This is a genomic window from Gammaproteobacteria bacterium (genome assembly GCA_016199745.1).
In the GTDB taxonomy this organism is placed as follows: Bacteria; Pseudomonadota; Gammaproteobacteria; order Acidiferrobacterales; family Sulfurifustaceae; genus JACQFZ01.
In genome coordinates this window covers 230,106-287,776 of the sequence record JACQFZ010000022.1, presented here as the reverse complement: position 1 = coordinate 287,776, position 57,671 = coordinate 230,106, and the positions used below count along the sequence as shown (strand labels likewise).

At 58.5% G+C, this 57,671-nt stretch carries 49 protein-coding genes and 2 tRNA genes (2 of these 51 cut by a window edge); 9 read left to right on the top strand and 42 right to left on the bottom strand.

Annotation, left to right across the window (positions count from 1 at the left end; translation table 11 throughout):
• The 3 genes in view from HY308_06315 to HY308_06305 are tightly spaced (at most 4 nt apart) and all read right to left on the bottom strand, a layout consistent with a single transcriptional unit that may run on beyond the window.
• Positions 1-1,259: the 5' portion of an SDR family NAD(P)-dependent oxidoreductase gene (locus HY308_06315; protein MBI3897894.1), read on the bottom strand. It extends 5,311 nt beyond the left edge of the window; the window shows 1,259 of its 6,570 coding nt (coding positions 1-1,259); the start codon lies at positions 1,257-1,259; its stop codon lies off the left edge, out of view.
• 2 nt (positions 1,260-1,261) lie between these two features.
• A complete protein-coding gene (locus HY308_06310) occupies positions 1,262-3,445 on the bottom strand; it encodes an AMP-binding protein (protein MBI3897893.1) in 2,184 nt (727 codons plus the stop codon).
• Positions 3,446-3,449: 4 nt separating this feature from the next.
• Positions 3,450-3,593, bottom strand: coding sequence for a hypothetical protein (locus HY308_06305; GenBank protein MBI3897892.1), 144 nt, complete (start codon positions 3,591-3,593; stop codon positions 3,450-3,452).
• A gap of 133 nt (positions 3,594-3,726) precedes the next feature.
• On the opposite strand from HY308_06305, the gene HY308_06300 reads away from it, so the two are divergent.
• Positions 3,727-4,281, top strand: coding sequence for a CapA family protein (locus HY308_06300; protein ID MBI3897891.1), 555 nt, complete (start codon positions 3,727-3,729; stop codon positions 4,279-4,281).
• Here HY308_06300 and HY308_06295 read toward each other — a convergent pair.
• From HY308_06295 to HY308_06270, 6 genes are all read right to left on the bottom strand, one after another.
• Entirely contained in the window at positions 4,271-4,588 is a 318-nt protein-coding gene (locus HY308_06295) for an acyl carrier protein (protein MBI3897890.1), read from the bottom strand. The two genes, HY308_06300 and HY308_06295, sit on opposite strands and share 11 nt — an antisense overlap.
• Positions 4,589-4,591: 3 nt before the next feature.
• Complete coding sequence (locus HY308_06290) at positions 4,592-5,557, bottom strand: acyl-CoA desaturase (protein MBI3897889.1); 966 nt, start codon at positions 5,555-5,557, stop codon at positions 4,592-4,594.
• Between the two features lie 89 nt (positions 5,558-5,646).
• Positions 5,647-6,588 carry an acyl-CoA desaturase gene (locus HY308_06285; protein MBI3897888.1) on the bottom strand — a complete coding sequence of 314 codons (942 nt, stop codon included), beginning with the start codon at positions 6,586-6,588 and terminating at the stop codon, positions 5,647-5,649.
• Positions 6,575-8,386: a fatty acyl-AMP ligase gene (locus tag HY308_06280; GenBank protein MBI3897887.1), complete on the bottom strand. Its 1,812-nt coding sequence runs from the start codon at positions 8,384-8,386 to the stop codon at positions 6,575-6,577. Before HY308_06280 ends, HY308_06285 begins: the two co-directional genes overlap by 14 nt.
• A 393-nt stretch (positions 8,387-8,779) precedes the next feature.
• A complete protein-coding gene (locus HY308_06275) occupies positions 8,780-9,556 on the bottom strand; it encodes a LuxR family transcriptional regulator (protein MBI3897886.1) in 777 nt (258 codons plus the stop codon).
• 761 nt (positions 9,557-10,317) lie between these two features.
• Positions 10,318-10,566 carry a hypothetical protein gene (locus tag HY308_06270; protein ID MBI3897885.1) on the bottom strand — a complete coding sequence of 83 codons (249 nt, stop codon included), beginning with the start codon at positions 10,564-10,566 and terminating at the stop codon, positions 10,318-10,320.
• Between the two features lie 267 nt (positions 10,567-10,833).
• Between HY308_06270 and HY308_06265 the strand changes: the two genes are divergently transcribed.
• Both HY308_06265 and HY308_06260 read left to right on the top strand, forming a co-directional pair.
• A complete protein-coding gene (locus HY308_06265) occupies positions 10,834-11,205 on the top strand; it encodes a hypothetical protein (GenBank protein MBI3897884.1) in 372 nt (123 codons plus the stop codon).
• Between the two features lie 90 nt (positions 11,206-11,295).
• Positions 11,296-12,174 (top strand): MipA/OmpV family protein, encoded by an 879-nt coding sequence (locus HY308_06260; GenBank protein ID MBI3897883.1) that lies wholly within the window; start codon positions 11,296-11,298, stop codon positions 12,172-12,174.
• On the opposite strand, the gene HY308_06255 is transcribed toward HY308_06260, so the two are convergent.
• Both HY308_06255 and HY308_06250 read right to left on the bottom strand, forming a co-directional pair.
• Positions 12,175-13,500: a HAMP domain-containing histidine kinase gene (locus HY308_06255; protein MBI3897882.1), complete on the bottom strand. Its 1,326-nt coding sequence runs from the start codon at positions 13,498-13,500 to the stop codon at positions 12,175-12,177.
• Positions 13,497-14,237 carry a response regulator gene (locus HY308_06250; protein ID MBI3897881.1) on the bottom strand — a complete coding sequence of 247 codons (741 nt, stop codon included), beginning with the start codon at positions 14,235-14,237 and terminating at the stop codon, positions 13,497-13,499. The genes HY308_06255 and HY308_06250 overlap by 4 nt, the downstream gene beginning before the upstream one ends.
• 194 nt (positions 14,238-14,431) lie before the next feature.
• Here HY308_06250 and HY308_06245 point away from each other — a divergent pair, with 194 nt between their 5' ends.
• The 4 genes from HY308_06245 to HY308_06230 are packed head-to-tail and all read left to right on the top strand — an operon-like array spanning position 14,432 to position 23,510.
• The gene (locus HY308_06245) at positions 14,432-15,769 is read left to right on the top strand and encodes an MdtA/MuxA family multidrug efflux RND transporter periplasmic adaptor subunit (GenBank protein MBI3897880.1); all 1,338 of its coding nucleotides are present in this window, start codon (positions 14,432-14,434) and stop codon (positions 15,767-15,769) included.
• Between the two features lie 33 nt (positions 15,770-15,802).
• Entirely contained in the window at positions 15,803-18,919 is a 3,117-nt protein-coding gene (locus tag HY308_06240; protein ID MBI3897879.1) for an MdtB/MuxB family multidrug efflux RND transporter permease subunit, read from the top strand.
• A gap of 7 nt (positions 18,920-18,926) precedes the next feature.
• The gene (locus HY308_06235) at positions 18,927-22,040 is read left to right on the top strand and encodes a multidrug efflux RND transporter permease subunit (protein ID MBI3897878.1); all 3,114 of its coding nucleotides are present in this window, start codon (positions 18,927-18,929) and stop codon (positions 22,038-22,040) included.
• 33 nt (positions 22,041-22,073) lie between these two features.
• Positions 22,074-23,510, top strand: a complete 1,437-nt coding sequence (locus tag HY308_06230) for an efflux transporter outer membrane subunit (GenBank protein ID MBI3897877.1) — start codon at positions 22,074-22,076, stop codon at positions 23,508-23,510.
• 128 nt (positions 23,511-23,638) lie between these two features.
• Here the strand turns inward: HY308_06230 and HY308_06225 are convergent.
• Positions 23,639-23,715 (bottom strand) — tRNA-Met (locus HY308_06225).
• A gap of 46 nt (positions 23,716-23,761) precedes the next feature.
• Positions 23,762-24,472, bottom strand: a complete 711-nt coding sequence (locus HY308_06220) for a hypothetical protein (protein ID MBI3897876.1) — start codon at positions 24,470-24,472, stop codon at positions 23,762-23,764.
• Positions 24,473-24,602: 130 nt separating this feature from the next.
• Between HY308_06220 and HY308_06215 the strand changes: the two genes are divergently transcribed.
• On the top strand, positions 24,603-25,001 hold the full coding sequence (locus HY308_06215; protein ID MBI3897875.1) for a hypothetical protein: 399 nt from the start codon (positions 24,603-24,605) through the stop codon (positions 24,999-25,001).
• Between the two features lie 321 nt (positions 25,002-25,322).
• On the opposite strand, the gene HY308_06210 is transcribed toward HY308_06215, so the two are convergent.
• The 27 genes from HY308_06210 to dapB all read right to left on the bottom strand — a co-directional run bounded on the left by HY308_06210 (position 25,323) and on the right by dapB (position 54,608).
• Positions 25,323-26,111: a hypothetical protein gene (locus tag HY308_06210; GenBank protein MBI3897874.1), complete on the bottom strand. Its 789-nt coding sequence runs from the start codon at positions 26,109-26,111 to the stop codon at positions 25,323-25,325.
• 68 nt (positions 26,112-26,179) lie between these two features.
• The gene (gene nuoN / locus HY308_06205) at positions 26,180-27,628 is read right to left on the bottom strand and encodes an NADH-quinone oxidoreductase subunit NuoN (protein ID MBI3897873.1); all 1,449 of its coding nucleotides are present in this window, start codon (positions 27,626-27,628) and stop codon (positions 26,180-26,182) included.
• Between the two features lie 7 nt (positions 27,629-27,635).
• The gene (locus HY308_06200) at positions 27,636-29,114 is read right to left on the bottom strand and encodes an NADH-quinone oxidoreductase subunit M (GenBank protein ID MBI3897872.1); all 1,479 of its coding nucleotides are present in this window, start codon (positions 29,112-29,114) and stop codon (positions 27,636-27,638) included.
• 3 nt (positions 29,115-29,117) lie between these two features.
• On the bottom strand, positions 29,118-31,073 hold the full coding sequence (gene nuoL, locus HY308_06195) for an NADH-quinone oxidoreductase subunit L (protein MBI3897871.1): 1,956 nt from the start codon (positions 31,071-31,073) through the stop codon (positions 29,118-29,120).
• A complete protein-coding gene (gene nuoK / locus HY308_06190) occupies positions 31,070-31,375 on the bottom strand; it encodes an NADH-quinone oxidoreductase subunit NuoK (protein MBI3897870.1) in 306 nt (101 codons plus the stop codon). The genes nuoL and nuoK overlap by 4 nt, the downstream gene beginning before the upstream one ends.
• 54 nt (positions 31,376-31,429) lie before the next feature.
• A complete protein-coding gene (locus tag HY308_06185; GenBank protein ID MBI3897869.1) occupies positions 31,430-32,038 on the bottom strand; it encodes an NADH-quinone oxidoreductase subunit J in 609 nt (202 codons plus the stop codon).
• Positions 32,039-32,149: 111 nt separating this feature from the next.
• Positions 32,150-32,638, bottom strand: a complete 489-nt coding sequence (nuoI, locus tag HY308_06180; protein ID MBI3897868.1) for an NADH-quinone oxidoreductase subunit NuoI — start codon at positions 32,636-32,638, stop codon at positions 32,150-32,152.
• Positions 32,639-32,760: 122 nt separating this feature from the next.
• On the bottom strand, positions 32,761-33,837 hold the full coding sequence (gene nuoH / locus HY308_06175; GenBank protein MBI3897867.1) for an NADH-quinone oxidoreductase subunit NuoH: 1,077 nt from the start codon (positions 33,835-33,837) through the stop codon (positions 32,761-32,763).
• Positions 33,834-36,245: an NADH-quinone oxidoreductase subunit G gene (locus tag HY308_06170; protein ID MBI3897866.1), complete on the bottom strand. Its 2,412-nt coding sequence runs from the start codon at positions 36,243-36,245 to the stop codon at positions 33,834-33,836. The genes nuoH and HY308_06170 overlap by 4 nt, the downstream gene beginning before the upstream one ends.
• Positions 36,242-37,525 (bottom strand): NADH-quinone oxidoreductase subunit NuoF, encoded by a 1,284-nt coding sequence (gene nuoF / locus HY308_06165; GenBank protein MBI3897865.1) that lies wholly within the window; start codon positions 37,523-37,525, stop codon positions 36,242-36,244. The genes HY308_06170 and nuoF overlap by 4 nt, the downstream gene beginning before the upstream one ends.
• A 2-nt stretch (positions 37,526-37,527) precedes the next feature.
• Positions 37,528-38,034, bottom strand: coding sequence for an NADH-quinone oxidoreductase subunit NuoE (gene nuoE, locus HY308_06160; GenBank protein MBI3897864.1), 507 nt, complete (start codon positions 38,032-38,034; stop codon positions 37,528-37,530).
• Entirely contained in the window at positions 38,034-39,287 is a 1,254-nt protein-coding gene (locus tag HY308_06155; protein ID MBI3897863.1) for an NADH-quinone oxidoreductase subunit D, read from the bottom strand. Before HY308_06155 ends, nuoE begins: the two co-directional genes overlap by 1 nt.
• Complete coding sequence (locus HY308_06150) at positions 39,280-39,885, bottom strand: NADH-quinone oxidoreductase subunit C (protein MBI3897862.1); 606 nt, start codon at positions 39,883-39,885, stop codon at positions 39,280-39,282. Before HY308_06150 ends, HY308_06155 begins: the two co-directional genes overlap by 8 nt.
• A gap of 22 nt (positions 39,886-39,907) precedes the next feature.
• Complete coding sequence (locus HY308_06145; GenBank protein ID MBI3897861.1) at positions 39,908-40,390, bottom strand: NADH-quinone oxidoreductase subunit B; 483 nt, start codon at positions 40,388-40,390, stop codon at positions 39,908-39,910.
• Positions 40,381-40,737, bottom strand: a complete 357-nt coding sequence (locus HY308_06140) for an NADH-quinone oxidoreductase subunit A (GenBank protein MBI3897860.1) — start codon at positions 40,735-40,737, stop codon at positions 40,381-40,383. Before HY308_06140 ends, HY308_06145 begins: the two co-directional genes overlap by 10 nt.
• A 388-nt stretch (positions 40,738-41,125) precedes the next feature.
• On the bottom strand, positions 41,126-41,875 hold the full coding sequence (locus HY308_06135) for a helix-turn-helix transcriptional regulator (protein ID MBI3897859.1): 750 nt from the start codon (positions 41,873-41,875) through the stop codon (positions 41,126-41,128).
• 140 nt (positions 41,876-42,015) lie between these two features.
• Positions 42,016-42,100 (bottom strand) — tRNA-Leu (locus HY308_06130).
• Positions 42,101-42,233: 133 nt separating this feature from the next.
• Positions 42,234-42,569, bottom strand: coding sequence for a preprotein translocase subunit SecG (gene secG, locus HY308_06125; GenBank protein MBI3897858.1), 336 nt, complete (start codon positions 42,567-42,569; stop codon positions 42,234-42,236).
• Positions 42,570-42,626: 57 nt separating this feature from the next.
• Positions 42,627-43,388: a triose-phosphate isomerase gene (locus HY308_06120; protein ID MBI3897857.1), complete on the bottom strand. Its 762-nt coding sequence runs from the start codon at positions 43,386-43,388 to the stop codon at positions 42,627-42,629.
• Between the two features lie 78 nt (positions 43,389-43,466).
• On the bottom strand, positions 43,467-44,822 hold the full coding sequence (gene glmM / locus HY308_06115; protein MBI3897856.1) for a phosphoglucosamine mutase: 1,356 nt from the start codon (positions 44,820-44,822) through the stop codon (positions 43,467-43,469).
• A gap of 19 nt (positions 44,823-44,841) precedes the next feature.
• A complete protein-coding gene (gene folP, locus HY308_06110; GenBank protein MBI3897855.1) occupies positions 44,842-45,672 on the bottom strand; it encodes a dihydropteroate synthase in 831 nt (276 codons plus the stop codon).
• Positions 45,669-47,600 (bottom strand): ATP-dependent metallopeptidase FtsH/Yme1/Tma family protein, encoded by a 1,932-nt coding sequence (locus HY308_06105; protein MBI3897854.1) that lies wholly within the window; start codon positions 47,598-47,600, stop codon positions 45,669-45,671. Before HY308_06105 ends, folP begins: the two co-directional genes overlap by 4 nt.
• Before the next feature lie 170 nt (positions 47,601-47,770).
• Positions 47,771-48,391, bottom strand: a complete 621-nt coding sequence (rlmE, locus tag HY308_06100; GenBank protein ID MBI3897853.1) for a 23S rRNA (uridine(2552)-2'-O)-methyltransferase RlmE — start codon at positions 48,389-48,391, stop codon at positions 47,771-47,773.
• Between the two features lie 171 nt (positions 48,392-48,562).
• The gene (gene greA / locus HY308_06095; GenBank protein MBI3897852.1) at positions 48,563-49,039 is read right to left on the bottom strand and encodes a transcription elongation factor GreA; all 477 of its coding nucleotides are present in this window, start codon (positions 49,037-49,039) and stop codon (positions 48,563-48,565) included.
• The gene (gene carB / locus HY308_06090) at positions 49,036-52,263 is read right to left on the bottom strand and encodes a carbamoyl-phosphate synthase large subunit (GenBank protein MBI3897851.1); all 3,228 of its coding nucleotides are present in this window, start codon (positions 52,261-52,263) and stop codon (positions 49,036-49,038) included. Before carB ends, greA begins: the two co-directional genes overlap by 4 nt.
• Positions 52,264-52,414: 151 nt before the next feature.
• A complete protein-coding gene (carA, locus tag HY308_06085; GenBank protein MBI3897850.1) occupies positions 52,415-53,581 on the bottom strand; it encodes a glutamine-hydrolyzing carbamoyl-phosphate synthase small subunit in 1,167 nt (388 codons plus the stop codon).
• Positions 53,582-53,813: 232 nt separating this feature from the next.
• Complete coding sequence (gene dapB, locus HY308_06080; GenBank protein ID MBI3897849.1) at positions 53,814-54,608, bottom strand: 4-hydroxy-tetrahydrodipicolinate reductase; 795 nt, start codon at positions 54,606-54,608, stop codon at positions 53,814-53,816.
• A gap of 83 nt (positions 54,609-54,691) precedes the next feature.
• Between dapB and HY308_06075 the strand changes: the two genes are divergently transcribed.
• Positions 54,692-55,390 carry an MgtC/SapB family protein gene (locus tag HY308_06075; GenBank protein MBI3897848.1) on the top strand — a complete coding sequence of 233 codons (699 nt, stop codon included), beginning with the start codon at positions 54,692-54,694 and terminating at the stop codon, positions 55,388-55,390.
• 3 nt (positions 55,391-55,393) lie between these two features.
• Here the strand turns inward: HY308_06075 and dnaJ are convergent, their stop codons facing one another.
• Positions 55,394-56,533 carry a molecular chaperone DnaJ gene (dnaJ, locus tag HY308_06070; GenBank protein MBI3897847.1) on the bottom strand — a complete coding sequence of 380 codons (1,140 nt, stop codon included), beginning with the start codon at positions 56,531-56,533 and terminating at the stop codon, positions 55,394-55,396.
• 132 nt (positions 56,534-56,665) lie between these two features.
• Positions 56,666-57,671, bottom strand: partial view of a molecular chaperone DnaK gene (gene dnaK / locus HY308_06065; protein ID MBI3897846.1) — the 3' portion only. 926 nt of this gene lie beyond the right edge of the window; 1,006 of the gene's 1,932 nt are visible here — the last part of the coding sequence; the start codon falls outside the window, past its right edge — the gene reads right to left on this strand; it ends in the stop codon at positions 56,666-56,668.

Genomic DNA, 57,671 nt, shown 5'->3' with positions numbered 1-57,671 from the left:
TTACCGAGCGGCAGCTTCGGATTCGGTGTCGCCAAATGCAGATTGGGCGGAATCGCCTCGTTGTGCAGCGCCAATGTCGCCTTGATGAGCGCAACAATGCCGGCGGCGCTTTCCAAATGACCGATGTTGGTTTTCACCGCACCGAGAACCAGCGGACGCTCCGGGTCGCGGCGCTCGCCGAGCACGTTGCGTAACGCTTCTACCTCGATCGGATCACCGAGCGACGTGCCGGTACCATGGGTTTCGACATAGCCGATGTCGGTCGGCGCCACACGCGCGTCCGCGAGTGCAGCGCGGATTACCGCTTCCTGCGCCGGGCCGTTGGGCGCGGATATTCCATTGCTGCGTCCATCTTGATTAACGGCGGTGCCGCGAATAACCGCCAAGATGCGATCGCCGTTGGCCTCCGCGTCGCGCAACCGCTTGAGAACGACAACGCCGCAACCTTCACCGCGCACATAGCCGTTGGCGCCGGCGTCGAAGGTCTTACAGCGTCCATCCGGCGACAGCATCTGTGCTTGCGACAACACGATCGTCATTTCCGGATGCATGATTAGGTTGACGCCGCCGGCAACCGCGAAGTCAATTTCACCGCGGCGCAAACTTTGACAAGCGAGATGCACCGTAACCAGTGAGCTGGAACAAGCGGTGTCGAGTGCAACGCTCGGCCCACGCAGATCGAACACGTAGGACAAGCGGTTCGCGGCGATCGAGTGCGCGTTACCCGTGCCCATGAATCCGTCGAGCGCGACACCGGCTTGCGCCTGTAGAAATGCGTAGTCATTGCCGATGACACCAACGTACACGCCGCCTTTGGTACCCGCTAACCGCGGCGGCGGCAATCCGGCGCTCTCTAATGCCTCCCACGCAACCTCCAGCAACATGCGCTGCTGCGGATCGGTCTGGGTCGCTTCGCGCGGCGAGATGCCGAAGAATTCGGGATCGAACTTGTCGATGTTGCCGAGAAATCCGCCCCAGCGGGTATTCATCTTGCCTGGACTCAGCGGCCGCGGGTCGAAGTAAGCATCGACATCCCAACGATCTGCCGGTATCTCGCGAATCGCGTCGACACCGTCGCACAGATTGCGCCAGAACGCCGCTGGCGTATCGGCGCCGCCGGGGAAACGCAATGCCGTACCGACGATAGCAATGGGTTCGTGGGCGGCGTTCTCCAGCTCTTCCGTTCGTGCTTGGCAGCGCTTGAGCAGATAAACAGCGTTGCGTAACGGCGCCTCAAGATTGTTGCTGGGCGTATCCATAACTATCTCCGTTCGGTAACTATGTAAGACTCGTTTGTCATTTGCTCGGCGACTAATGTCTCGAGCTCGGCAGCAGAAAGTTCGCTGACTTCATTCCACAATCGTGTGTCATCGCGCGCCGTGGTCTTAACGACCGCTGTGTCGTCGTCACCGGTAAGACGATGTGTCAATTCGGCGATTGACGGGTAGTTGTAAAACCAGGTCGCCGGAATCTCGCGCCCAACAAATGTTTGCAACTGCTCGACCAACATGACGCCCTGCAGTGAGCTGAGGCCGAACGAGGCAAATGGCGCGGCAACGTTCACGCGGTCTTCGGGCAACGACGTCAACCCGCTGATCTTAGTCACTAGCCAGCAGCGAATCGCCACGGCATCGGGCGCATTCGCCGACGTCGCGTCGTTAGTCGCCCGCGGTTCGTCCGACCAGCCGTCACTGGTGTTGCCGACCCATGCATGCAACACATCCAGAGCGCCGGCGAGATAGGCCTCGCGACAGGCGCCGCGGCGCAACTTGCCACTCGACGTGCGCGGAATAATTCCCGCGCGCACCAGTACTACCGCGTGCACCGAGACTTCATGTTCGGCGCCAACCGCCTGCCGCACCGCCTGAATCAACGGTTCGTACTCCTCGCCGCGCATGCGCCGCTCGAGCTCCAGCACGATTGCCAACTCTTCGCGCCCGTCGACTTCGAGCGAAAATGCGGCGGCGATTGCACCCTTTAGCGACGCGCTGCTGCACTGCGCGGTCCATTCAATATCCTGCGGATAGAGATTGCGACCGCGCACAATGATGAGATCTTTGATACGGCCGGTGACATACAACTCGCCGTTATGGACGAAGCCGAGATCGCCGGTACGCAAATAAGTTCGCGGCATAGCGCCGGTATTGTCACGTTGCTCATGGAAAGTTGCGCGGGTCGCGTCGACATTGTCCCAATAGCCACGAGCAACGCTCGGCCCACACACCCAAATTTCACCGATTTGATCGTCGGCACACTGGCGGCCCGACGACGGATCCACGATCTTGACCTGCTGCTGCGGTAACAGGGTTCCGCAACTTACGACACGGCGGCGGTTCTGACTGTCGTTCGACTCCAGCGCCAAGTCACGCTCGAGTGCAACGGCGTCGAGCTCTAACCAGTCGATCGCCGTCGATCGTAGTCGACTCGAAACCATCAACGTCGCTTCGGCCAGGCCGTAACACGGAACGAACGCCTCGCGCTGAAAGCCGCAGGCGCCGAATGTTTTGCTGAACCTATCGATCGTTTCGAGTCGCACCGGTTCGGCGCCACTAAAAGCAACTTCCAACGAACTTAAGTCGAGGTGTTCGCGCTGCGCCGGCGATACTTTTTCGGTACACAACGCGTAACTAAAATCCGGTCCACCGGTAATCGTGGCTTGCGTTTTACTAATCATCTCGAGCCAGGACAACGGTCGGCGAATCAGCGCCAACGGCGACATCAGCACGCTACTGCCGCCGGAATAGAGCGTGCCGAGGATTCCGCCGATTAATCCCATATCGTGGTAGTGCGGCAACCAGAACACACCGCGCGTCTCTGGGCTTGTTCCGAACGCCGTTTGAATCAGCCACGAGTTATGCGCGAGGTTCGCACGCGTCACCATCACACCCTTGGCGACGCCGGTGGAACCCGACGTGTACTGCAGTAACGCGAGCGCCGATTCGGCGCTGGTCACTGCGCCACCGGTGATCGGTGCACCGCGGTGAACTTCCGTCGACATCCACGACAACGACAACAGTTCCGGAATTTGGCTAAAAATTTTGCTACGCCTTTTGGCGTAGTCGGCGGTGGTCAGCGATAGCTGCGGCCGACAATTGCGAATGATCGCCGTCAACGGTGTAGACGGACGGTTCAACCTCGGTGAGCAAACCGGAACCGCAACGATGCCGGCGTAAAGACAACCGAGAAACGCCGCGACGAAATCAAGTCCCGGCGGGAACAACAGAATCGCCCGCGATCCGGCGGCGTACTCGCGTCGCAAAGCACTACCGATTACGCGCGCCCAACGGTGCAGCTCGGCGTAACTGACGACGTCGTACAAACCGTCTTCTTTGAGAAAGCGAAATGCGATTTTGTCGGGTGCGCGTTCGACCCACTGATCGATCGCGTCGACTACCGTGAGCACTTTTCCCATTACCAACTCGCCCTGCTGATCGTTGCGATTCATTTCGTTATGACCTGTTCTTCCGGAGCATCGCCGCGCGATTAATCGCAACAACGGCACCGAGCAGATTCGGTTCGGCATTCTGCAAAACAAACGCATCTTTCGAACCTGTCTCTTCGAACAGGTACAACACCTGTCCGCGGCGGGTCATGGTGTAACACGTTGCGTTACCGCTGATAGGGAAAGCCGCAGCCAAAAAAAATATCGCTCGACGCCTGGGCAACACGGCGAAATAAAAATTCAAGCTGTTCTGAATTATCGCTACGTCAATCGAGGAGGTTTGAATGATCCGCTTGCTGCGAGCCCGAGATCGTTGGCTCATGTCAGTGCTGGCAGTGCTCCTATGGGGTGCAATTGCGCCGGCCAATGCCGCCCAAAAGAAAAATCCGTCGCCGCACGAACTGCGCATTGTCGCCGTCGGCGACATCATGCTAGGCGGCGATTCCGAGTTGGAGCAGACCGCCGGCGGTTATGACCACCCGTTCGTGCAAGTCGGCGATATGTTGCGTTCCGCTGACATCGCTTTCGGCAATCTCGAAGGACCGCTGACGCAACGCGGTTCGGCGGTTTGGTTCAAGAACTACACCTTCCGTTCACCGCCGGAGCGGGTTGCGCCGGCACTGGCGCGCACCGGCTTCGATTTCCTTTCGTTAGCCAATAACCATGTGCTCGACTATGGAGACGAGGGACTGTACGACACCCGCCAAGGGCTGCAGCGCGCCGGCATCCACTACACCGGTGCCGGCGAGAATCTTGCCGACGCACGCACGCCGGCGTTCTTCGACGTCAAGAATGGACCACCGACTATTGACTCGGGAACAACAACGATCAATCGGTGACGACCGCCGGCTCGCCGTTTTCCAGCTCGCTCGCGAGATACGACGCGAGTTCATCTATCGACGTATGCTCGAACAACAGCGCCGGCGATAAAGTCCGTTTGACGAATTTTTCCACGTCACCGGCGATCTTGACGGTGACGATCGAATTGAGGCCGTAAGAATCAAACGGCGCTGCGGTATCGATTGCCGACACATCCACGTCGGCTTGATCGGCAACACGCCGGATCAACCACTCACGGATGACATCCTCGGTTAGCAGAGACGTTCTTGAAGCCAATACCGATTGCGCCAAATTTTCATCTTTCATGGATTAGATCGAATCCCCTGACGGTTTGCGCATGCGTGTAACGTCGGCGGCCGATGGACGCCGCAGCTCGCGCACGATGCCGAGTTTCCCGAACAACGTAAGCAACCAACCGCTTAGATCGGGTTCCCACCATGCAACGCCGTGTCGATACCACGACGAAAACGCATGATGATTGTTCTGCAGACCTTCACCGAAAGTCATGATCGCGACCCACCAGTTATTGGCACTGTTGTCGCCGGTATCGAACGGGCGACTGCCGTAGCGGTGACATACCGAGCCGACCGCCCAGGCGAACTGATTGGCGACGAATATCCGTGCCAGCCCGCCAAAAATAAATCCAGACCAGGCGCCCTGCCAACCGCCGCCGATGCCACCAATCACCGCTGGTAGCGCCAGACCGGCGACCACCCAAATAAAATAGGTGCGATGAAAGAAGAACAGCTTACGATCGCTCAACACATCGCGCGCAAAACGCGACCAGCTCGACATATCCTTCGCCAACATCCATGGCATATGCGCGTACCACAACCCTTTGATCTTGGATAGGAAATCGTCGCCGATCATATTCGGCGAATGCGGGTCGCCCTGCTCGTCGCTGTAGGCGTGATGCCGCCGATGCGTTGCCACCCAATCGAGCAGCGGCCCTTGCGCTCCCATAGAGCCGGCGATCAATAGCAACGCGCGAAATCCGGGAACGGCAATAAACGTGCGATGCGCCATCAGTCGATGAAAACCCATGGTGATACCGCCCATGTGGACGAAATACATAGCGGTGAACAACCACAGATCGGTTTGGCTGAAGCGGCCTATTAGCATGAGTCGGATCGCTTCGATGAATCCGCAGAACGGTACAATCATCATCGTCAGAGCGATAACGCGCTTCAAGCGCGCGCTGTTGTCATCCAGCAGCGTAATGCCGTCCCGAATTTCCGGCGGCGACTTCGGTTGGCTGACGGCTAGCGTCTTCATCGCATGCTCTCCTTCGCTCAATAGAGTTCCAAACTAAAACGTCAACGCTTTCAGGAACGTCGGCATTGGCAGAACGACTAAAATCGATATCACTTCTGCTCTCTCGAAGGGGTTGCCTTCGTAGGACGCGCCGCAGAATAGCGTTTGACATCCCATGCCAAACCGAGCACCGCCATTAGCTCGATAAACCAACCGGCCGGATCGATCTGCCAAATCTTCTGATCGTTGCGCGCCGAGGTTGGATAAGCGTGGTGATTGTTGTGCCATGAGCCACCGACGGAAAACGGCGCGAGCCAGGCAAGATTGCGACTGTTATCGCGCGTCGCGTGCGGCCGGCTACCGAACAAATGCGCCAACGAGTTCACGCCCCAAGTGGCTTGGTCGAGCAAAAAAATGCGCACCAAGCCGCCCCAAAGAAATCCCATGCCGGCGCCCTGCCAGGTTCGGCCGATGATTCCGCCGAGCAACGCCGGAATTAGCAAACCCAGCACGACCCACAGGAAGTAATACTGATTGAGACGAAACACGAACGGATCGCGAATGAGGTCCGGCACGTACTTGATCCAGTCTTTATGGTTGAGCGAAAACAGCCAGCCGATATGCGAATGCCATAGGCCGCGTAATTTCCCCATGAAACCCGGCCCGTGCAACAACGGTGAGTGCGGATCACCCGGCTTATCGGTGAAGGCATGGTGCGCCCGATGGGTTGCCGTCCAGAACAAAACCGGGCCCTGCGCTGCCATAGAGCCGAGGATAGCGAGCAGCGCCGTCAGCACCGGGCCGGCGCGAAACGCCCGATGCGAAAAGAATCGGTGCAGCCCGGCCTCGACACCGCAGGCGGTGGCGAAATACATGCCGAGCAGCAAGCCGAGCTCCAACCAGGTCACGCCCGCGACCGCAGCGATACTGACCGCGGCGACAAAGCCGATGGCGGGGACACCGACGGTCAGGTACGCCAATCGGCGCTCGAGTCCACTCGTATGCTCGCTCACCACAGCGTGTTGCTTGTATTTAACGTCAGGCGTCGACATGGCGAAGCTCTTCCTTGGCGGATAGCGCCGGCAACACCGGCAACGTTGCATTCAAATACATTTGCCGGCACAAACGTCGTTGCACCTTGCCGCTGGTGGTCGTCGGAACGGTACCGACGGAGCCGACATGCACCGCCTGCGGCCGCACGCCGTGCATCGCCGCCACCTCGCGCACGATCGCTTCCCGCACTGCACCGACATCTACCGGCGAACGTTTACTGAAACGACGCACCTCGGCCACGATCACCAGCGCCTCGCCTTGCTCACTATCGATGCCGAAGGCAACAACACCATTCGTGCGCAGATCGGTGTGTGCGTTCTGTGCAGTAAGCTCGATGTCTTGCGGATAATGATTCCGGCCGGCGATGATGATGACATCCTTGAGACGACCGGTGACGAACAGCTCGCCGTCGCGCATGAAGCCCAGATCGCCGGTGCGAAGATACGTACGATCGTCGTCGCCGCTCAATACCGCGCCAAAGCTCGCCCGCGTCTCCGGCTCGCGTTGCCAATAACCCTGCGCTACGTTCGGCCCAGCGACCCAAATCTCACCGATATGCTCTGCGTCGATTGGCTGCAGGCTCAACGGATCGACAATGCGCAGCTGATGCCGTTCGGCGACCGTGCCGCAACCGATCAGTACACGTGCGCGCGAATTGTCCATCGCAATTTCGGAAACGCGATTGGCATCCAGTGCTTGCTGATCCAAGCAACAACCCGTCGGCGCCGTATTCGCCGGCTTGCCGGAAACAAAAAGCGTCGCTTCCGCCAGCCCGTAACAGGGATTAAATGCTTCATAACGGAAACCACAGCGCGCGAATCGGCGATAAAAGTTCTGCAGCGTGCTCACCCGTATCGGCTCGGCACCGCAAAATACATTATTGAGCGACGACAAATCGATTTCCTCGAGCTCGTCGTCGCCGATACTGGTCGAACACAGGTCCAGCGCGAAGTTTGGCGCCACCGTGGTGGTCACGCGATACTGGGTTATTGCCCGTAACCAACGCGCTGGGTTTTGTACGAAATGCGCGGGCGCCAAAATGACGACCGGAAATCCGGCATAAATCGGCTGCAGAATTCCGCCCATCAAGCCCATATCGTGATACGGCGGCAACCACGTGCACCCCATCCAGCCGTTGACCGGCCCCATCCACTGGGCCAGCGTCGCGCAGTTACTCATGAGGTTGGCGTGATCGATCATCACGCCCTTGGGATTACCGGTCGAACCGGAGGTGTACTGAAGTAACGCCAGCGCTTGCGTGGAGGCCGCTGACGAAAATTCGATCGCCGCCGGTGACGTCAACTCGTCGGTGGCAATCCAGTGAAAATCGCCCGCTTTGCCGCGCTGACGTAAGCGATCCACGGCCGCGCGCATGCGCCCGGTACTCAAGATAACGTCTGGCGTTGCATCGTTGATAATTGCCACGATACGCTCGAACCCGCGCGTGCCGGCCGGCGTAAACGACGGAACCGCGATCGCACCCGCTTGTAGTACAGCGAAAAACGCGGCGACATACTCAAGACCCGGCTCATAGAGCAGAACGACGCGCTTACCGGCGATGCCAATCTCGGTGAACGCTGCGGCAATGCTCGACGCACGCTGCGCAAGATCGGCGTAGGTCCAGGAGACGACATCGTCAATGCCGTTTCGTAAAAAAGTTAGCGCGACATCGCCAGCACTGTGCCGCGCCCGCCGTTGCAACACGTCGACGATCGTAGCCGCGCGGTCGCCGACGAAACGATGAACATATTCCGTTTCTTCAACATCTGTGCGTTCGCCAAGGATTGCGGCTTCCATCAGCCGACTCCAACCAACCAAAGCCGTTGTGCTGCAAAATCAAATCGAAGTATCAGCATTGCAATTATGTCCAGTCCCTGGGTTGACCAATCCATGGGTGCGGCATCAATCACCCTTCATGCAACAACACTCGGTGCCGACATTCTGCAAGAATGCGACGCGCACGAAACCTGTATCTTCGAACAGGCAGTGACAACATTCGCGCATGTGAAAAAAAATAGGCGGGATATAAAACGGTCGCCGGAAGACGATCGCTCGTTTCGGTCTTATGAACGACACGGCATCGCCACAACGGTAGACGGCGACATTCGATGGCGATTAGACGCGGGCGCTGTCGACGTTGAACTTGCCGACCACCGTCAGCCTGCTCAACGAGTAGCGCGGAGGGCTACGTCAGTGCGACATCAAACCGAGATATAGCGCCTTGGCGACCGCCTGCGAGCGATTAACGACGTTCAATTTGACGAACGCATTGCCGAAATGAAATTTCACGGTGCGCTCGGAGATATTGAGTATCTTGGCAATCTCCCAGCACGTCTTGCCGTTGCTTGCCCACTTCAACACTTCCGATTCGCGTAATGTGAGCGCGACCGGCGCATCGTGACGCACGGTCCGGACGCCGTCCTCGCCTTGATTGATGCGCGTCAACGCATCGTGCAAATGGGCAACGGCGGTCTGGATAATCGGGGCAAAACGTTGCGCGCCGATATCCGATGGCAACGACAGCGATAACAACGTTCGATTACAGGCGTCATCTCTGTCCGATAAGCAGGTCACGCCGTTTATCAATCCATACTCGGTAGCTTCCTCGAAGAATCTACTGCTGCGTACGTTTGGTACCCGCACCGAATTGAACGCCGAATCCCACGAGACCGGGCGATTGCGCCGCAATGCTTCCTGGATAACCGGATCGACCGTTTGGTAACCGTTTGCCAGATATGCATCGACCCAACTTCGGTCGTAGCTGTGATTAACGACACTTCGAAAGAAATCCGAATCGAGCGAGGACGACGAAACGATGCAAATAGTTGCACGCTCGAACGGAATCACGCGCTGGAGCAAATCGAGCAACGGTACAAGCTCGGCAACGGTATGGGCACGCAGACAACCATCCACCAATGCAAGTAAGCTCTGCAAATCGCACTTCGTTAAAGAATAAACCTCTTCCATGCACCACTCCCTGACAAAGGGCGACATCACAGCCACCCTTTTTGCTTCATAGTGATGCAATCATTGCATCACTCGATGACAGAAAAATTTTCAACTATCGCTTCGAGTTGAACAATCGTACGAACGTCCGATATCCGCATATCACCAATAGGTGCGATACTATCCCCTTTCGGGTATACGGCTAGTCATACAGAAGTATGCCTGTGATGCGGGCGGCTATTTCCGCACGAAACTTTCAGACGCACGGCTAGTCGCCGCAGGTGGTGTACCACTTCAGCAAGCTGGGGTTATACCAACGGCTCCTCACCAGGAAAGATTGCCAATCGATTCTCACCAAGCTCGCTTCATGCCCATCTTCCACGCGTCGGAAGCCGCCCACCGGCGTGCAGAATAAACCTCTCATGTGCATATGCCGCCACATGGCTAACGACACAACCGCGCAACTGAAGCGAACGTCGTGAAGCAGGCAAAAATTAAACAACGACTTATAAATTAGATCGGCGACGAAAAATCCTGCAGACACGCGGCGGTTTCGTACTCGCAGATCCGGCGCCAACCGAGAGATCTCGTTAGTGCGCGCGCTGCAGCACATCGCCGTGCGCCGGTACGAGCCTCTAGAAACACCGGTCGAGCATCCACGGTTGTAGAGCGGCGGCAATACGAACGGTCACTATAAGCGCCCGCGTCGGCGCAAAGACCGCAAGATGCGTGCAATTCAGGTCGAATTCATCCCGCTCCATTCCACTCGCGTCGCCACGAGCTCAACCGAGTTCCTGGCAAAACACCCTGGCTCGTAGCCGATATATCTCGGCCCGCTCGGAATCCGTTTGCGCCAAATCGATAAGGTATCCGTCTTCGTGCCACGGCGGCGGATGCCGCTCAATCCTGTCCCATACATCGACCTCGGGTTTAGTAATAATGAGGTCGCGCGCCCCGCCGCTATCGGCAACCCCGCAATAATCTTGCCGGGCACCATATGGCAGGCACGGCGCCGTTTTTGCAGAAGCCACCGGCCCTCCCTGCTCAATTTCGAATAATGTTGGTGCAACTACTTATAACCCTGCCCCATATTGAATGCATGGGTAAGTAATCAATACGCCTATGTTAGGTCGCACCGTTATTACCTAACGTTCATTTTTTTGATGAGCCAGTGGACAATGGAACTGTACGATCGTACAGCTTCACGAACGAGGCCGGTTGGAACCAATATGATGCGGCGAGTTACTGCCCCTGTACCGCCGCCGTTCATTTTACAATATCAACTGCAGGAGATAGCCGTGCGCTTGTCCAAATTCTTTTCCCTCAGTCTTTTGCTCGTGTCGAATCTATGGATCGGCGGTGCTTTCGCCGCCGGCAACAACCCCTGTCGGGACGACGCCAAGAAATTCTGTCATGACGTAAAGCCCGGCGACCACCGGATAGCACAATGCTTGACGCAACATGCCGCGGAGCTGTCATCGGCGTGCCAACAATTCAGACAAGCACGGCAAAAGAAAATCGATGAAGTATCGCACGCTTGTCAAAACGATATTGCTACGCACTGCGCCAACATCGCCCCCGGTGGCGGTCGCATGGCGCAGTGTTTAAAAAGCAAGCAATCGCAGCTAACGCCGGCTTGTAAAAACCAACTGCAACAGGCCACCGGATAGTAAAACACCGGCGCTACTGCAGCGCGCGCCACTCGGAATATCTGTTGATGCGCGCGCGGAACAACAAAATGATTGGAACCAGGGACAACAATGAATACGTCGCATAAATCGCTCAGCAACGTCACCCAACCGCCAACCGAAACCATACGAGCGCTAGCACCGACCGTCATCCGTTGCGTTCTCGCCGTTGCCGGTGCGTTCAGCACGTCGGTATTCGCGCAAGACGTTGCCACAGAATTGGATCAGCTGTATGTCGATCCGCCGGCAGCATCAGACGTGAGCCCAAGCGCCGCCGATTGGCGCGGACATCTAGGCATCGGCGTCGTACGCGCACAACGCGTGATAGGCGACACCCGCAAAACGCTGGTGCCGCTGATCTCGGTCTCATACCGGGACACTCTTTATTGGCAAGCGGCTCGCGGCGGCGTGTGGTTGCTGAAGAACGATGACCGCAACGCGCGCTTGGGCCTGGTGGTGAAGGCCCGGGGCACCTATGACCCGGATACGGTCGATGAGCTTGCCGGCATGGAGCAACGCGATACGTCGATCGAGGCCGGCGTTAACGGTCAGTGGATCACCCGGCCGCTGACTGTCGCTGCCGCCTATTACACCGATGTTTCCAATAAAAGCGACGGCGACTCCGCCACCTTGACGTTGTCGCATCCGTTGCGCTTAAACGATCGCTGGAGCCTTACGCCGACGTTGTCTGCCGAATGGCTCAGTGCTGAAGTGGTCAACTACTATTACGGAGTCAGATCGAACGAAGCGACCGCGGCCCGCCCCGAGTATCAAGGCAAGAGCGCGGTTAATCTGCGGGTGGGTGCCATGGCGCGTTTTCGGCTAGCACGCGATTGGTCGCTGATCGGTAGCGTCGGCTTGACCCGCTTCGGTTCCGGTGTCGCCGACAGCCCAATTGCCGTCGACGACAAAACCTTGTCCGTGCTTGTCGGCGGCGTGTGGCATTTCTAATCAAATGGTCGGCGGTAACGATAGGCGCGCTTCGAGCCCGCCGCCGTCTCGGTTCGAAAGATCCAACGATCCTCCTAACGCGAGCGTCAACTGCTGTGCGACCGCAAGTCCGAGACCGGTACCACCGGTTTCGCGACTACGCGAACTTTCGAGTCGATAAAACGGCCGCAATACCGCTTTCAGCTCGGCCGCTGGGATCCCGGGTCCGCGGTCGAGTATCGCGATAACAATACGACCGGATGACTCGGTGCCGATGGTAATCTCCGCTGCTTTTGCAAACTTGAGGGCGTTGTCGACGAGATTGCCGATGATCCGCCGTAATGTGTGCGGACGCGTTACCAGTGGACCGTTGCAGCGGCCGCTGAGATGAACCGACCGACCGGCGTCGGCATAATCACAAACGAGACTATCCAGTAGCGCGTTCAAGTCGATGCGACAAGAGGCTTCGGTGACCGCGTGCGCGCTGCGCGCATAAGCCAGCCCCTCTTCTACCAGCGCCTGCATGACATTCAAATCGCTGTGCAGTTTGTCGCGCAATGCGGTGTTGTCCGACAGGTCGGCGCGTAAGCGCATGCGCGTGATCGGCGTTTGCAAATCGTGCGAAACCGCCGCCAGGATTTGCAAGCGCTCGGCTAGGTGATCGGTAATACGGCGCTGCATGGCGTTGAACGCCGCCGCTGCCCGCGCGACTTCCCACGGCCCCCCCTCGGGCAACGGGTTGCCGCGCAGATCGGGCCCGAGCGCATCGGCCGCGTCCGCCAGTTGCGTTAGTGGACGCGTCGCCAAGCGAACCGCGACCCAGGTAAAAACGGCCAACAACGCCAGCTGTAGCAATAGCACCAGCGGCATCCAGGCGACGATCTCGCGGCGCGGCGATAGCAACTCAACCGTGAGCGGCGTGCCGTCCGCCAAGTTGACGTGCAAGCGTAGCTGCGCCGTATCGACCGCGTTCGGTGGTTCGGTCGCGGTAACGCGGTAACCATCGGCCAATGTGCTTGCGGTTGCGACCACTAGCTCGTTCGCCAACTCCGATTGCGCCGGCCGGCCCTTCGGCAACGGGCCCAAGAAGTACCGGTAACTCCTGCGCTCGAACCGTGTCAGCCACTCGGCGCGCTCGGCCGCCGGCACGTGTTCGAGGACGGCGACGGTGGTCGCGAGGTCTTTGGAAAAGTTGGATAACAATACCGCACGCGCCACTTCCGCTCGCTCATGCAATATGAGCCAGAACGAAAGCACATGCGCGACTGCAAGACCCAGGAATAAGATCAAGGCCAAGCGCCCGAACAACGAGCGCGGCCATAGACGTCCTAAGGTAAGCAACCTCACCGGCCATCCTTACGCGCTTCAACGACCGCGGCAAACACATAGCCTTCATTGCGCACCGTCTTGATGTAGCGCGGCTCACGCGCGCCGTCTCCCAGACGCTGCCGCAAACGGCTCACTAGCAGATCGATCGATCGATCGAAGATATCCGCTTCCCGGCCCTGTGTCAGGTTTAACAACTGATCGCGGTTCAACACCCGCTGTGGATGGTCGAGGAACACGCGTAACAATCGATACTCGGCACCGCTGAGCGAGATCACCGTGCCGGTGGCGTCGAGCAAATGCCGCGCAGTCGTATCCAACATCCACTCGCCGAACGCAAACCAACGTGCCGGCTCGCTGGATCGGAGATTGGGCGGAAGCATGCGCGTTCGGCGCAGTACCGTGCGTATACGCGCCAACAGCTCGCGCGCGGCAAACGGCTTCGCCAAGTAATCGTCGGCGCCCATCTCCAAGCCGACAATGCGGTCGGTCTCTTCGCCGCGGGCGGTGAGCATGAGGATCGGCACGGCACTCGCTCCGGTCGCCCGCAGATCGCGGCACAACATCAACCCGTCTTCGCCGGGCAACATCAAATCGAGCACGATCAAGTCGACCGGGGTGACCGCGAGGGCCGCGCGCATTTGCCGGCCGTCGCCGGCGGCGGTCACGGCGAAACCGTTCTTCTGTAGGTATTCGGTCAACAACTCGCGAATTTCGACGTCGTCGTCGACAACCAAAATATGGTCAGGTCGTTCCATAGTGGCGTTTTATAGCCGATTTCGGTCGGTATCGCCCACTCTTTTGTATCCGCATGTATCTAAAGCGAACGCCGATACACGCTGTTGCAAAAATCCACTGTACAGACACACGCCCGACACGTTCGAGGGTTGATATGAGCCACCTGGGTGATCGCTCGTGCGCCACCCATCACCGATACCTCGGGAGAAGCGACATGATTTTGGAACGACGCAGGGACAGCGCCGATGCGCGCGGCCGGAAATCCGTACAGCTTTCGCCCGCTACCGGTCGCCGAGCAGAGATCAATTCCCCTCCTACGAAGAATGACTCTCCCGCGAAAACCGCGGCCGGCGATACCCCCAACGCATCGCCGCCGAACGGAAATTTCCCCCAATGGCTACGGCGACACAAGTTGTGGGCGGTGTTGCTGGTTCTGTCGTTGGCGCTGCTGATATCGATCGGCCTGTTGCGGCATCACCGCCGGGCGTTGCGGACAGCGGGGCCGGCAGCCAACGTTTCACAGCCGATCGCGGTTACAGCGGCGGCGGCACAAACCGGCGATCTCAAGATCACGCTCAACGCGCTGGGCAGCGTCACCGCTATCAACTCGGTGACTATCAGGCCGCGCGTTGATGGACAATTGATCAAGGTGCTCTTCCGCGAAGGCCAAACGGTCAACCCCGGCGATCTGCTAGCCGAGATCGATCCACGTCCGTTGGAGGTACAACTCGCGCAGGCACAGGGACAAATGGATCGCGATCAAGCGTTGCTTCGAAATGCTCAGCTCGACGTCGAACGCTATCGCGATTTGTACAAACAGGACTCCATCGCCAAGCAACAGCTCGATACCCAAGAAGCGCTGGTGCAACAGTACGAAGGCACCGTCAAAGCCGATCGTGCGCAAGTGGACAACGCCAAGTTGCAACTGTCCTACACCCGCGTGACCGCACCGCTCGGCGGACGCGTGGGACTGCGCAAGGTCGATCCCGGCAACATGGTCCATGCCAACGATCAAGACGGGCTGGTCGTTATCACCCAACTCAATCCGATCACGGTTATTTTCAGTATCCCAGAAGACAATGTGCCGGCGTTGATGCAGCGCCTGCAGGCCGGCGCAGTATTGCCGGTCGAGGCGTATAGCCGCGATCGCACCATCAAGCTAGCTACCGGCCAATTGCTGACGGTCGACAATCAAATCGATGTCAGTAGCGGCACGATCAAGCTGAAGGCACAGTTCAACAACGACAACAGCAACACCGTTCTCTTTCCCAACCAGTTCGTGAACGTTCGCCTACTGCTCAACACCTTGAACAATGCCACCCTAATTCCGACAGCAGCCGTCAAACGCAACGGCGAAGCGTCGTTCGTCTACCGGGTACAGACGGATCACACGGTTAAAGTTCAACCGGTAAGCCTGGGCCCGGTCGATGTCAACCGTGTCGCCGTTACCAGCGGCATCGCACCAGGCGACCTGGTCGTTGTCGACGGCACCGACAAGTTGCGCGACGGAACAGCGGTCGAGCTTTCCGGTACCGCGACCGGCTCGCCATAACAACACCGATCACTAACAAACCGCGCCGGCCTCATGAATATTTCGCGTCCCTTTATTTTGCGTCCGGTGGCGACCACGCTGTTGATGATCGCAATTCTGCTGACCGGTATTCTCGCTTATCGGCTGTTACCGATTTCGGCGTTGCCGGAAGTGGATTACCCGACGATCCAGATCGTTACGCTTTATCCAGGCGCCAGTCCCGACGTGATCACGTCGTCGATCACCGCACCGCTCGAGCGTCAATTCGGACAAATGCCCGGGCTGACACAAATGTCCTCGGCCAGCTCCGCCGGCGCGTCGGTGATCACACTACAGTTCACCCTCAAGCTGAGTCTGGACGTGGCCGAGCAGGAAGTGCAGGCAGCGATCAACGCCGCCAGCACGTTTCTGCCGTTCGATCTGCCGAGCCCGCCGATCTACAGCAAGGTGAACCCAGCCGACGCGCCGATCATGACGCTGGCGTTGACGTCGAAAACGCTGCCGTTAACGCGAGTCCAAGATTTGGCCGACACGCGCTTGGCGCAAAAAATCTCGCAGCTCACCGGCGTTGGCCTAGTCAGCATCAGCGGCGGTCAACGACCGGCGGTGCGGGTACAAGCCAATCCGACGGCATTGGCCGCCTACGGCCTCAATCTTGAAGACGTCCGCACTGCCATCGGCAATGGCAACGTCAATCAACCCAAGGGCAGCTTCGACGGTCCGAGCCGGGCCTACACCATCGACGCCAACGATCAACTTAAATCGGCCGCCGAGTACCGATCGCTAGTCGTCGCTTATCGCAATGGCGCACCGATCTATCTCAGCGATGTCGCCGACATCGTCGACGCCGCCGAGAACGTTCGGCTCGCCGCGTGGATGAACCAAGTGCCGGCCGTCATTCTCAATATTCAACGGCAACCGGGCGCCAACGTCATCGACGTGGTCGACCGCATCAAACGGCAGTTGCCGCAACTACAGACGCATTTGCCGGCAACCATCGACGTTGCGGTGTTGACCGACCGCACCACCACTATTCGCGCATCGGTCAAGGACGTGCAGTTCGAGCTCGCGTTCGCGGTGGCGCTGGTGGTACTGGTGATTTTTCTGTTTCTGCGAAACGCGGCCGCGACCTACATTCCGAGCGTGGCCGTGCCGCTGTCGCTGGTGGGTACTTTCGGGGTGATGTACCTGGCAGGATTCAGCGTCAACAACCTGTCGTTGATGGCGCTCACCATCGCCACCGGCTTCGTGGTCGATGACGCCATCGTCATGATCGAGAACATCTCGCGCCATATCGAGGCCGGCGCGTCGCCGTTGCAAGCGGCGCTCAAGGGCGCGAAACAAATTAGCTTCACCATCGTATCGCTCACGGTATCGCTCATCGCTGTACTGATACCGCTGTTGTTCATGGGCGACGTCGTCGGCCGGCTGTTCCGCGAATTTGCGATTACGCTGGCGGTAACGATTCTTATCTCCGCCGTCGTGTCGCTGACGTTGACGCCGATGATGTGCGCCAGGCTGCTGCGCCATAAGCCGGAATCTCAGCAAAGCAATTTCTATCGCACTACCGGCCGTTTGTTTGACAGCGCTATCGAGCGTTATGGACGCATGCTCACGTGGGTGCTGGACCACCAAGGTCTAACGTTGGGCGTCACCATCAGTACGCTGGTGCTCACGGTGTTGCTTTACATACTCGTACCCAAAGGATTTTTTCCACTGCAAGATACCGGCGCGATTCAAGGTATGACCGAAGCACCGCCGTCGGTTTCCTTTAGCGCGATGGCTGAACGCCAGCAAGCCCTGGCGCAAGCGATTCTCCAGGAACCGGCGGTGGCGAGCCTATCGTCGTTCATCGGCGTCGATGGCACTAACAGCACGTTGAATAGCGGTCGCTTGCTGATCAATCTCAAACCGTTGGCAAAACGCCGTGGCGCGTCGGTGACGGAAGTGATGCGGCGGTTGCAACAACGGGCGGCGAATGTCGCCGGGATTTCGTTGTTCATGCAGCCGGTGCAGGACCTGACGATCGAAACCCGTGTCAGCCGCACGCAGTATCAATTCATGGTCGAAGATGCCGACCCCGGGCAATTGAGTCAATGGGTGCCGCGGCTGGTCGAACGGCTGCAACAACTTCCGCAGTTGCAGTACGTTACCGCCGATCTGCAAGATCAAGGGCTGCAAGCCTACATCGATATCGATCGCGACTCCGCCTCGCGCCTCGGAATTACCACGGCCGATATCGACAACGCGCTCTACAACGCCTTCGGCCAACGCCTAGTATCGACAATCTTTACTCAAACCAACCAGTACCGCGTGGTGCTGGAAGCCAAGCCGGAATTCCAAAAAGGCCTAGACGCACTGCAGGACATCTATGTGAAATCCGCCGAAGGCACGCAAGTGCCACTGGCGTCGATCACGAAAATTTCCGAACAACCGGCATCCTTGGTCACGAACCACCTCGGACAATTCCCGGCGGCAACCATTTCCTTCAACCTCGCTCCGGGCGCCGCGCTCGGCGACGCGGTGCACGCGATCGAAGCGGCGCAACGAACCCTGGCGCTACCGCCGAGCATGCACACCAGTTTCCAAGGCGCGGCGCAGGCGTTTCGTTCGGCGCTATCGAATGAGCTGTTGCTGATCCTGGCGGCGATCGTAACGGTCTATATCGTTCTCGGCGTGTTGTACGAAAGTTATATCCATCCGATCACTATTCTGTCGACGTTACCGTCGGCCGGGATCGGCGCGCTACTGGCGCTGATGCTGGCCGGCCTGGAGCTGGACGTGATCGCCGTCATCGGCATCTTGCTGCTGATCGGCATCGTCAAGAAAAACGCGATCATGATGATCGATTTCGCGCTCGAGGCCGAGCGCAAAGAAAACAAATCGCCACGCGTGGCGATCTTCGAAGCGAGTTTGTTGCGTTTTCGACCGATCATGATGACGACGATGGCGGCATTACTCGGCGCGTTGCCATTAATGTTGGGCACCGGCGTCGGCTCGGAACTGCGCCATCCGTTGGGCGTGACCATCGTCGGTGGACTGATCGTCAGTCAGGTGCTGACCTTGTTCACAACCCCGGTCATCTATCTCGCGTTCGACCGATTGGCGCGGCGTTTCGCCTCGAAGCGCGATGTAGCGGCCGGCGCCGCTTGGGAAAGCGAGGCGTCGTGATTCGGCGATGAATATTTCCGCTCCGTTCATTCGCCGGCCGGTGGCGACGACTTTGCTCACCATCGCCCTGGGCCTGCTGGGCTTGGTCGCCATGAGCCAATTGCCGGTCTCGCCGTTGCCGCAGGTCGATATCCCGACAATCGCCGTGACCGCCAACTTGCCGGGCGCCAGCCCCGAAACCATGGCGGCGACTGTTGCCACGCCGCTCGAACGGCAACTGGGGCGTATCGCCGGGGTGAACGAAATAACCTCGTCGAGCTCGCTCGGCGCGACGCGTGTGGTGTTGCAGTTCGACCTCGAGCGCGATATCGACGGCGCCGCGCGCGACGTTCAGGCGGCAATCAATGCCGCGCGCAGTCAGCTGCCGTCGAACCTGCCGCACAATCCGATCTACCGCAAGGTCAATCCGGCCGACGCCCCGGTGATGATCCTGACGATGGCCTCGGACTTCTTGAACCGCGGCCAGCTGTACGACGCCGCTTCCACCATCGTTGCGCAAAAGCTGTCGCAAGTGTCGGGTGTCGGCCAAGTCGTCGTCAGCGGCGCTTCGCTTCCGGCGGTACGCGTCGAGTTAAATCCGTTCGCGCTCAATAAATACGGCATCGGCATCGATGAAGTCGGAAACGCCATCGCCGCCGCCAACCCGCGTCGTCCGAAAGGATCGATCGAAGGTCACGACCGCCATTGGCAAATCTACGCGCGCGACCAAGCGCAAGTGGCGGACGACTATCGTTCGCTTATCCTCACCCACCGCGAGCAGGCACCGGTTCGATTGTCCGACATCGCCGAGGTCACCGATTCGGTGGAGGATATCCGCAACGACGCAACTACTAATGGCAAGCCGTCGGTGCTGTTGTTCGTGCACCGACAACCCGGTGCCAACATTATCGAAACGGTCGAGCAAGTCCGGGCATTGTTACCGCAGCTGCGGGCATCGATTCCGCGTGCTATCGATCTGTCCGTCACCATGGACCGCACGCCGACGATTCGCGCATCGCTGCTCGACACTGAACGCACGCTGGTGATTGCCGTCGCACTGGTAGTGCTGGTGGTGTTTTTGTTCCTGCGCAATCCGCGCGCGGCACTTATTCCGAGCGTGGTCGTACCGGTATCATTGATTGCGACGTTCGGCGTATTGTATTTGTGCGGCTACAGCTTGGACATCGTGTCGTTGATGGCGCTCACTATCGCGTCCGGCTTCGTCGTCGACGACGCCATCGTCGTACTCGAAAATACACTGCGCCACATCGAGCACGGCATGTCGCCGCTGCCGGCGGCACTGCGCGGCGCTCGCGAGGTCGGCTTTACCGTGCTATCCATGAGCCTGTCGTTGATCGCCGTATTTATTCCGATCTTGTTCATGGCTGGTATTCCCGGCCGGTTTCTTCGCGTTGCTGCCGTAACGGTGACAGCCGCCGTGCTGGTGTCGCTTGTCATGTCACTGACGACGACGCCGATGATGTGTGCACGATTGCGGCGGCACGATACCACCCGTCCACAGAGCCGAACGTTCGCGGTCTTCGAACGTGGCTTCGATTGGATGCTACGTCGCTACCAAGAGAGCCTCACCTGGGCGCTGCAACATGGACGCTTCATTATGGCGTTACTGTTGGCGACCGTCTGTTTGAACGTATATCTCTACGTGATCGTCCCCAAAGGATTTTTGCCGGCGCAGGATACCGGCCGCATCAGCGGCTCGATCGTGGCCGATCAGAGTATTTCGTTCCAGGCGATGCGGCAGAAACTAACGAACTTCAGCGACATCGTCCGCACCGATCCGGCGGTCGACACCGTCGTCAGCAACACCGGCGGCGGCCAACGTAATACCGGATCGATGTTCATCTCGCTTAAACCGCTCAACCAGCGCGACGCGTCAGCGGAAGAAGTCATTACCCGCTTGCGCGATAAGCTCGCGCAGGAGCCGGGAGCGAAGCTATTCTTGCGGGCGGTGTCGGACTTCGGCAGCGGCGGACGGCAGAGCGGCGCCATGTATCAGTACTCGCTGCAAAGCGATAATTTGGACGAGCTACGCGCGTGGATACCGCGGCTGGAACAGGCGCTGAAGCAAGTGCCGCAACTGGCCGACGTCAACACTGACCAATACGTGGCTGGCCTGCAGACGCAGGTCGTTATCGATCGCTCCACCGCCGCGCGCTTGGGCATCACGCCGAAGATGATCGACACGACACTGCAGAGCTCGTTCGGACAACGACACGTATCGACGATTTACGCCGCGCGCAATCAATACTACGTCGTCATGGAAGTCGCACCGCCGTACCAGCAACATCCCGAAGCGTTGCGCGACACCTATGTGCGCAATTCCGCCGGTACGCCCGTGCCGCTTTCCAGCTTTAGTCGTTACGAAACGACGACCACGGCGCTGGCGGTCAATCATCAAGGCCAGCTACCGGCGGCGACAATTTCCTTCAACCTTCCGTTAAAAGGATCGCTGAGCGCCGCCGTCGCTGAAATTAACTCCGCCATGGCTCGCATCGACGCGCCGGCGTCGCTGCAAGGCGGCTTTCAAGGCACGGCGCGCGTTTTCCAAGAGTCGCAACGAAACCAAGTGTGGTTGATTCTGGCGGCGCTGATAACGCTTTATATCGTGCTCGGCGTTCTCTACGAAAGCTACGTGCATCCCATCACCATTCTCTCAACACTGCCGTCGGCCGGTGTCGGCGCCCTGCTCGCGTTGCTCGTTCTCGGCATTCACTTCGATCTGATCGGGCTGATCGGCGTCATCATGCTGATCGGTATCGTCAAGAAAAACGCCATCATGATGATCGACTTCGCGCTCGAGGCCGAACGCAAAGAAGGCAAGAGTCCGGAAGCGGCCATACTGCAGGCGTGCCTGCTACGGTTCCGGCCGATCATGATGACGACGCTGGCGGCGCTATTGGGCGCACTACCCCTGGCCATCGGTTTCGGCGAAGGCGCCGAGCTGCGGCGTCCGTTGGGCGTCTCGGTTGTCGGCGGCCTGCTCGTGAGCCAACTGCTGACGCTTTATACGACGCCGGTGGTTTATCTATATCTTGACCGGTTTCGTCTTTGGTGCCGGCGCATCGGCGCGCGCCGTACTGACAACGCCAGCCTCGATCCAGTGTCGGGTATCGACCGCTAACTCCGGCATGCGACCCATCCCTGTGGAGATCCAATGACATTAGCCGACTTAAGAAAAAAATTTATTCCGGTGATCGCGCTCATCAGTCTTTCGGCATGTGCCGTCGGCCCCGATTACAAACGGCCCGAGCAAGAAGCGCCGACAGCATTTAAGGAGATGCAAGGTTGGAAACAAGCCGAACCGCGCGACCACGAGCTTCGCGGCAACTGGTGGGAGATGTTCGGCGATCCGCTGCTGAATTCGCTCGAGCAGCAGGTCAATATTTCCAACCAAAATCTCGCGCAGGCGGCGGCACAATTTCGGCAAGCGGCGGCGTTAGTGCCGGCAGCGCGCGCCAGTTTCTTTCCGACGGTCACGAGCGGAGTGTCGAGGACCCGGACAAAATCCCCGGATACCCGAACGTCCTCCTCGAGTACATCATCAACGGCGATCGAACCGGTCACCACCGACACCTTGAATCTCAACGTCATCTGGGAGGCAGACGTTTGGGGACGGGTACAGCGCACGGTAGAAGCCAACGAGGCCGGCGCCCTTGCCAGCGCCGCGGATCTGGAGGCGGTGCGACTCTTGGCACAAGCGACGCTGGCGCAAAGTTATTTTCAGTTGCGCATCATCGACGCTCAACAGAAATTGTTGGATGACACGGTCGCCGCCTATGAAAGATCGCTGCAACTCGCCAACAACCAGTACGCCGCCGGTGTCGTATCCAGAGCCGACGTAATTCAGGCACAAACGCTGCTCAAGACGACGCAAGCACAGGCGATCGATCTCGGCGTGCAGCGCGCGCAGCTTGAACACGCCATCGCGCTACTGATCGGCAAACCGCCTTCGGCGTTCTCCCTAGCGCCGACAGCAGCAACGATGGCGCAACCTGCTATCCCCGTTGGTTTACCGTCCGAGCTGCTCGAACGCCGACCCGACATCGCCGCCGCCGAACGACGAGTCGCCGCCGCCAACGCCCAAATCGGCGTGGCGAAGGCGGCGTACTTTCCGTCGCTTACTCTCAACGCTACCGGGGGTTACCAAGATACGGGCGTCGCCGATTGGATCAGCTTACCCAATCGCTTCTGGTCGATCGGACCGGCGCTAGCGCAAACCCTGTTCGATGGCGGTCTACGACGTTCCCAAACCGATCAAGCGATCGCCGCCTACGATGCCAGCGTTGCGGTCTATCGCCAAGCGGTGCTCAATGGATTCAAAGAGGTCGAAGACAATTTAGCGGCATTGCGAATTCTTCAGCAGGAAGCGCAGGTACAGGACGAGGCGGTAAAAAGCGCGCATGAATCCTTGGCCATCATTACTAATCAATACAAGGCAGGGACCGTGAGCTATCTCGACGTCGTCGCCGTGCAAACGGCGGCGCTTAACAACGAACGCACCCAGACAGAGATCTTGGGCCGCCAACTTATCGCCAGCGTTCTGCTCATCAAGGCACTCGGCGGCGGCTGGAAGGCGGCGGCAATACCATAAACTCAGCGACTTGCTGGTACGAAGAAGTTAAGACAAACCGGAAAAAATATGGGGACTACGAGCGCGGCTTAGAAAACCATCCCCACCGACCGTTGACTTGTCACGGCCGGAGGGAAATGTCTAAAGATTGGTAGCGGGGGTAGGATTTGAACCTACGACCTTCGGGTTATGAGCCCGACGAGCTGCCAGACTGCTCCACCCCGCAGCAGGGCCGCGATATTACAGGCGCATCTTTCGGAATACAAGGAAACTTAGCCACTTCCTATTTCGGCCAACCGTTCGGCACAGTAGATATACGCGATCCAACCCATGAGCGTGCCAATGGCGTCGACCGCCGCCAGGCCTTCCCATGATAACGAATCGTCGAACACCCATAACACCATCGCCGGCGCCAGCGTCAGCAAGGCGGGGAACATCGATTGCGGTAAACGCTGCCACAGCGTCAACACCGCCGACCGCAGCGTCGGCAGCAATCGAAAGTCGGATCCGACGAACACCACCGGAAACCAATAGACAAACAAAAAGCCGAGTGCCGGCACGGATAAGGCAAAGGCATGCAGCGTTTGCTCGGTTAACGCCCCCGGCTCAGTGCCAAAAAGACCCAGAGCGATAAACTGCACGAGCTGAATGATAACGATCATGACCAGCCCGGCCTTGGTCATTAACCAGAGGAACGGACCGTAGACCGGAATGCCCGCCTGCAAGGCGTCGCCGATATTGACGACGTCACGACTTTGCGCGAATGCACGCGAGATCCCCGCCATTAAATAAAACAGTCCAGCGATCCCGACGCCGCCGAGCACCATCAGTGTAAACGGCTCGGGCTTGTCCTCACCGGCGACTAACTGGCGCAATAACACCGAGAAGAAAAACTGGGCGACGATCAGCAACCATAGGCCCTGACTCATTAATGCCCGTACTGCGGCCCGAATACGCCGCTCGCCTTCACCAAAAGTTTGCATCAGCTACGCTTAGAAACGCCTGGCAGATAAAACCTTAGCCTAGCACGCAAAGCCATCGATTCGCGCGCCTTATCGCCCAGAAGATGCCACACGACAAGCCACCGCGCCGGCGCGGCCGCAGATATCGTTATTGGCGGCGGTTCCACCATTGTTCGGGGCACTAACGCAATTGTTGGCGGCATGGCTCGAAGCGCGCGTCGGCACCCGACGCACGCTAATTCTGTTTGGCGCATTGATGCACGCGCTCACCTGGTTGCCGATTATCTGGTTGCCATATTTCTTTCCGGCGCACGCCATACCGGTGATGGTCAGCAGCGTCGCGCTCTACTTCGGCTGGCTCGGGTTGGAAGCGCCGCTCTGGAGCAGCCTGATGGGCGATCTGGTACCGCCGCGTAAGCGCGGCCGATTTTTCGGTGGACGCACGCGGTTCATGAGCGTCACCGGCTTCATCTGTTATTTGTCCAAGCGATATCCGGCGCCGCCTGGGCCGGTTTCACGCTCGCCATCGGCAATTATCTTTATGACATAGTCCCAACCGAACGGCGCGCGCCCTACTGGGCGATCCACAATCTACTCACGAGCGTCGGCGTATGCATTGGTGCGTTGCTCGGTGGTGCGATTAGCAGTCGTTGGCCGACAACATTGACGTTACTTGGCCATACCATGCGTTGGGTAAGCGGAGTGAGAAGCACAGGAAGGCGTTGCGCCACCCCGGGGGGGTGCTTTCTTTTGGTTCCTTTTCTTTGCACAAGCAAAGAAAAGGAACCCTGGGTTGCGGGGCAGAGCATCCCGCTGATTATATTTATTACATCGACAGTCATCGCCCCCAACGGGGGCGATTCAACCCAACCTACTGCGCCACCTTCACCAACACACCCACTCCCCAATCCGGACTACCATCGCTCAGCCCCTTCATCACATACCCCGTGATGCGAGTCTGCGCGTCGGCCTTGCTGCTCATGAACAACGTCAACTCACGTTGCGACGGTGTACCCGGCAAAACGTTATCCTGCATATCGAACGTTGCGCCCAGGGTAGTCGTATTGCCGACGTTAAAAACCGCGCCGGCCGAAGCAAACGGAACGTTGTCATAATCGACACCGGACGGATCGCCCATGAACTTATATCCGAGCGAACCGAACAAGCCAGTGGTGCCGTAGTTACGCTCGGCATCGATCTGAATCGACAGATCGTTCTCGCCAGTGCCGAGGTTCTTGTCTTCGTCGGCAGTACCAAACTTAACCTTGCCGGTAACATCGATGCGCGGACGCTCGTTATCTTCGGTCCATAAATTAACCGACCCTTTGAGCAACAAATCGCCGACGCCGATTTCGGCATCGCTCTCCCCGGCCGCGCGACCGCTGGGGATGCCGCGTCCATCGCCGCCCGGGACGATAGTGCCCGGTCCATCGACGACGAGTAACGGTGCGGTCATGGATACGCTGTAGCGATCCGCTTCGTATTTAAAGGTGAACGGAAAATACCAAATGTCGGTGTCTTGCGAGGTGTCGTAGCTGCCGGTGGTGTACTCGGCGCCGTAACTGAGACTGAAGTCGCCCTTTTGCTGTGCCCATACCGGGACAGCGTTAACAGCGGCAACTAACAGCAATACCGAAATAACGCGTTTTGCTAAAACCATAGAGTGCTCACCGTTTTTTAGGATCCGAAGAACGGATTCTAACTAGAAAAGATAAAACGGAAACAACACTATGAGTAAGACAGTGAGCGAATGGCGAAATTACACCAATCAATAACCGTGCCGACCCACGGCAGGATACCGACCAGCAGCAACCCATTAACGCCAAGCAACACGCGAAAGTCCCTGCCCGCCTCGATTGGCGCCAGATCTTGCGCATCGTCGAAGTACATGAGCTTGACGATACGTAGGTAGTAATAAGCGCCGATGACGGCAAACAGCACAGATAACACTGCCAACCAAACCGCGCCGCTACCAACGAGCGATTGGATCACAAGAAACTTTGCATAGAACCCAGCAGTCGGTGGCACACCGGCCATGGAAAACATCAGCAACAACATCAAGAACGCGTGCCACGGGCTACGCTGGTTAAGGCCCTTGAAGTCGTCCAGGCGCTCGGCCTCGAAACCGGAACGCGACAGCAGGATCACGATGCCGAACGCACCGAGGCTCATGACGGCGTACACCAGCACGTAGAACAACGACGCGCTATAACCGCTGGGCGACGCGCTCAAAATGCCGAGCAAGAAGAAACCCATGTGCGAGATCGCCGAATACGCCAACATGCGCTTAATGTTGGTCTGGGCGATGGCAATCAGGTTACCGAGCGCCATCGACAGAATGGCAAGGATAACCAACATGCCGTGCCACGAGCTGGAAACCCCTTCGAGACCGCCGACCAGGAGACGCATTACCATGGCAAAGGCCGCCAGCTCGGGGGCGGTACTGATATAAAGCGTTACTGCCGTCGGCGCACCGTGATAGACGTCGGGCACCCACATATGGAACGGTACCGAGCCGAGCTTAAACGCGATACCGACGACGACGAAAACTAATCCGAAGATCAACACGATGTCGTTCGGGTTCATTTTGCTGACAGCTAGGCGTACCGCACTAATCTCCAAGCTACCGGTCACGCCGTAGAGCATGGACATGCCGTAGAGCAACATGCCGGAGGCCATAGCGCCGAGCACGAAGTACTTCATCGCCGCCTCGGTGGCAGTCGCCGAATCGCGCTGGAACGCCACCATCGAATAGAGCGACAACGACAACAGCTCGAGACCGAGGTACAGCGTCAAGAAGTGGCTGGCCGATACCATCACCATCATGCCGACGATGCCGAACAAACCGAGAACGTAGTATTCGCTGCGATCCAAGCCACGACTGCGCAAATAATCGCGCGAGTAGGCGAAGACGAAGAAGGTCACGCCATAGATCGCCAGCTTGAGCAATACCGACAACGGGTCGGCGACGAACATACGGTTGAACAAATAACCCGAGATATCGGCACCGGCGATCGTCAGACAGGCGGCGCCCGCCAGCGTCAACTGCGTCAACGCGTACGACACTGACCGGGCACTCGGCGCGATATAGAGGTCAGCCAGCAAGATCACGCACGCCATCGCGAACACGAAGATCTCGGGTAACACGGGGAACAGGCTCGGCATTTCGAGATTCATGGTCGCGTTAGAGCTTGGTTTGGTTGACCTGGGCCAGCAAATGCTCGACCGAGGTATGCATGACGTCCAGGAACGGATTCGGCCACAATCCCATGAACAATACTGCCGTGGCCAGCGTGACCAGAAAGATCGCCTCACGACGATTGATATCGGTCAACGCGGCAACGTCGGCACTGCCGATATCGCCGAAGATCACCCGTTTGTACATCCACAACGAATACGCCGCGCCGAAGATCAATGTCGTCCCCGCCACCAACGCGTACCAGAAGCTGACCTGGAACGCACCGAGAATGACCAAGAACTCACCGACGAAACCGGACGTGCCGGGCAGACCGCTGTTGGCCATAGCGAATAGCATCATGAACGCGGCGAACACTGGCATCGGTTTGGCCACCCCGCCGTAGTCGCGGATCATGCGCGAGTGCATACGGTCGTAAAGCACGCCGACGCACAGGAATAACGCGCCCGAGACGAAACCGTGCGAGATCATCTGGATCAGGCCGCCTTCGATGCCCTGGGCATTGAAGACAAAGAAGCCGAGCGTGACGAAGCCCATGTGCGCGATCGACGAATAAGCAATCAGCTTCTTCATGTCTTCTTGTACCAGCGCTACCAGACCGATATACACGACCGCAATCAGCGACAACATGATCATCAGCCAAGCGAGATGATGCGACGCGTCGGGTGCGATCGGCAGCGAGAACCGCAAGAAACCGTAGGCGCCGAGCTTCAACATAATCGCCGCCAGAATAACCGAGCCACCGGTCGGCGCTTCGACGTGCGCATCCGGCAACCACGTGTGTACCGGCCACATCGGCACCTTCACCGCGAACGCGGCGAAGAACGCCAGGAAGATCAGGATCTGCTCATTCAGGTCGAGCTTCTGCGCGTGGAAACCTAGAATGTCGAAATTGCCGGTCTTGTGGTACAGATACAGCAGCGCCACCAACATCAATACCGAGCCGATGAAGGTGTACAGGAAGAACTTGATAGTGGCGTACACGCGGTTCGGTCCGCCCCATAGGCCGATGATGATGAACATCGGTACCAACATCGCTTCCCAGAAGACGTAGAACAAAATCCCATCGAGCGCGGCGAACACACCGATCATCAAACCTTCCATGAACAGGAACGCCGCCAGGTATTGGGCGACGCGCTTCTCGATCACTTCCCAGGAGGAGATCACCACCAGCACCGTGCTGAAACTGGTGAGCAGTATCAACCAAAGGGAAATACCGTCGATACCGAGCCGATAACGAATATTGAACGCATCGATCCACGCATAGTTCTCGACGAACTGCATCTGCGCCGTGCCCGAATCGAAATAGAGATAGAGCGGAATGGTGGCGACAAACGACAGCAACGAGAACAGCAGCGCCAGCTTGCGCGCCAGCGGCGCGCGCGTGTCGTCACCGGTGGCAAGCACGACTACGCCGCCGATGATCGGCAGCCAGACGCAGAGACTGAGCAAATGATCGACGAGCATCGGTTAGTGGAAATATTTTAAGAACGTTATTAGGAAGAACAGGCCGAGGATCATGGCGAAGGCATAGTGATAGACATAGCCGGATTGGATATGCCGAACCGCCGCCGACACCCACCCTACCAGGCGCGCCGTACCGTTGACCGCCAAACCATCGATCAGCTTCACATCGCCGACGCGCCAGAACAATTTACCGATGCCGCGCGCGCCGCGGATGAAGACGAACTGATAGATCTCGTCGAAGTAATATTTGTTCAGCAGCACCTGGTACAACACATTGACCCGCACACGGATTTGCTCCGGCAGATCGGGCCGACGGATATATAAGAACCAGGCGAGGCCAAAGCCGATTGCCGCCAGCAGCATCGGTATGCTGGTGAAGCCGTGAGCGATAAATGGGCCGAGACCGTGGAAATGTTCCTTGATATGGCCGACGGTATCGTGCGCCGGCAATACCTTGATGGCCTCACCGAAGTAACCACTGAAAACAATCGGCTGCAATAGATAACCGGCAGCGATCGACGGGATTGCTAACAGCACCAACGGCACTACCACGACCAGCGGCGATTCCTTCAGATGGTGCTCGGTATCGTGGTCCATGCGCGGCTTGCCGTGGAACACGAGGAACAGCAATCGGAAAGAATAGAACGATGTAATTAGTACACCCGAGAGCACGGCGGCATAAGCGATACCGCTACCCGGCAACGTCGAGTGCTGCACCGCTTCGATAATCAAATCCTTCGAGAAAAAGCCGGACATCCCGGGAAAACCGATGATCGCCAGCGTACCGACCCACATGGTAATGAACGTCCACGGCATGTACTTGCGCAGCCCGCCCATTTTGCGGATGTCTTGCTCGTGATGCATGGCGATAATCACCGAACCGGCGCCTAAGAACAGCAACGCCTTGAAAAAGGCATGCGTGCCCAGATGAAAAATGCCGACGCTGTAAGCCGACGCGCCGAGCGCCACCATCATGTAACCGAGCTGCGACAGCGTCGAGAACGCAACGATGCGTTTGATATCGTTTTGGACGATGCCGACCAGTGCCATGCTGAACGCCGTAATTGCGCCGATAACGAGCACCACCGACAGCGCCACCTCCGACAACTCGTACAGCGGCGACATGCGCGCCACCATGAACACGCCGGCAGTCACCATCGTTGCCGCGTGGATCAACGCCGAGATCGGCGTCGGACCTTCCATCGAGTCGGGCAGCCAAACATGCAGCGGTACCTGCGCCGATTTGCCCATGGCACCGATGAACAACAGGATGCAGATCAGCGTCAACGCGTTCCAATCGGTGCCGGGGATGACCTGCAGCACTTCATGGGCGAACTGCGGCGCGATAGCGAATACCGCGGCGTAATCGAGGCTGTCGAAATAGTAAAAGATCGCGGCGATACCGAGCAGGAAGCCAAGATCGCCGACGCGATTCATCAGAAACGCTTTCAGCTGCGCGTACGTCGCCGTCGGCCGCGTATACCAGAAGCCGATCAACAGGTACGACATCAAACCGACCGCCTCCCAGCCGAAAAACAGCTGCAGGAAGTTGTTCGACATCACCAACATCAACATGGCGAAGGTGAACAACGAGATGTAACTGAAGAAACGCTGGTAACCCGGATCGTCGTGCATATAACCGATGGTGTAGATATGCACCATCAACGAGACGAAAGTGACGACGGTCATCATCACCGCCGTCAACGGATCGATTAAGAAACCGACTTCGAGCGGCAAGCGACCGGCGACCGCCCAGGTATAAATCGCGCCGTTAAAGCTGTGACCGGCATACACATCCGGCAACACGACGAATGCCGACAGGCCGAAAGCGATAGCGACACCGAGAATCGTTACGCAGTGCGCCGCCACACGGCTGATCTTCCAACCGAGCAAGCCGGCAATCAACGCGCCGGCGAGGCACGACAACGGGATCAGCAAATAGATAGTTTCTTGGCTCATCCCTTCAGCGTATCCAGGTCTTCGACGTCGATAGTGGAACGATTACGGAACAGTACCACCAGAATGGCGAGGCCGATGGCCGACTCGGCGGCGGCGACCGTCAGAATGAAGAACACGAACACCTGGCCGGCGGTGTCTTCCAAGTAATGCGAGAAGGCGACGAAGTTCATATTCACTGCCAGCAACATGAGCTCGATCGCCATGAGCAGGATCACGAGATTCTTCCGGTTGAGAAAAATCCCGACGACGCTCAGCGCGAACAGAATCGCACCAACGATCAGGTAGTGTTCCAACGGGATCATCGCTTCTCCTTAACTATTCTTTTTCAATAAACGCCGTCGAGCGTTTCAGGGAAATCACGACTTCTTTTCCGCCGGCATCTTGACGATGCGCACGCGATCTTCGCGTCGCACACCGATCTGCGCGGCCGGATCGAGATATTTCGTATCTTTACGCCGGCGCATGGTCAAGGCGATAGCAGCAATGATCGCTACCAACAGAATGACCGCCGCCAACTCGAATGGATAAACGTAGAACGTATAAATAAGGCGCCCAAGCTCGCGTGTATTGCTGTGGCCGGCAACTGCCGCTGCCGGCTCCGGCATGTGTGTCGGCGAGAAATTGCCGGAGCTCAAAATCAGCGACATCTCCAACACCAGCAACACGGCAACGATGCCGCCGATTGGCAAGTACTCGCCAAAGCCGGCGCGTAAACGTGCCAAATTAATATCGAGCATCATCACGACGAACAGGAACAGCACCATGACCGCGCCCACGTACACCAGCACCAGCACGATCGCCAGGAATTCAGCCGACAATAACAACCACAAGCCAGCGGCACTGAAGAACGCCAGCACCAGGAACAACGCCGATTTCACCGGGTTGCGCAACGTAATCACCATCGCTGATGCGAACACCAGCAGGCCGGCGAAGACGTAGAAAATGAGTTGCTTGAATTCAAACATTATTAGTTGCCACGAATGCCCAAGGCCCAAGAACTGACACGCGCGCAAATGCGGCGCGCCTACTCCCCTCCCCCTTCAGGGGGGAGGGAATTTCAGGTTGGCGGATAATTCTCATCGAAACTTCGCATCCGCTGCACGATCGGCAGCGATGCGCTTCTCGAATTTATCGCCCATGGCGAGCAGTTGTTCCTTATTGATTATCTGCTCGCCGCGCTTTTCCATATGAAATTCGTTGAACGATGTTTCGACGATCGAATCCACCGGGCATGATTCTTCACAGAAGCCGCAGTAGATGCACTTGAACAGGTCGATATCGTACCGCGTCGTGCGGCGCGTGCCGTCGGAACGCTGAGTCGACTCGATGGTGATTGCCAACGCTGGGCACACTGCCTCGCACAATTTACAGGCGATACAACGCTCTTCGCCGTTCGGATAACGCCGCAACGCATGCAAGCCACGAAAGCGCGGGCTTACCGGCGTTTTCTCGTCCGGGTACTGCACCGTGATCTTGCGCTTGAACAAGTGACGACCGGTGACACTCAGGCCCTTGAGCAGCTCAACCAATAGAAAACTATTTACGTAGCGCTTGAACGAACTCATATGACGAGCCCTTTTCCAACTCCCCCTCTCCCCCGAAAGAGGGAGAGCGCAAGGGGAGAGGGGCCAGCTAATGCCACCTTCCTCTTCCCAAAAATAAACAATGTCCCCATCTCAGCGCTCCATCAGTGGACGATAAAACCCCAGGGGGTCAGGAACATCACCGCGCCGATCAGCACGATCCACACTAGCGTCACCGGAATAAATACCTTCCAGCCGAGGCGCATGATCTGGTCGTAGCGATAGCGCGGGAACGTCGCGCGGAACCAGAGAAACCAAAACAGCATGAAACTGACCTTGAACAGGAACCAATGCAGCCCGTTGCCAAGGATCGACTTTAGCACCGGCACATCCGGCACCCACGACGGCGGCAGCGGCGACAACCAGCCGCCGAGGAACATGAGCGCCGCCAGCGCCGCAATCAAAATCATGTTGGCGTATTCGGCCAGGAAGAACAACGCAAAACCGATGCCGGAGTATTCGACGTGAAAGCCGGCGACCAGTTCCGACTCGCCTTCGGCGACATCGAACGGCGCGCGGTTGGTTTCGGCGACGCCGGCGATGAAGTAAACGACAAACAACGGAAACAGCGGCCAGACGTACCACTCAAGCACACCGTAGTCACCCGCCTGATGCAGCACGATCTCGCGCAGGTTGAGACTGCCGGCCGCCATCAGCACGCCGACCAGAGCAAAACCCATGGCAATTTCGTACGCCACGATCTGCGCCGCCGAGCGCATACTGCCCAAGAATGCGTACTTCGAATTCGACGCCCAGCCGGCGATGATGACGCCGTAAACGCCCATCGATGTCAGCGCCAGGATGAACAATAGGCTGGCGTCGACGTTGGCCAACACCAGCTCGTCGGTGAACGGAATCACCGCCCAGGCGGTGAACGCCGGCGCCAACGCCAACAGCGGTGCAATAACGAACAGATAACGGTTCGCTTTGGCCGGGATGATGACTTCCTTCAACAGCATCTTCAGCACGTCGGCGATTGGCTGCAGCCAGCCGCGCGGTCCGACGCGATTCGGGCCGATACGGACCTGCATGTAGCCGATAATTTTGCGTTCGGCGAACGTGAGATAAGCGACGCTGAGGATCAACGGCAATAGGATCGCGACGATCTTCGCCAGCGTCCATGCCGTGACCTGCAGCCACGGCGGCAGGCCATCCAAGATTGCCAGACCGGTCTCGTTCATCGCTCGCGCACCACGCTGGCGGCGCCGTGCGCACCGAGCGCCGCGGTCTCGAAGTAACCGGATGGAACCAACGCGCAGCCGTCGGCGATACGCGCGTCGATAGCAACATTGAGACGTGCCTCACCGGCGATCGTCCGCACCATCACCATTTCGCCTTCGGTCAGGTGCAACTGCGCCGCGACCGATGCGTTCACGCGCAACGCCGGCGGCGGATTGTCGGCCGTATGCTGCAACGCGGGCGCACGCCGAACCAACGGATCGGCGGCGTAGAGCGGCACTTCGGCCAAACGATACAGTTGGCCATCGGTGAGCGGCACGCGCACCGGCGATGGAATCGTTCCCTTCTCCAACACGCCGGCACTGATTTGCGTCGGCAGATTGAGCTCGGCCCGTACTTCGTCGATGGTCGAATACTGAAAACCATCGGCGCCCAGCTTGTCGCCCAGTACGCGCAGAATCTTCCAACCAGGACGTGTTTCACCAAGCAGCTTTACCGCCGCGTCGAACCGCTGCACGCGACCTTCGACGTTGACGAAGCTGCCGGCAGTCTCGGTGAACGGTGCCAGCGGTAACAAAGCATGCGCATAACCGATGGCACCACCGCGATAGATCGACGGCTTGAAGTGGGTAAACATGGTGACGAACTCGGCGGCTTCCATCGCCTTTGCCGCCAACGCGCCATCGAGCACATCGAGCTCGGGCTCGACGCCATATAGTAAGTAAGCCTTGCGCGGCTCGCGCAGCATGGTCAGCGTGTTGCGGCCGTTGCCGGCAGCACCGCCGAGCGGCCCGCGATGCGGTAAACAACCGGCAACGCAAGCACCGACGGCATTGGCTTCCGGTAAAAAGCCGAGCGTAGCGCCGGACAACTCGGCAATACGCTGCGCCAATGTCCGCAAGCCGGCGGCTTGCGGATGGCTGGCAGCGAACGGTCCGAGCAGCACCATCTTATTTGAGGCCTGCGTTAATACGTCAGCGATACGACGCGCATCGGTGCCTGGCGTCAGCGCATCGATCCAACTGGCGCTACCGGTCGGCGCGCCATGCGCATCGCTCAACGCCTTGGCGACCTCAGCGACAGCGGCGTACATCGTTTCCGGCCGGCCGATCACCTTGCCGGCTAAACGGTAGGTAAAGTCGTAGTCGACCGGATTGATGGCCATGACGCGCGCACCGCGGACTGCCGCTTTACGCAGACGTAGGCCGATCAGCGGCTGATCTTTACGCGGGTTGGCGCCGATCAACAGCACCGCGTCCAGCTTTTCGAGATCGGCGATCGACATGCCGAGTCCCGGATACAACGGTGTCCGCGCATCGTCGCTGAAATCGAGTTGACGCAAACGATGATCGACATTGTGCGAACCGAGCGCGCGCATGAGCTTCTGCAACAGATAATGCTCTTCGACCGTCGCCATCGGCGATGCCAATGCGCCGACGGCATCGGCGCCGTGGCGCTCGATCGTACGACGCAGGCCTTGGGCAACGAAATCGAGCGCGGTCGGCCAATCGACTTCTTCCCATTGGCCGCTGCGATGAATCATCGGCAGACGCAGCCGCTCTTCGGAGTTGAGCGCTTCGTAGCTGAAGCGATCACGGTCCGACAACCAGCATTCGTTGATCGACTCGTTGGTACGCGGCAAGACGCGCATCACTTTGTCGCGCAACGTCTGCACGTCGACGTTGGAACCGACGCAATCGTGCGGCGCGATCGACGCGTGATGATCGAGCTCCCACGGCCGCGCTTTGTATTGGAACGGCTTCGACGTCAGCGCGCCGACTGGGCAGATGTCGATGACGTTGCCGGACAGCTCGGAGTCGACGCTCTTGTCGAGGAACGTGCGGATTTCGCTGTGCTCGCCGCGACCGAGCACGCCGAACTCGGCGACGCCGGCGATCTCCTGACCGAAACGCACGCAACGCGTGCAATGAATGCAACGCGTCATGAAGGTGGTGATTAACGGACCGATGTCTTTGTCCGGAATGACGCGCTTACGCTCTTCGTAGCGCGAATCGTCTTTGCCGTAGCCGAGCGCTTGGTCCTGCAACGGACATTCGCCGCCCTGGTCGCAAATCGGGCAATCGAGCGGATGATTGAGCAGCAGGAATTCCATCACGTGCTGCTGCGCGTCTTTGGCCTTGGCCGAACGCGTGTAGATCTTCATGCCGTCGGCCACCGGTGTAGCACAGGCCGGCAGCGGCTTCGGCGACTTCTCGACTTCAACCAAACACATGCGGCAGTTGGCGGCAATCGGCAGCTTGTCGTGGTAGCAAAAACGCGGAACGTAGATACCGGCGGCGTCGGTCGACTGAATGATCATCGAGCCCTTGGCGGCTTGAAGCTTACGGCCATCGACCTCGATCGTGACGGTATCGGGTGCCGGTGCCGGTTGTGGCTGCTGCACGCTCATGAATCCTCTCGTGTCTCGGGCAGACATGCCCGACGCTCGATATGGTATTGGAATTCGTCGCGAAACTGCTGGACGAAACTACGCACCGGCCAGGCGGCGGCCTCGCCGAAGGCGCAGATGGTGCGGCCTTCGATTTTCGAGGCGACGTCGTCGAGCAGGTCGAGATCCTGCGGTCGGCCCTGCCCGGCTTCGATGCGATCGATCATGCGCGCCATCCAGCCGGTGCCTTCGCGGCACGGCGTGCATTGGCCGCACGACTCTTCATAATAAAAATGTGAAATGCGTTGTAGCGCGCGCACCATGCAAGTGGTCTCGTCCATGACGATGACGGCGCCGGAACCGAGCATCGACCCCGCCTTCGAGATCGAGTCGTAATCCATGGTCAGCTCCATCATGATGCGACCGGGCAAAACCTTCGCCGACGAACCGCCGGGAATGACCGCCTTCACGCGATGGCCGTTGCGTACGCCGCCGGCCATCTTAAGTAATTCAGCGAACGGCGTGCCGAGCGGAATTTCGTAGTTGCCCGGGCGATTGACGTGGCCGGACACCGAGAAAATTTTGACGCCGCCGTTGTTCGGCTTGCCCAAACCGAGAAAGTGCTGGGCACCGTGACGCAGGATATACGGGACCGAGGCGAAGGTCTCGGTGTTGTTGACCGTGGTCGGCCGACCGAACAAGCCAAAGTGCGCCGGGAACGGCGGCTTATAGCGCGGCAAACCGCGTTTGCCTTCGATCGATTCGAGCAGCGCCGTTTCCTCGCCGCAGATATAAGCGCCAGCGCCGAGATGATCGTATAGATCGAAATCGACACCCGAATCCAAAATGTTCTTACCCAAAAGACCCGCGCCGTAAGCTTCTTTCAATGCCGATTCGAAGCGCTCGTACGGCTCGATAAATTCGCCGCGCATGTAGTTGTAACCGACGGTCGTACCCATGACATAGCTGGCGATTGCCATGCCTTCGATCACTTGATGCGGGTTGTAGCGCAGGATATCGCGGTCTTTGAAGGTGCCTGGCTCGCCTTCATCGGAGTTGCAGACCAAGTATTTTTGGCCCGGCGACTTCGGATTGATGAAGCTCCACTTAATGCCGGTAGCAAAACCAGCACCGCCACGACCGCGCAACGCCGCCGTCTTGAGCGTATCGACGATGGTCGCGGGCTCGGGCTTCTCGCGCAGTATCTTTTCCCACATCTCATAACCGCCGGTGCTGCGATAGCTCGCCAGCGTCCACGGTTTGTCGAGACTGGGGTCCGGCAGGCAGACGCGGGTGGTCATGGTTATTTCAACCCCGCCAACAACGCGTCGAATTTTTCCGGCGTCACGTTCTCGTGATACTTGTCGTCGATCATCAACGCCGGTGCACCACCGCAAGCGGCCAAGCACTCGGCCTGCTTTAAGGTGCAGCGGCCGTCGGCGGTGGTCTCGCCAATGTCGACGCCGAGACGCTGCTTGATGTGCTCGAGCAATTTTTCGGAGCCGCGCAACCAGCAGGAGATGCTGTTGCAGACATAAACTTTGTGTCGACCGACCGGTTGCAAGTCGTACAAGCTATAAAAGGTAGCGACTTCCTGCACTGCCACTTGCGGAATACCGAGGTAATCGGCCACGGCCTCGAGTAACACCGGCGTGAGATAACCGCCGTTCTCGCGCTGCACAATCGTCAGCGCCGGCAACGTCGCCGCCCGCCGGCGGTCGGCCGGATATTTCGTTAACCAACGATCGATCTCGGCGCGCGCAGCGGCCGATAGCGTATGCGCTGGATGCGGCTTAGACGACGTGGCCATTAGCGATCGATCTCCCCGAAGACGATGTCCTGCGTACCGATAATGGCTACCAAGTCGGCGATCATGTGGCCGCGGCACATTTCATCGAGCGCCGCCAAATGCGCGAAGCCCGGTGCGCGCAACTTCACCCGATACGGCTTATTAGCACCATCGGAAATCAAGTACACACCGAACTCGCCCTTCGGCGCTTCGACCGCGGCATACACCTCGCCTTCGGGCGCGCAGTACCCTTCGGTAAAAAGTTTGAAGTGGTGAATCAATGCCTCCATATCGGCCTTCATTTCTTCGCGCCGCGGCGGCGCCACCTTGTGGTCATCGACCATCACCGGGCCTGGATTGCGCCGCAACCAATCGACGCATTGACGGACAATGCGGTTGCTTTGCCGCATCTCTTCAATACGCACGAGATAACGGTCGTAGCAGTCGCCATTGACGCCGACCGGGATATCGAAATCGACACGATCGTAAACGGCATACGGTTGTTTCTTGCGCAAATCCCACTCGATGCCGCTGCCGCGCAACATCGGACCGGTAAAACCGAGCTGCAATGCACGCTCTGGGCTGACGACGCCGATACCGACGGTGCGTTGCTTCCAGATGCGATTGTCGGTCAACAGCGTTTCGTACTCGTCGACATAACCGGGGAAGCGCTCGGTGAAGTCCCAAACGAAATCGAGTAACGAACCTTGGCGGTTAGTGTTGAGCTGCGCGACTTCTTTTTCGTCGTGCCACTTGGACGACTGGTACTTCGGCATGCTGTCCGGCAAATCGCGATAAACGCCGCCCGGACGGTAATAGGTCGCGTGCATGCGCGCGCCGGACACCGCTTCATAGCAATCGAACAAATCTTCGCGCTCGCGGAAGCAGTACAGGAACACCGTCATTGCACCGATATCGAGACCGTGGGCGCCGAGCCAGAGCAAATGATTCAGGATGCGCGTGATCTCGTCGAACATCACCCGAATGTATTGCGCCCGCACCGGCGCTTCGATGCCGAGTAACTTCTCGATGGCGCGCACGTAGGCGTGCTCGTTGCACATCATCGATACGTAATCGAGCCGATCCATGTAACCGATCGATTGGTTGTATGGCTTGCTCTCGGCCAGCTTTTCAGTGCCGCGATGCAGTAAACCGATATGCGGATCGATCCGCTGAATGACTTCGCCGTCGAGCTCCATCACCAGGCGCAACACACCGTGCGCCGCCGGATGTTGCGGCCCGAAGTTCATGGTGTAGTTACGGATCTCAGCCACGGGCGAATCCTTCGTCACGAATTACGCGCGGCACCAACACGCGCGGCTCGATCGACACCGGTTGGTAGACAACACGCCGTTTGGTCTCGTCGTAACGCATTTCGACATTGCCGATCAGCGGGAAATCTTTGCGGAACGGGTGGCCGATGAAACCGTAGTCGGTCAGTAATCGACGCAGATCCGGATGCCCTTCAAAGATAATGCCGAATAGATCGAACGCCTCGCGCTCGAACCAATCGGCCGCGCTCCAAATCTCGCTCACCGAATCGACGCGCGGCATGTCGTCGTCGAGTAACACTCGTACCCGTACTCGGCGGTTGTGCTTGATCGACAACAGATGGTAGACAACGGCGAAGCGTGGGCCGGCTTTGACGCCTTCGCGCGATTCCGCGCGATAAGTCGCGTAATCCACGCCGCAGACATCGATGAGTTGTTCGAAGGCGAACGCCGAATCGTCACGCAGTGCACGCGCCGCTTTTAAAATTCCGTCGCGTCGAATTTCTAATGTCAGCTCGCCATGCGCTAAAACGACGCGCGTGACCAATCCGCCTAATTTCTCGGCGACGTTTGTCGCAAGCGCCTGCAGTGCCTCGCTCATTATTGGCTATTCGTCCGTTGCGTTAGCGCGCGATCGTGTGGGTGCGCCGGATCTTGTTCTGGAGTTGCAAAATTCCGTATAGCAGCGCCTCCGCAGTCGGCGGGCAACCCGGAACATAGACATCGACCGGAACGATGCGGTCGCAACCGCGTACGACCGCGTAGGAATAATGATAATAACCGCCGCCGTTGGCGCATGAGCCCATGGAAATGACCCAACGCGGCTCGGCCATTTGGTCATACACCTTGCGCAGCGCCGGTGCCATCTTATTAACCAGTGTACCAGCGACGATCATCACGTCCGACTGGCGCGGGCTCGGCCGGAATACGACGCCGAAACGATCGAGGTCGTAGCGCGAGGCGCCGGCGTGCATCATCTCGACGGCACAACAAGCGAGGCCGAAAGTCATTGGCCACAACGAACCGGTGCGCGCCCAATTCGTGACTTTATCGATGCTGGTGATCGCCCAACCGCGATCCAATAGGCCGCCGTCCGCTACTCCCATTCAAGCGCCCCTTTCTTCCACTCGTAGATGAATCCGATCACCAGGATACCGAGAAACAACATCATCGACAGAAAACCGAACAAACCGATTTCTTGCAGCGCGATCGCCCACGGAAATAAAAAGGCGATCTCCAAATCGAAGATGATGAAGAGGATGGCGACTAAGTAGTAGCGCACGTCGAACTTCATGCGCGAATCTTCGAATGCCTCGAATCCGCACTCGTAGGGGGAAAGTTTGTCAGGATCGGGCCGATGTGGACCCAATAGCCGGCCGAGCAGCATCATGACGATGCCGAGCGCGAGCGCAACTAACATGAATATCAAAATGGGGAGATAATTTTGCAGCATTGAAGGCCGCCAGCCACCCGCGAAAACGCTGGCGAGTCTACTTAGCCAGTGTCACAAAATCAAGACAAAATCCGGGGGAACCCAATACCGCGGCGCATGATTTCCGTTACAGATGTGTGTAAACAAAAATAAAAGAGGACGGGAAATGCGGATCGGAATAGAAACGGCAACAAGCGGAAGCTTCCCGACCTCATTAACTTCCTTGCTACCCCCTTACGCATTTCCTTGCGAGCTTCTCGGCCTCCCTGAAGTTCGCAACTGCTGCCGCCTCCCATTCCCCCTGCCCCCGCAGGTCCGCATTCCCGTCCAACAAATGTAAGGCGGGCCAGACGCTAACAAGCAGAAGACGTACGCGAAAGGCACTTTAGTGCCGACGTACTTGAGCAAGCTACAACAGTCGAGTCGGCGATCCCGGCACCAATCGCGCCTCATACTCCGCCAGGCAACGCACCAACTGCGACCGATTGAAGACGCCAACCTTATCGAAAATATGCGTTAAGTGATGCTTAACCGTACTCTCTCGCAAATCGATGATGTGGGCGATTTCGGCGTTGGTTTTCCCCATTCCCAACCAGTGCACCACTTCGCGTTCGCGCTCCGTTAATTTCGATAAACGCTCGGCGAAGAAATTATCGCCTTTGACAAACTCGATGACCCGACAAAGCGCCAGATGCAGCGCCGGTGTCAACCGCTGCAACACATCAAAGTGTTCCTCGCACGGTATTCCGGGAATTTGGAACAAACAGTGGTAGGTGCCGAAACATTTTTCATGATCGACCATTCCGTGAGCGATGGCGTTATGAAAACCATGGCGCCGGAAACTGTCGAGCCAAATCGGCGGAGTCTCAGGCCAAGGGTTCCGACCGTCGAAATATACGGGCTGTAGCACCGACAACCAACGACGCACGATAGGAGTATCGATCGCACCCGCACAATTGCGGATGGATTCGATGTGCTCAAGTGGGCAATCGACCATGACGATATAGTCGAGGCCGGCACCGCCGGCGTGCAGATGGCCCAAGCCGGAAAGCATGGAACCGTGGGGAAGGACCGGACGAATGTGCCGCCGCGTCCATTGTTTGTAATCGTCTGCCGTACGAACCGACTCGGCAGCAGCCCTGATTAACGCGTCGTTCATGCCCTGTCTCCCCTCAAGCGCATATCGAACGAGAACCTGGTCGCTATTGACGATGTGATTTGAGTCTACAACCATCGCCAAGCAGATGATCAGGCATCATCACTGACGAACCACGTACTTCCCTACAACTCCTCAATGAATGGTGCCGAAGGCGGGACTCGAACCCGCACGGCTTTCGCCACTACCACCTCAAGATAGCGTGTATACCAATTTCACCACTTCGGCCGAGCTTGAATTAAAACACGAGTAAGCGCGCGAGGAGAATAGGAAGCCTAGATTTATTCGGCGCTTTCGTCGGCACCGGCGAAGTAATCTGAAAATTCCTTCGCAAAAATTTTTCCGCTTCCTCTCTACCGCCTTACTTAGGAACCTCCGGCACGGACGGGGTAGCGGGTGTCACTGGCACTTCCGGCACTGCTGGCGTTTGCGTTGCCGGTACCGTTGTCACGCTCGACGGCTGCGCATGTCCTTTAGCGAGATACGCAAGCCCTAAGTTCGAAAGAAAAAAAACAACCGCGAGCACGGCGGTCGCTCGTGTTAAAAAGTTAGCGGTACCGCGACTGCCGAATAGCGTCTGCGATGCGCCACTGCCGAAGGCAGCCCCCATATCAGCACCCTTACCTTGCTGCAACAATACCAGCGTCACTAAGCCCAGCGCCGCCAATACGTCGACTATGATAATAATTTCACGCATATTCCACTCCGTTGTTGAAAAATTCCGTGCATGGAATTTTTCAACGCTTAATTTAGATTACGCGGTAGCCGCGCGGCAGATGGTGAGGAATTCCTCCGCCTGCAACGATGCTCCGCCGATCAGCCCGCCGTCGATGTCGGGTTGGTTGAACAACTCACGCGCATTCGCGCCCTTCACGCTGCCGCCGTACAAAATGCGTATACCATCGGCCACTTTGGCATCGCGCGCCGCGATCTGCGCGCGAATAAATCGATGTACGTCTTGCGCCTGCGCCGGCGTCGCCGTACGTCCGGTGCCGATGGCCCATACCGGCTCATAGGCGATTACGGCTTGCGCCAACGCAGCGACGCTATGCTGTGCCAATACTGCTTCGAGTTGGCGCTGCACGACCGCTTGCGTCTGCCCGGATTCACGCTCGGCGAGCGTTTCGCCGACGCATAGGATCGGCACCAATCCCGCCGCTTGCGCCGCGCCAAACTTGTCGGCGACGACCGCATCGGTTTCGCCATACAGCGCGCGCCGCTCGGAATGGCCAACGATTACATAGCGACAGTCATAATCGCGCAACATCGGCCCCGACACCTCACCGGTGTACGCGCCTGATTTGCGCGGATCTAAATTCTGCCCACCCCAAGCAATGGCACTTTTTGCCAATCGCTCAGCCGCCAGCGGAATTAGTATGAAAGGAGGGCAAACCACGACTTCCGTGCCGGAAACGGTAACAACGCCCTGCACTAGGGCAGTCAACAGCGCCGTCGACTCGGCACGGCTGCCGTTCATTTTCCAGTTTCCTGCTACCAACGGTCGGCGCCCGGCCATTTCTTCTTCCCCACATCCCGCAAAAACGGGCGCCGATGTTACCGGCGAGGCCTTAATAATGCAATTTGCGCCGGCACCTCACGAGGCTTCTTCGACCGCAGCCCGCACCACATCAGCCAGCTGCCGTGATAACCGTTCGACCAAGGCTGCATCGCGACCCTCGACCATGACCCGCACGACCGGCTCGGTACCCGATGGACGCAGCACCACCCGCCCCTGCCCGTTCAGCTCACGTTCAACGTCGCGCACCGCCCCTTGAACCCGGGTTGAACTCTGCACGTCGACACGCCGGCTCAAGCGTACGTTGATCATGCACTGCGGATACATCTCCAGGCCGTCCTTCAGCTCGGTTAACGAGCGGCCGGAACGCACCATGGCGGACAGCACCTGTAATGCAGCGATGATGCCATCGCCCGTGGTGTGTTTATCAAGGCAAATAATATGACCGGACGACTCGCCACCGAGGTCCCAACCCTTTTCGCTCAAGGCGCTCATGACATGGCGATCGCCGACCGAGGCGCGCACGAATGGGACATTGCTTTGCCGACAGATTGTCTCTAACCCGAAATTACTCATCAGGGTGCCGACAATACCGCCGCGCAACGAACCGGCGGCCAACCGATCGAAGCCGATGATATAAAGCAGTTGATCGCCGTCGATAACCGTACCGTTGCTATCGACCATCACCACACGATCGCCATCGCCATCGAGGGCGATACCGACATCGGCGCCGGTATCCAAAACGGTACGGCGCAAGATCGCAGGATGGGTCGAGCCGCATTCGCGGTTGATATTGAAACCGTCGGGCTCATTGGCGATGGCCGTGACCTCGGCGCCGAGCTCGCTGAACACCAACGGCGCAACGTTATAAGCAGCGCCGTTGGCACAATCGACGACAATGCGCAGACCGCTCAAGTTGGCACGATGCGGGAATGTGCTCTTGCAAAATTCAATGTAGCGTCCGCCGGCATCTTCGTAGCGCTTGACCTTGCCGAGTGCATTCGAGGCGACCATTTTTAGCGGTTCCCGCATTGCCTCTTCGATCGCCAGCTCGACATCGTCCGGCAGCTTCGTTCCTTCCGAAGAAAAAAACTTGATGCCGTTGTCTTCATACGGATTGTGCGAGGCACTGATGACGATGCCGGCGCGCGCACGAGCGGTGCGAGTCAGATAGGCAATTGCCGGCGTCGGCATCGGTCCGAGCAAGCGGATATCGACACCGGCGGCCGATAGTCCTGACTCGAGCGCCGATTCGAGCAAATAGCCGGACACACGCGTGTCCTTGCCGATCAAAATCTTTCCGGCTTCACCGCCATTCGTACCGAGTACGCGCCCGGCGGCCCAGCCCAGCTTAAGCACCGTCTCCGGCGTGATCGGCTCTTCGCCGACCATTCCACGTATTCCATCGGTTCCAAAGTAACTACGTTTTTTCATAGGAATCTTCTAAGGCTTGTTATTGGGTCGGATACACGGCCTGCCACATGCGCAGCGCCTCGACAGTTGGTGCAACGTCATGAACACGGACGATACGCGCACCATTTTGCACAGCGATTAACGCCAGCGCCACACTTGCCTGCAGACGACGCTCTACTGGCAAACCCAGCAACTTACCGATCATCGATTTGCGCGATAACCCGGCTAACACCGGCGCCAACGTTGTCAGCTGGCGCAATTGCCGCAACAACTCGAGATTGTGATCGACCGTCTTACCGAAGCCGAAGCCGGGATCGATCATGAGACGCTCACGCGGGATGCCGGCGGCGGCAGCGACGGCGATACGTTGCGCCAAGAACTCGCTGACCTCGCGCACGACGTCGTGATAATGCGGATCTTGCTGCATGGTCGCCGGCTGGCCCTGCATGTGCATCAACACCACCGGCCGCTCGAGCGCCGCTGCCGCTTCGACTGCCCCCGGTTCGCACAGCGCTCGCACATCGTTGATCACCCCGGCACCAGCGGCAACCGCGGCACGCATGACATCGGGTTTAGAAGTATCGACCGAAATCGGCACCGACACGACGCCAGCTAAGGCCTCGATCACCGGTATTACGCGATCGATTTCTTCCTGCACACCGACAATGCGCGCACCCGGCCGCGTGGATTCGCCGCCGATATCGACTAACCCGGCGCCCTGCTCCACCATTTCGCAGGCACGGGCAATCGCTTTCTCACGCTCAAAAAAAACACCCCCATCCATGAAGGAATCGGGGGTGATATTGAGAATGCCCATGACTACGGGGCGGGACAAATCGAGCGTCCGCCCACCGCAGTCCAACACCGTCATGCGCTAGTGCTCGCTCCGGGCGTATCGAAACGCGGCTTCACTCGCGGCTTGCTCTTGTTCGAGCGCTTGCGACCGCCGTCAGCATCGCCGTCGGAAGGATCGTTCATGCCTTCGGGCGGATGCGGATCGCGACCGTTCATGATGTCGTCGATCTGCTCGGCATCGAGCGTTTCCCAATCGAGCAAGGCCCGCGCCATTTTTTCGATCTTGTCGGCACTCTCTTCGATGATTGCGCGCGCCCGCGCGTACTGTTCGTCGACGATCCGGCGAATCTCTTTATCGACCGCTTCGGCAACGGCGTTGCTCATGTTCTTGTGCGTTGCGACGTCGCGCCCGAGAAATACCTCGGACTGGTTGTCGCCGTAAACGCGCGTACCGAGCGCATCCGACATACCCCACCGCATGACCATGTTACGCGCGAGATCCGTGGCCCGTTCGAAGTCGTTGGCAGCGCCGGTGGTCATCTGCTTCATGAACACTTCTTCGGCGATGCGCCCGCCCATCAACACAGCGATGGTCGACAACAACGACTCGCGGTCGTGGCTGAAGCGATCTTCCAACGGCAATTGCATAGTGACGCCGAGCGCGCGACCGCGCGGAATGATCGTTACTTTATGCACCGGATCGGTGTTCGGCAGCAGCTTCGCCACCACTGCATGACCGGATTCGTGGTAGGCCGTGTTCAGGCGCTCCTTTTCCGGCATCACGATCGAGCGGCGTTCGGTACCCATAATGATTTTGTCCTTGGCGCGCTCGAAGTCGTCCATGTCGACCAAGCGCTTATTGGCGCGGGCGGCGAACAGCGCCGCTTCATTCACGAGATTAGCGAGATCGGCGCCGGAGAAACCGGGCGTGCCGCGAGCGATGATGGTGGTATCGACGTCTTCCGCCGTCGGCACTTTGCGCATGTGTACTTTGAGAATTTGATCGCGGCCACGAATGTCGGGCAGCGGCACGTACACCTGGCGATCGAACCGGCCCGGGCGCAATAGCGCCGGATCGAGCACGTCGGGACGATTGGTAGCAGCGATAACGATCACACCTTCGGTACCTTCGAAGCCGTCCATTTCGACGAGTAATTGATTGAGCGTCTGTTCGCGCTCGTCATGACCGCCGCCCAAGCCGGCGCCACGCTGGCGGCCGACGGCATCGATTTCGTCGATGAAGATGATGCACGGCGCATGCTTCTTCGCTTGGTCAAACATGTCACGCACGCGCGAGGCGCCGACGCCGACGAACATCTCGACGAAATCGGAACCGGAAATGGAGAAGAACGGCACCTTGGCCTCGCCGGCGATCGCCTTGGCGAGCAAGGTCTTGCCGGTGCCGGGGTTGCCGGTCATGAGCACACCCTTGGGAATGCGGCCGCCCAACTTTTGAAACTTCGATGGATCGCGCAGGAACTCGACGAGTTCCTGTACTTCTTCCTTCGCTTCTTCCACACCGGCAACGTCTTCGAACGTGGTCTTGTTCTGTTCTTCGGTCAGCATGCGCGCCTTGCTCTTGCCGAAGCTCATGGCACCGCGACCACCGACACCGCCCTGCATCTGGCGCATGAAGAAAATCCAGACGCCGACCAAGAGCAACAATGGGAACCAATTGATGAAAATGGTCAGCAACAACGATTGGTCTTCTTGCGGCTTGGCCTCGAAAATTACGCCGTTATCGACCAAATCATTAACCAGACCCGGATCACCGGGCGAATAGGTCGTAAACGACTCGCGATTTTTGTATTGACCGGCAATCTCACGACCATCGCGACCTTGGATGGTGACGCGCTCGACTTCGCCTTGCTTCACCTTCTGAATGAAGGTCGAGTATTCGACAGGGCGCGCCGCCGCTTGGCGATTACCGAAGTTGTTGAACACCGACATCAGCACAATGGCGATGACGAGCCAGAGCAACAAGTTCTTCGTGAGATTATTCAAAGCCGACCTCTGCAGTTGCGCGTATAGCAAACACTGGTGTGTCTGCGAAATGCCCGACCTTCCCTGGGCGGATTAAACACAATTCTATTCTGCTACGACCCTGTGGCGGGCACAATTACCGTAACAACCCTGACCCGTTTGCCACCGTGCGTTTCACGGCACTAGGACGCTTAGCCCTTGAATCCTTTGGTCAGAATGTAGGTTTCGCGGCTTTCGGCGCGTGATGCCTCGGGCTTGCGTACCAAAACCTTCGTAAAACGTGCTCGCAGGTGCTTAATCAACTCATCAAACCCTGCGCCATGAAAGGTCTTTACCAGGAAAGTGCCTTGCGGTCGCAGCGCTTGCTCGGCAAATTCGATTGCACATTCAGCTAATTCGACGCTACGCGCCTGATCCGACAAGGCAATGCCGCTGATATTGGGGGCCATATCGGAAATTACAAGGTCTACCGGCGCATCCCCCAGCCGTTCCCACAACAAGTCTAGCACCGAGGTTTCAATGAAGTTGCCTTGGAGAATGTCGACACCGGGGATTGGCTCGATAGGGAGTAAATCGAGGGCGATCACTCGACCCTTCGGCCCCACCCGCTTAGCCGCGTACTCGGACCAACCGCCTGGGGCAGCACCGAGATCAACGACAGTCATCCCGGGACGTATCAGTTTGTCGCGCTCGTCAATCTCAGCCAGCTTGTAGACCGCACGCGAACGCACGCCCTCTTTCTGCGCGCGTTTGACGAAGTTATCGCTGAAATGACGCTGCAACCACGCTTGGCTGCTTTTGCTTCGGGCCATAAACAATGCGCCTGATGTTGGCGCCTCGGGTAGCCCCTCTCCCGCCGGGAGAGGGGGTGGGGTGAGGGATATCAGAGAACTCGGTGGTGAGAAAATCTCGCCGATTGTTCGCATCCCTCACCCCTTGCCCTCTCCCGGAGGGAGAGGGGGAGTTGGTGGCGCTGATGCGCCCTATATGTACCGGATTTCGAGAATTTCGTACTGGCGAGTACCGCCCGGCACCTGCACGTCCACGACATCGCCCGGTACCTTGCCGATAAGAGCGCGGGCAATCGGCGAGCTTACAGAGATTTTACCTTGGGCAATATCAGCCTCGTGATCGCCGACAATCTGATAGGTCACCTGCTGTCCGCTCTGCTCTTCGACGAGATCGAGCGTTGCCCCGAATACCACGCGGCCGTTGGCGTTCACTTTGGTCGGATCGATGATCTGCGCATTCCCGAGCTTGTACTCCAATTCGTTGATGCGACCCTCGATAAAACCCTGCTGCTCTTTGGCAGCGTGATACTCGGCATTCTCCGATAAATCGCCATGAGCGCGCGCCTCAGAGATCGCTTGAATGACGCGTGGACGCTCGACGGTTTTCAGCTTTATCAGCTCGGCTTCGAGCTTCTCGGCGCCAACGACCGTCATCGGAACTTTGCTCACGCTGATATCTCCCGGTGCAGATCCTGCAGGCGAGTGACCCGCAGCTCTTGCATTTGTCCATGTGCCTCGCAGGCAGCGCGCGCGGCAGCGAGGGTCGTATAGTTGGTTACTCGATGCTGCAACGCCTGCCGCCGAATAGCATACGAGTCTTCTAGGCTGCGCTTATCGGAAATCGTGTTAATAATGATATCAATCTCATCGTTCATGATCATATCGACCACGTGCGGCCGGCCCTCCGATACTTTATTGACCGCCTTGACGGCAATGCCAGCCGTCTCGAGTACAGCGGCGGTGCCGCGTGTAGCCAGAATATCAAAGCCATTCTGACTGAAATAGCGCACGACCTCGACCACGCCAGCCTGATCCGCATCGCGCACGCTGACGAATAACCGTCCGTGCTGCGGAATCGCTGCTCCGGCTGCCACCTGTGACTTAGCGAATGCCTCACCGAAGGTGCGGCCGACACCCATCACTTCGCCCGTCGACTTCATCTCCGGGCCCAGCACGGTATCGACGCCGGGGAATTTGATAAACGGGAACACGGCTTCTTTGACCGAATAGTAAGACGGTACGATCTCGCTAACCACTCCTTGTTCGCGCAGGCTTTGGCCGACCATGCAGCGCGCCGCGACCTTCGCCAATGGACGACCGGTGGCCTTGGAAACATACGGCACGGTACGCGACGCACGCGGATTGACCTCGAGCACGTAGACGTCGCCGTCTTTGACGGCAAACTGCACGTTCATGAGACCGATAACCTTCAACGCCTTTGCCATTTGCACGGTTTGCCGCCGCAGCTCATCTTGCAGCTTCTTCGACAAACTGTACGGCGGCAACGAGCACGCCGAATCGCCGGAATGCACACCGGCTTCTTCGATATGCTCCATGATGCCGCCGATTACGACATCAGTGCCGTCGGAAACGGCATCGACGTCAACTTCACTGGCATCGCTCAGAAAGCGATCGAGCAAGACCGGAGAATCTTCGGAAACTCGCACAGCGTGCCGCATGTAGTAGTCGAGATCTTCGCGCGTGTGCACGATTTCCATCGCCCGGCCGCCGAGCACATACGACGGACGCACCACCAACGGATAACCGATCTTCTCCGCCGCCTTCACCGCCGCCTCGATCGTGCGCGCGGTCGCGTTCGGCGGCTGCATCAGCTTCAGTTTCTTAATGAGCTTCTGGAAACGCTCGCGGTCTTCGGCGACATCGATCGAATCCGGTGTAGTGCCGATAATCGGCGCACCGGCCGCCGCTAAACCGCGCGCGAGCTTGAGCGGCGTTTGACCACCGTACTGCACGATCACGCCGGTCGGCTTTTCAAGATCGATAATCTCGAGCACGTCTTCGAGCGTGAGCGGCTCAAAGTACAACCGGTCGGAGGTATCGTAGTCGGTCGATACCGTCTCCGGATTGCAATTGATCATGATGGTTTGGTAACCATCCTCGCGCATTGCCAGCGACGCGTGCACGCAGCAATAGTCGAACTCGATGCCCTGGCCGATACGGTTGGGACCACCGCCGAGAACGACGATCTTCTTCGTCTTAGTCGGCAGTGCCTCGCACTCTTCTTCATAGGTCGAGTACATGTACGCCGTGGTCGAGGCGAATTCGGCGGCGCAAGAATCGACACGCTTGTATACCGGCCGGATCTTCAATTCATGGCGCCATTTGCGCAGGCGCTGTTCCGGCACTTGCAGCAATTGCGCTAGTCGCCGATCGGAAAAACCTTTGCGCTTCCACTGGCGCAGCGCGACTTCGGCCGGTTTCTTCTTCGGCCGCTTGGCGATATCCCCCTCGATCGCGATCAACTCCTCGATCTGCGCCAAGAACCACGGATCGATGTTGGTCAGGCCAAACACGTCGTCGAGGCTCATGCCGATACGAAATGCATCGCCGACATACCAAAGCCGATCCGGTCCGGGCACGCGCAATGCGTGCTGAATGCGCTTACGCGCCTCGTCTTCGGTCAACGCTGGATCGACCTTAGGCTCGAAACCGTAGCTGCCGATTTCCAGCGAACGCAGCGCCTTTTGCAGTGATTCCTGGAACGTACGACCGATCGCCATCGCTTCGCCGACCGACTTCATCTGCGTGGTCAGGGTGGTGTCGGCCTTCGGAAATTTCTCGAAAGTAAAGCGTGGAATCTTGGTAACGACGTAGTCGAGCGTCGGCTCGAACGACGCCGGCGTCGCGCCACCGGTGATCTCGTTCTTGAGCTCATCGAGCGTGTAACCGACAGCCAACTTCGCCGCCACTTTGGCGATCGGAAAGCCGGTGGCCTTCGACGCCAGTGCCGACGAGCGCGACACGCGTGGATTCATTTCGATCACGATCATGCGGCCGTCGGCCGGATTGATCGCGAACTGCACGTTCGAGCCGCCGGTGTCGACGCCGATCTCGCGCAACACCGCGATCGACGCATCGCGCATGATCTGATATTCCTTGTCGGTCAGCGTTTGCGCCGGCGCCACCGTGATCGAGTCGCCGGTATGCACACCCATCGGATCGAGGTTCTCGATCGAGCAGACGATGATGCAGTTGTCGGCGCGGTCGCGCACGACTTCCATCTCGTATTCTTTCCAACCGATGATCGATTCTTCGATCAACAGCTCGTTGGTCGGCGACGCTTCGAGACCGCGCTCGCAGATGGTGACGAATTCGTCTTTGTTATAAGCGATACCACCGCCGGAACCGCCGAGCGTAAATGACGGACGAATGATGGCCGGAAAACCGATCATCGCCTGCACCTGCAGCGCTTCTTCCATGCTGTGGGCGACCGCGCCGCGGGCGGTGCCGAGACCGATCGACTCCATCGCCTTCTTGAACAACTCGCGGTCTTCGGCCTTGTCGATCGCATCGCGGGTCGCGCCGATCATTTGCACACCGAATTTTTCCAGCACGCCCTCGCGCGCCAGATCGAGCGCGCAATTCAATCCGGTTTGGCCGCCCATGGTCGGCAACACCGCATCCGGCCGCTCACGTTCGATGATGCGCGCCAACGACTGCCAATTGACCGGCTCGATGTAGGTGGCGTCGGCCATCTCCGGATCGGTCATGATGGTGGCCGGGTTCGAGTTGACCAAAATGACGCGGTAGCCTTCTTCCCTGAGCGCCTTACAAGCCTGCGCTCCGGAATAGTCGAACTCGCAACCTTGGCCGATCACAATCGGACCGGCGCCGATGATCAGCACACTCTTGATGTCAGTGCGTTTAGGCATACCAACCTGAGAATTTGATTAACTTTAGTTAAGAGCTTCGTCAGCCGTCCCTAGCGCGACCCCTCGACTTCGATTGACCCCGGCTCGCACTTCCGTGTGCGGGCGTTCGACGGCGTGGATGCACGTTAGGTGCATCCACGACTACCCCGCCTCACCCTACGGTCGCAGGAATCTTGGGAGCCTCAGTGGCCCGCTGTTCCATCATTTGAATGAAGCGATCGAACAGCGGCCGCACGTCGTGCGGTCCTGGGCTCGCTTCAGGATGACCTTGGAAACAGAACGCTGGAACATCGGTGCGCTCGAGGCCTTGGATCGAGCCGTCGAACAGCGAACGATGCGTTACCCGTAAATTCGCCGGCAAGCTGGTTTCATCGACGGCGAATCCATGATTCTGGCTGCTGATCATGACCCGGCCGCTGTCGATTTCGAGCACCGGATGATTGGCGCCGTGATGGCCGAACTTCATCTTGATCGTGCGCGCACCAGAAGCGAGACCGAGCAGCTGATGACCGAGGCAGATGCCGAACACCGGCAAACCGGTGGCGACGATCTTACGAATCGCCTCGATGGCATAGCTACACGGCTCCGGATCGCCCGGGCCGTTGGAAAGAAACACACCATTGGGCCGCAGCTTGAGTACCTCTGCCGCCGACAGGGTCGCCGGCACCACGGTTAAACGGCAGCCGCGGTCGGCCAGGATGCGCAAAATGTTGCGCTTAACGCCATAGTCGAAAGCGACGACATGAAAACGGCCGTCGCTGTGGTTCGCGAAACCGGAACCGAGCTTCCACGAGCCTTCTTGCCATCGATAAGGTTCGGCCGTACTGACAACCTTCGCCAAGTCCATGCCCTTAAGACCGGGAAAACCGCGGGCGGCCGCCAACGCTGCTTTCTTATCGAGACGTTTACCCTTCTCGACCGCCAGGATGCAGCCGTTCTGCGCACCCTTGTCGCGCAACAGGCGCGTCAGCCGGCGCGTGTCGATATCGGCGATACCGACCAACCGATTGCGCTGCATGTAATCGGCGAGTGTCTCGGTCGAACGGAAGTTGCTGGCGCGCAGCGGCAGATCGCGAATGATCAACCCCTCGGCATAAACCCGCCCCGATTCGACATCTTCCGGATTAGTACCGGTGTTGCCGATATGGGGGTAAGTCAGGGTAACGATCTGCTTATAGTAAGAAGGGTCGGTGAGGATCTCTTGATACCCGGTCATGGCGGTGTTGAACACCACCTCTCCCACCGCCTGTCCCGGAATACCTATGGACTCCCCGTAAAACAAGGAACCGTCTTCCAGAGCAAGCAATGCGGACGGCATCAGTATCTACCTCGAACGTGCGCGCAAAAACGGGAGCAAGCAAGCCTTGCTCCCGCTGATTATTAGTTTCGGCTAAGGCCGGCATTTTACGGGGGTGAACGCGCAAGATCAACGCGCTTACTTCGCCGACATTAAATTTAGCTTCCAGAAACCGTCGCTGGATACCATGAGCCTTCTGCCAAAGGGGCGATTGCACAAGCAAAACCATCAGCCGTTAAAGCTAATAGCCGCCTTACGACCGCAATCCCAACACATCCTGCATATCGTAAAGTCCGGCGTCACGGCCGGCCAACCACTGCGCCGCGCGCAATGCGCCATCGGCAAACGTCCGGCGCGATTCAGCGCGGTGTGTAATCTCGACTCGCTCGCCGGCGGCGGCGAAAAGCACCGTATGGTCACCGACAATCTCACCGGCGCGGACGACGGCGAAACCAATGCCGCCCTCGGGCCGCTTACCGGAACGGTCGGCCGGCAACATCAGCTCGGACAACTTCTTACCCCGCGCCTCGGCGATGACCTCGCCCATTCGGCGGGCGGTGCCGGACGGCGAATCGATTTTGTGCCGGTGATGCGCTTCAACGATGTCGACGTCGACGGTGGGGCCGAGCACGCGCGCAGCGATGTCGAGCAATCGCAGACACAGATTCACGCCGACACTCATGTTGGGAGCGAAGACGATGCCGATGCGCTTGGCGGCATTGGCAATTTGTTGCTTACCGAATTCGTCGAAGCCGGTGGTGCCGATCACCATTTTTTTGCCGGCCTTTTGACAATAGGAGAGATGCGCCAACGTCGCTTCCGGACGCGTGAAGTCGATCAAAATATCGAAGTCGCGCACCGTTAGGTCGGCGCTGATCGGCACGCCGAGCGTACCGAGGCCAGCGCGGACACCGGCATCGCTACCGAGTGCATCGGAACCACCATGTGCGATAGCGGCCGTTAGCTTTACGTCGGGCGACGCCGCACTCGCCTCGATCAATGTCCGCCCCATACGCCCGGCTGCGCCTGCGATCGCTACTCGAATCATGAAACCTCCTCGTAAAGGCGGTCAGAATAATGGATTTTCGCGAGGCCGACCACGGCGCCGCGAGCGCGGTATACACTTGATTCATGGACACGTCAGTCATCACCGTGCTCACCCACCTGCTCGGCGCCACGCTCGCCGGCGCCCTTATCGGTTTAGAACGCACTTACCACGGTCGACCCGCCGGATTTCGTACGCACGTGCTGGTGTGTGCCGCATCGAGCTTGCTGATGTTGCTTGGCACCAAACAAGCGGCAATTCTGTCCGGGCTACCGCCCGAATCGTTGCGGATCGATCCGGCGCGGATGGCTCAGGGCATCATGACCGGCATTGGCTTTCTCGGCGCCGGTGTGATCATGAAAGATGGGTTATCGGTGCGGGGACTGACGACGGCGGCATCGATCTGGATCACGGCGTCAATCGGCGTGATTATCGGTGCCGGCTTTTATTTACCGGCGGCGATGGCGACAGCGCTGACGTTAGCAACGCTGTCCTTGTTCCGCTGGCTCGAGGCGACGGTGCCAACCCTGGCCTATGCACGGCTGGCAGTGCGCTATACACGCACCGCCCAGATCTCGGAAAACACGCTGATTATGCTGATTCAACGGCAAGACATTTCCGTGGCATCAAACACGACCTATCGGCAGAGTGCCGAAGGCAAATTCTTCGACTACGAATTATCCATCCGCAGCGCCGAGACCGAAAACTTCCGTCGCCTGGCCGATGTGCTGGCGGCGACATCCGAAGTCTTGGAATTCTCGCTCACACCGGCGAGCGAGAAGTAACAACTACGACGCCCCGAAAAATCCCTTCAAGCGTTCGACCCATGAGCTGGCACGTGGGTTGTGCCGTTCGCCACCATGTTGGATCGATTCCTCGAACTGACGTAGCAATTCTTTCTGTTCGCTGGTGAGGTTGACCGGCGTTTCAATACTTACGCGGCAATAGATGTCGCCGACATGCCCGCTGCGCACGTTGCGCACACCACGACCGCGCAGGCGGAACGTTTTCTCGCTCTGCGTGCCGGCGGGAATCTTGATGCTCGCGCGACCGTCGAGCGTCGGTACTTCGAGATCGCCGCCGAGAGTGGCGGTGGCGAAACTAATCGGCATCTCGCACTGCAAGTTATCTTGCTCGCGCACGAAAATCGGATGCGGTTTAAGCTGCATCTGCACGAACAAATCACCCGCCGGCCCGCCACGCTCGCCGACCTCGCCTTCGCCGGCCAAGCGAATCAGATCGCCGTCGTCCACACCGGCCGGCACTTTGACCGACAACGTCTTGGTGCGCTCGACCCGACCTTGGCCGTTACACGCGGTGCACGGATCGGTAATGCGCTGACCGGCGCCGCGACAGGTCGGGCAGGTTTGCTGGATCGAGAAGAAACCTTGCTGCATGCGCACTTGGCCGTAACCTTCGCAGGTACGGCAAACGGTCGGCGACGTGCCGGGCTTAGCGCCGGAACCTTTGCAGGTGTCGCAACGTTCGTTGGTCGGCACGCGTATTTGCACTTCCGTGCCGCGCACCGCATCTTCGAGCGAGAGCTCAAGGCTATAACGCTGATCGGCACCGCGATAAGCCTGCTTGGGATTACGGCGACCGCCGCCGAAGATATCCCCGAACACATCGCCGAAGATGTCGCCGAACGGCGAGGCGCCACCGGCACCGTAGAAACCACCGGCACCAGCAGCCGCTGCCGCTGGATCGACGGCGGCATGGCCGAACTGATCGTAAGCGGCGCGCTTTTGCGCATCGGCTAAAATTTCGTACGCCTCTTTCGCTTCTTTGAAGCGGGCCTCGGCGCTTTTGTCATCGGGATTGCGGTCGGGGTGATACTTCATCGCCAACCGGCGGAAGGCCTTGGTGATCTCGGCCTCGGAGGCGTTGCGCGCAACACCCAGTGTCTCGTAGTAATCGGCCTTACCCATGCGTTTTTGCCCTGTCATCGTCCGCGATTCGCGGACACACCAAAAAGGCACTGTGAACTCTCACGGTGCCTTTGGCGCGCTACTTAATTAACTGCAACGATCGTCCTTGAGCACTGCATTGGCTCGCGAACCTTACTTCTTCGCCTTGCTGTCCTTCACTTCTTCGAACTCGGCGTCGACGACGTTGTCCTTGTCGTTACCACCGGCCGCGCTCGCCGCCTCGGCAGCGCCAGCTTCCGCACCTTGCGTGTTCTTATAGAGTTGCTCGGCCAATTTGTGCGAGGTCTCGAGCAACGCTTCGGTCTTCTTGGTGATGTCGTCTTTGTCGTCGGTACGCACCGCCGCTTCTAGCTCCTTAATCGCCGCCTCGATGCGCGTCTTCTCGGCGGCATCGAGCTTATCGCCGGCTTCCTTCAACGTCTTTTGCACGTTATGGACGGCAGCGTCGCCTTGATTACGGGCCTCGGCCAGCTCGCGCGCCTTGCGGTCTTCTTCCGCGTGCATCTCGGCGTCTTGCACCATGCGTTGAATCTCGGCCTCGGACAGGCCCGAGCCGGCCTTGATCTCGATCTTGTTCTCTTTGCCGGTGGCTTTGTCCTTCGCCGACACATGCAGAATGCCGTTGGCGTCGATATCGAATGCCACTTCGATTTGCGGCATACCACGCGGCGCCGACGGAATGCCGGTAAGATCGAAACGACCGAGCGATTTGTTGCCGCTCGCCATTTCGCGCTCGCCCTGCAGCACGTGCACCGTCACCGCCGTTTGATTGTCGTCGGCAGTCGAGAACGTTTGCTGCGCTTTGGTCGGGATGGTCGTGTTCTTTTGGATCAGCTTGGTCATGACGCCACCGAGCGTCTCGATACCGAGCGACAACGGCGTCACGTCGAGCAGCAACACGTCTTTGACGTCGCCGCCGAGCACACCACCCTGAATCGCGGCACCGATCGCCACGGCTTCGTCTGGGTTTACGTCTTTACGCGGCTCTTTGCCGAAGAAATCCTTTACCGCTTGCTGCACTTTCGGCATGCGCGTCTGGCCACCGACCAAAATCACGTCGTCGATGTCGGCACCCTTTAGGCCGGCGTCTTTCAACGCCACCTTGGACGGCTCGATGGTCCGCGCGATCAAATCTTCG

What these genes read in the sequence shown, in the direction of transcription:
- HY308_06310 (MBI3897893.1), bottom strand. Translation starts at nt 3,445, where the DNA reads ATGAATCGCAACGATCAGCAGGGCGAGTTGGTAATGGGAAAAGTGCTC.
- HY308_06305 (MBI3897892.1), bottom strand. Translation starts at nt 3,593, where the DNA reads ATGACCCGCCGCGGACAGGTGTTGTACCTGTTCGAAGAGACAGGTTCG.
- HY308_06300 (MBI3897891.1), top strand. Translation starts at nt 3,727, where the DNA reads ATGATCCGCTTGCTGCGAGCCCGAGATCGTTGGCTCATGTCAGTGCTG.
- HY308_06295 (MBI3897890.1), bottom strand. Translation starts at nt 4,588, where the DNA reads ATGAAAGATGAAAATTTGGCGCAATCGGTATTGGCTTCAAGAACGTCT.
- HY308_06290 (MBI3897889.1), bottom strand. Translation starts at nt 5,557, where the DNA reads ATGAAGACGCTAGCCGTCAGCCAACCGAAGTCGCCGCCGGAAATTCGG.
- HY308_06285 (MBI3897888.1), bottom strand. Translation starts at nt 6,588, where the DNA reads ATGTCGACGCCTGACGTTAAATACAAGCAACACGCTGTGGTGAGCGAG.
- HY308_06280 (MBI3897887.1), bottom strand. Translation starts at nt 8,386, where the DNA reads ATGGAAGCCGCAATCCTTGGCGAACGCACAGATGTTGAAGAAACGGAA.
- HY308_06275 (MBI3897886.1), bottom strand. Translation starts at nt 9,556, where the DNA reads ATGGAAGAGGTTTATTCTTTAACGAAGTGCGATTTGCAGAGCTTACTT.
- HY308_06260 (MBI3897883.1), top strand. Translation starts at nt 11,296, where the DNA reads ATGAATACGTCGCATAAATCGCTCAGCAACGTCACCCAACCGCCAACC.
- HY308_06250 (MBI3897881.1), bottom strand. Translation starts at nt 14,237, where the DNA reads ATGGAACGACCTGACCATATTTTGGTTGTCGACGACGACGTCGAAATT.
- HY308_06245 (MBI3897880.1), top strand. Translation starts at nt 14,432, where the DNA reads ATGATTTTGGAACGACGCAGGGACAGCGCCGATGCGCGCGGCCGGAAA.
- HY308_06240 (MBI3897879.1), top strand. Translation starts at nt 15,803, where the DNA reads ATGAATATTTCGCGTCCCTTTATTTTGCGTCCGGTGGCGACCACGCTG.
- HY308_06235 (MBI3897878.1), top strand. Translation starts at nt 18,927, where the DNA reads ATGAATATTTCCGCTCCGTTCATTCGCCGGCCGGTGGCGACGACTTTG.
- HY308_06230 (MBI3897877.1), top strand. Translation starts at nt 22,074, where the DNA reads ATGACATTAGCCGACTTAAGAAAAAAATTTATTCCGGTGATCGCGCTC.
- HY308_06220 (MBI3897876.1), bottom strand. Translation starts at nt 24,472, where the DNA reads ATGCAAACTTTTGGTGAAGGCGAGCGGCGTATTCGGGCCGCAGTACGG.
- HY308_06210 (MBI3897874.1), bottom strand. Translation starts at nt 26,111, where the DNA reads ATGGTTTTAGCAAAACGCGTTATTTCGGTATTGCTGTTAGTTGCCGCT.
- nuoN (MBI3897873.1), bottom strand. Translation starts at nt 27,628, where the DNA reads ATGAATCTCGAAATGCCGAGCCTGTTCCCCGTGTTACCCGAGATCTTC.
- HY308_06200 (MBI3897872.1), bottom strand. Translation starts at nt 29,114, where the DNA reads ATGCTCGTCGATCATTTGCTCAGTCTCTGCGTCTGGCTGCCGATCATC.
- nuoL (MBI3897871.1), bottom strand. Translation starts at nt 31,073, where the DNA reads ATGAGCCAAGAAACTATCTATTTGCTGATCCCGTTGTCGTGCCTCGCC.
- nuoK (MBI3897870.1), bottom strand. Translation starts at nt 31,375, where the DNA reads ATGATCCCGTTGGAACACTACCTGATCGTTGGTGCGATTCTGTTCGCG.
- HY308_06185 (MBI3897869.1), bottom strand. Translation starts at nt 32,038, where the DNA reads ATGTTTGAATTCAAGCAACTCATTTTCTACGTCTTCGCCGGCCTGCTG.
- nuoI (MBI3897868.1), bottom strand. Translation starts at nt 32,638, where the DNA reads ATGAGTTCGTTCAAGCGCTACGTAAATAGTTTTCTATTGGTTGAGCTG.
- nuoH (MBI3897867.1), bottom strand. Translation starts at nt 33,837, where the DNA reads ATGAACGAGACCGGTCTGGCAATCTTGGATGGCCTGCCGCCGTGGCTG.
- HY308_06170 (MBI3897866.1), bottom strand. Translation starts at nt 36,245, where the DNA reads ATGAGCGTGCAGCAGCCACAACCGGCACCGGCACCCGATACCGTCACG.
- nuoF (MBI3897865.1), bottom strand. Translation starts at nt 37,525, where the DNA reads ATGACCACCCGCGTCTGCCTGCCGGACCCCAGTCTCGACAAACCGTGG.
- nuoE (MBI3897864.1), bottom strand. Translation starts at nt 38,034, where the DNA reads ATGGCCACGTCGTCTAAGCCGCATCCAGCGCATACGCTATCGGCCGCT.
- HY308_06150 (MBI3897862.1), bottom strand. Translation starts at nt 39,885, where the DNA reads ATGAGCGAGGCACTGCAGGCGCTTGCGACAAACGTCGCCGAGAAATTA.
- HY308_06145 (MBI3897861.1), bottom strand. Translation starts at nt 40,390, where the DNA reads ATGGGAGTAGCGGACGGCGGCCTATTGGATCGCGGTTGGGCGATCACC.
- HY308_06140 (MBI3897860.1), bottom strand. Translation starts at nt 40,737, where the DNA reads ATGCTGCAAAATTATCTCCCCATTTTGATATTCATGTTAGTTGCGCTC.
- HY308_06135 (MBI3897859.1), bottom strand. Translation starts at nt 41,875, where the DNA reads ATGAACGACGCGTTAATCAGGGCTGCTGCCGAGTCGGTTCGTACGGCA.
- secG (MBI3897858.1), bottom strand. Translation starts at nt 42,569, where the DNA reads ATGCGTGAAATTATTATCATAGTCGACGTATTGGCGGCGCTGGGCTTA.
- HY308_06120 (MBI3897857.1), bottom strand. Translation starts at nt 43,388, where the DNA reads ATGGCCGGGCGCCGACCGTTGGTAGCAGGAAACTGGAAAATGAACGGC.
- glmM (MBI3897856.1), bottom strand. Translation starts at nt 44,822, where the DNA reads ATGAAAAAACGTAGTTACTTTGGAACCGATGGAATACGTGGAATGGTC.
- folP (MBI3897855.1), bottom strand. Translation starts at nt 45,672, where the DNA reads ATGACGGTGTTGGACTGCGGTGGGCGGACGCTCGATTTGTCCCGCCCC.
- rlmE (MBI3897853.1), bottom strand. Translation starts at nt 48,391, where the DNA reads ATGGCCCGAAGCAAAAGCAGCCAAGCGTGGTTGCAGCGTCATTTCAGC.
- carB (MBI3897851.1), bottom strand. Translation starts at nt 52,263, where the DNA reads ATGCCTAAACGCACTGACATCAAGAGTGTGCTGATCATCGGCGCCGGT.
- carA (MBI3897850.1), bottom strand. Translation starts at nt 53,581, where the DNA reads ATGCCGTCCGCATTGCTTGCTCTGGAAGACGGTTCCTTGTTTTACGGG.
- dapB (MBI3897849.1), bottom strand. Translation starts at nt 54,608, where the DNA reads ATGATTCGAGTAGCGATCGCAGGCGCAGCCGGGCGTATGGGGCGGACA.
- HY308_06075 (MBI3897848.1), top strand. Translation starts at nt 54,692, where the DNA reads ATGGACACGTCAGTCATCACCGTGCTCACCCACCTGCTCGGCGCCACG.
- dnaJ (MBI3897847.1), bottom strand. Translation starts at nt 56,533, where the DNA reads ATGGGTAAGGCCGATTACTACGAGACACTGGGTGTTGCGCGCAACGCC.